The 55,948-nt window shown below is 65.1% G+C and carries 52 protein-coding genes, 2 tRNA genes and 1 other RNA gene (1 of these 55 cut by a window edge); 20 read left to right on the top strand and 35 right to left on the bottom strand.

Annotated features, from left to right (window positions below; translation table 11 throughout):
* The 11 genes from infB to rlmE all read right to left on the bottom strand — a co-directional run.
* Window positions 1–1,891: the 5' portion of a translation initiation factor IF-2 gene (infB, locus tag SZ55_RS25700; protein WP_044413743.1), read on the bottom strand. Its footprint begins 641 nt before the window's first position; 1,891 of the gene's 2,532 nt are visible here — the first part of the coding sequence; its start codon is at window positions 1,889–1,891; its stop codon lies off the left edge, out of view.
* A gap of 26 nt (window positions 1,892–1,917) precedes the next feature.
* Window positions 1,918–3,399 carry a transcription termination factor NusA gene (gene nusA / locus SZ55_RS25695; RefSeq protein ID WP_044413740.1) on the bottom strand — a complete coding sequence of 494 codons (1,482 nt, stop codon included), beginning with the start codon at window positions 3,397–3,399 and terminating at the stop codon, window positions 1,918–1,920.
* A gap of 47 nt (window positions 3,400–3,446) precedes the next feature.
* Window positions 3,447–3,905 carry a ribosome maturation factor RimP gene (gene rimP, locus SZ55_RS25690; RefSeq protein WP_044413736.1) on the bottom strand — a complete coding sequence of 153 codons (459 nt, stop codon included), beginning with the start codon at window positions 3,903–3,905 and terminating at the stop codon, window positions 3,447–3,449.
* Window positions 3,906–4,029: 124 nt separating this feature from the next.
* A tRNA-Met gene (locus SZ55_RS25685) sits at window positions 4,030–4,106 on the bottom strand.
* 98 nt (window positions 4,107–4,204) lie between these two features.
* Window positions 4,205–4,290: transfer RNA gene (locus SZ55_RS25680), tRNA-Leu, on the bottom strand.
* 10 nt (window positions 4,291–4,300) lie between these two features.
* Complete coding sequence (gene secG / locus SZ55_RS27200; protein WP_052807672.1) at window positions 4,301–4,684, bottom strand: preprotein translocase subunit SecG; 384 nt, start codon at window positions 4,682–4,684, stop codon at window positions 4,301–4,303.
* A 4-nt stretch (window positions 4,685–4,688) separates the two neighbouring features.
* Entirely contained in the window at window positions 4,689–5,444 is a 756-nt protein-coding gene (tpiA, locus tag SZ55_RS25670) for a triose-phosphate isomerase (protein WP_044413730.1), read from the bottom strand.
* A 65-nt stretch (window positions 5,445–5,509) separates the two neighbouring features.
* Window positions 5,510–6,853, bottom strand: coding sequence for a phosphoglucosamine mutase (gene glmM, locus SZ55_RS25665; protein ID WP_044413727.1), 1,344 nt, complete (start codon window positions 6,851–6,853; stop codon window positions 5,510–5,512).
* 17 nt (window positions 6,854–6,870) lie between these two features.
* The gene (folP, locus tag SZ55_RS25660) at window positions 6,871–7,722 is read right to left on the bottom strand and encodes a dihydropteroate synthase (protein WP_044413724.1); all 852 of its coding nucleotides are present in this window, start codon (window positions 7,720–7,722) and stop codon (window positions 6,871–6,873) included.
* Window positions 7,723–7,731: 9 nt separating this feature from the next.
* Complete coding sequence (gene ftsH, locus SZ55_RS25655; protein WP_044413721.1) at window positions 7,732–9,645, bottom strand: ATP-dependent zinc metalloprotease FtsH; 1,914 nt, start codon at window positions 9,643–9,645, stop codon at window positions 7,732–7,734.
* Between the two features lie 198 nt (window positions 9,646–9,843).
* Window positions 9,844–10,467, bottom strand: a complete 624-nt coding sequence (rlmE, locus tag SZ55_RS25650; protein WP_044413718.1) for a 23S rRNA (uridine(2552)-2'-O)-methyltransferase RlmE — start codon at window positions 10,465–10,467, stop codon at window positions 9,844–9,846.
* 76 nt (window positions 10,468–10,543) lie between these two features.
* Between rlmE and yhbY the strand changes: the two genes are divergently transcribed.
* The gene (gene yhbY, locus SZ55_RS25645; RefSeq protein ID WP_044413714.1) at window positions 10,544–10,858 is read left to right on the top strand and encodes a ribosome assembly RNA-binding protein YhbY; all 315 of its coding nucleotides are present in this window, start codon (window positions 10,544–10,546) and stop codon (window positions 10,856–10,858) included.
* A 25-nt stretch (window positions 10,859–10,883) separates the two neighbouring features.
* Here yhbY and SZ55_RS25640 read toward each other — a convergent pair whose 3' ends face one another.
* From SZ55_RS25640 to grpE, 8 genes are all read right to left on the bottom strand, one after another.
* Window positions 10,884–11,183: a DUF4149 domain-containing protein gene (locus SZ55_RS25640; RefSeq protein WP_306344600.1), complete on the bottom strand. Its 300-nt coding sequence runs from the start codon at window positions 11,181–11,183 to the stop codon at window positions 10,884–10,886.
* Between the two features lie 121 nt (window positions 11,184–11,304).
* On the bottom strand, window positions 11,305–11,778 hold the full coding sequence (gene greA, locus SZ55_RS25635; RefSeq protein WP_044413709.1) for a transcription elongation factor GreA: 474 nt from the start codon (window positions 11,776–11,778) through the stop codon (window positions 11,305–11,307).
* On the bottom strand, window positions 11,775–14,996 hold the full coding sequence (gene carB, locus SZ55_RS25630) for a carbamoyl-phosphate synthase large subunit (protein ID WP_044413706.1): 3,222 nt from the start codon (window positions 14,994–14,996) through the stop codon (window positions 11,775–11,777). The genes greA and carB overlap by 4 nt, the downstream gene beginning before the upstream one ends.
* A gap of 35 nt (window positions 14,997–15,031) precedes the next feature.
* On the bottom strand, window positions 15,032–16,168 hold the full coding sequence (gene carA, locus SZ55_RS25625) for a glutamine-hydrolyzing carbamoyl-phosphate synthase small subunit (RefSeq protein ID WP_044413703.1): 1,137 nt from the start codon (window positions 16,166–16,168) through the stop codon (window positions 15,032–15,034).
* Between the two features lie 196 nt (window positions 16,169–16,364).
* Complete coding sequence (gene dapB, locus SZ55_RS25620; RefSeq protein ID WP_044413699.1) at window positions 16,365–17,168, bottom strand: 4-hydroxy-tetrahydrodipicolinate reductase; 804 nt, start codon at window positions 17,166–17,168, stop codon at window positions 16,365–16,367.
* Between the two features lie 82 nt (window positions 17,169–17,250).
* Window positions 17,251–18,378, bottom strand: coding sequence for a molecular chaperone DnaJ (dnaJ, locus tag SZ55_RS25615; protein WP_044413696.1), 1,128 nt, complete (start codon window positions 18,376–18,378; stop codon window positions 17,251–17,253).
* 121 nt (window positions 18,379–18,499) lie between these two features.
* Window positions 18,500–20,410 (bottom strand): molecular chaperone DnaK, encoded by a 1,911-nt coding sequence (gene dnaK, locus SZ55_RS25610; protein ID WP_044413693.1) that lies wholly within the window; start codon window positions 20,408–20,410, stop codon window positions 18,500–18,502.
* Window positions 20,411–20,513: 103 nt separating this feature from the next.
* Entirely contained in the window at window positions 20,514–21,080 is a 567-nt protein-coding gene (gene grpE / locus SZ55_RS25605; protein WP_044413691.1) for a nucleotide exchange factor GrpE, read from the bottom strand.
* Between the two features lie 155 nt (window positions 21,081–21,235).
* Here grpE and recN point away from each other — a divergent pair, with 155 nt between their 5' ends.
* Window positions 21,236–22,909, top strand: a complete 1,674-nt coding sequence (recN, locus tag SZ55_RS25600) for a DNA repair protein RecN (RefSeq protein WP_044413689.1) — start codon at window positions 21,236–21,238, stop codon at window positions 22,907–22,909.
* Between the two features lie 54 nt (window positions 22,910–22,963).
* Here the strand turns inward: recN and fur are convergent, their stop codons facing one another.
* The gene (fur, locus tag SZ55_RS25595) at window positions 22,964–23,368 is read right to left on the bottom strand and encodes a ferric iron uptake transcriptional regulator (protein WP_044413688.1); all 405 of its coding nucleotides are present in this window, start codon (window positions 23,366–23,368) and stop codon (window positions 22,964–22,966) included.
* A 96-nt stretch (window positions 23,369–23,464) separates the two neighbouring features.
* Between fur and SZ55_RS25590 the strand changes: the two genes are divergently transcribed.
* Window positions 23,465–23,986 (top strand): outer membrane protein assembly factor BamE, encoded by a 522-nt coding sequence (locus SZ55_RS25590; protein WP_044413685.1) that lies wholly within the window; start codon window positions 23,465–23,467, stop codon window positions 23,984–23,986.
* Between the two features lie 95 nt (window positions 23,987–24,081).
* On the opposite strand, the gene SZ55_RS25585 is transcribed toward SZ55_RS25590, so the two are convergent.
* A complete protein-coding gene (locus SZ55_RS25585) occupies window positions 24,082–24,402 on the bottom strand; it encodes an RnfH family protein (protein ID WP_044413682.1) in 321 nt (106 codons plus the stop codon).
* On the bottom strand, window positions 24,395–24,829 hold the full coding sequence (locus SZ55_RS25580) for a type II toxin-antitoxin system RatA family toxin (RefSeq protein WP_044413679.1): 435 nt from the start codon (window positions 24,827–24,829) through the stop codon (window positions 24,395–24,397). Before SZ55_RS25580 ends, SZ55_RS25585 begins: the two co-directional genes overlap by 8 nt.
* A 148-nt stretch (window positions 24,830–24,977) precedes the next feature.
* Here SZ55_RS25580 and smpB point away from each other — a divergent pair, with 148 nt between their 5' ends.
* A complete protein-coding gene (smpB, locus tag SZ55_RS25575; protein ID WP_044413676.1) occupies window positions 24,978–25,457 on the top strand; it encodes an SsrA-binding protein SmpB in 480 nt (159 codons plus the stop codon).
* A 60-nt stretch (window positions 25,458–25,517) separates the two neighbouring features.
* On the opposite strand, the gene SZ55_RS25570 is transcribed toward smpB, so the two are convergent.
* Window positions 25,518–26,285 carry an FCD domain-containing protein gene (locus SZ55_RS25570; protein WP_044413674.1) on the bottom strand — a complete coding sequence of 256 codons (768 nt, stop codon included), beginning with the start codon at window positions 26,283–26,285 and terminating at the stop codon, window positions 25,518–25,520.
* Window positions 26,286–26,600: 315 nt separating this feature from the next.
* On the opposite strand from SZ55_RS25570, the gene SZ55_RS25565 reads away from it, so the two are divergent.
* The 4 genes from SZ55_RS25565 to SZ55_RS25550 all read left to right on the top strand — a co-directional run bounded on the left by SZ55_RS25565 (window position 26,601) and on the right by SZ55_RS25550 (window position 33,045).
* On the top strand, window positions 26,601–28,286 hold the full coding sequence (locus SZ55_RS25565; protein WP_044413671.1) for a lactate permease LctP family transporter: 1,686 nt from the start codon (window positions 26,601–26,603) through the stop codon (window positions 28,284–28,286).
* Between the two features lie 147 nt (window positions 28,287–28,433).
* Window positions 28,434–29,579: an FMN-dependent L-lactate dehydrogenase LldD gene (gene lldD, locus SZ55_RS25560; protein WP_044413668.1), complete on the top strand. Its 1,146-nt coding sequence runs from the start codon at window positions 28,434–28,436 to the stop codon at window positions 29,577–29,579.
* A gap of 68 nt (window positions 29,580–29,647) precedes the next feature.
* Entirely contained in the window at window positions 29,648–32,458 is a 2,811-nt protein-coding gene (locus SZ55_RS25555) for an FAD-binding and (Fe-S)-binding domain-containing protein (RefSeq protein WP_044413665.1), read from the top strand.
* A 305-nt stretch (window positions 32,459–32,763) separates the two neighbouring features.
* Window positions 32,764–33,045, top strand: a complete 282-nt coding sequence (locus tag SZ55_RS25550) for a hypothetical protein (protein ID WP_044413662.1) — start codon at window positions 32,764–32,766, stop codon at window positions 33,043–33,045.
* 80 nt (window positions 33,046–33,125) lie between these two features.
* On the opposite strand, the gene SZ55_RS25545 is transcribed toward SZ55_RS25550, so the two are convergent.
* Window positions 33,126–36,041 carry a sensor histidine kinase gene (locus SZ55_RS25545; RefSeq protein ID WP_044413660.1) on the bottom strand — a complete coding sequence of 972 codons (2,916 nt, stop codon included), beginning with the start codon at window positions 36,039–36,041 and terminating at the stop codon, window positions 33,126–33,128.
* Window positions 36,042–36,180: 139 nt separating this feature from the next.
* Here SZ55_RS25545 and ssrA point away from each other — a divergent pair.
* Window positions 36,181–36,532, top strand: a transfer-messenger RNA (tmRNA) gene (ssrA, locus tag SZ55_RS27795).
* 974 nt (window positions 36,533–37,506) lie between these two features.
* Here the strand turns inward: ssrA and SZ55_RS28765 are convergent.
* The 3 genes from SZ55_RS28765 to SZ55_RS28230 all read right to left on the bottom strand — a co-directional run bounded on the left by SZ55_RS28765 (window position 37,507) and on the right by SZ55_RS28230 (window position 39,010).
* Entirely contained in the window at window positions 37,507–37,986 is a 480-nt protein-coding gene (locus tag SZ55_RS28765) for a tyrosine-type recombinase/integrase (RefSeq protein WP_236692493.1), read from the bottom strand.
* Between the two features lie 36 nt (window positions 37,987–38,022).
* Window positions 38,023–38,430, bottom strand: a complete 408-nt coding sequence (locus SZ55_RS28760; protein WP_236692491.1) for a phage integrase — start codon at window positions 38,428–38,430, stop codon at window positions 38,023–38,025.
* 199 nt (window positions 38,431–38,629) lie between these two features.
* Window positions 38,630–39,010, bottom strand: coding sequence for a hypothetical protein (locus SZ55_RS28230; protein WP_152644550.1), 381 nt, complete (start codon window positions 39,008–39,010; stop codon window positions 38,630–38,632).
* 338 nt (window positions 39,011–39,348) lie between these two features.
* On the opposite strand from SZ55_RS28230, the gene SZ55_RS25535 reads away from it, so the two are divergent.
* Window positions 39,349–39,624, top strand: a complete 276-nt coding sequence (locus tag SZ55_RS25535) for a hypothetical protein (RefSeq protein ID WP_044413657.1) — start codon at window positions 39,349–39,351, stop codon at window positions 39,622–39,624.
* Between the two features lie 105 nt (window positions 39,625–39,729).
* Here the strand turns inward: SZ55_RS25535 and SZ55_RS25530 are convergent, their stop codons facing one another.
* The gene (locus SZ55_RS25530) at window positions 39,730–40,467 is read right to left on the bottom strand and encodes a SapC family protein (protein ID WP_044413653.1); all 738 of its coding nucleotides are present in this window, start codon (window positions 40,465–40,467) and stop codon (window positions 39,730–39,732) included.
* A 244-nt stretch (window positions 40,468–40,711) separates the two neighbouring features.
* Between SZ55_RS25530 and SZ55_RS27790 the strand changes: the two genes are divergently transcribed.
* Both SZ55_RS27790 and SZ55_RS25525 read left to right on the top strand, forming a co-directional pair.
* The gene (locus SZ55_RS27790) at window positions 40,712–41,032 is read left to right on the top strand and encodes a hypothetical protein (protein ID WP_232060764.1); all 321 of its coding nucleotides are present in this window, start codon (window positions 40,712–40,714) and stop codon (window positions 41,030–41,032) included.
* A gap of 94 nt (window positions 41,033–41,126) precedes the next feature.
* A complete protein-coding gene (locus SZ55_RS25525) occupies window positions 41,127–41,483 on the top strand; it encodes a hypothetical protein (RefSeq protein WP_044413650.1) in 357 nt (118 codons plus the stop codon).
* A gap of 8 nt (window positions 41,484–41,491) precedes the next feature.
* On the opposite strand, the gene SZ55_RS25520 is transcribed toward SZ55_RS25525, so the two are convergent.
* A complete protein-coding gene (locus SZ55_RS25520) occupies window positions 41,492–41,824 on the bottom strand; it encodes a VHL beta domain-containing protein (RefSeq protein WP_052807671.1) in 333 nt (110 codons plus the stop codon).
* A gap of 107 nt (window positions 41,825–41,931) precedes the next feature.
* Window positions 41,932–42,189 carry a hypothetical protein gene (locus SZ55_RS25515; protein WP_044413646.1) on the bottom strand — a complete coding sequence of 86 codons (258 nt, stop codon included), beginning with the start codon at window positions 42,187–42,189 and terminating at the stop codon, window positions 41,932–41,934.
* 208 nt (window positions 42,190–42,397) lie between these two features.
* On the opposite strand from SZ55_RS25515, the gene SZ55_RS25510 reads away from it, so the two are divergent.
* Entirely contained in the window at window positions 42,398–42,658 is a 261-nt protein-coding gene (locus SZ55_RS25510) for a hypothetical protein (protein WP_044413643.1), read from the top strand.
* A gap of 95 nt (window positions 42,659–42,753) precedes the next feature.
* Window positions 42,754–43,497, top strand: a complete 744-nt coding sequence (locus tag SZ55_RS25505; protein ID WP_044413641.1) for a class I SAM-dependent DNA methyltransferase — start codon at window positions 42,754–42,756, stop codon at window positions 43,495–43,497.
* Window positions 43,498–43,506: 9 nt separating this feature from the next.
* On the opposite strand, the gene SZ55_RS25500 is transcribed toward SZ55_RS25505, so the two are convergent.
* Window positions 43,507–44,838 carry an aminotransferase-like domain-containing protein gene (locus tag SZ55_RS25500; protein WP_044413639.1) on the bottom strand — a complete coding sequence of 444 codons (1,332 nt, stop codon included), beginning with the start codon at window positions 44,836–44,838 and terminating at the stop codon, window positions 43,507–43,509.
* Window positions 44,839–44,921: 83 nt separating this feature from the next.
* Between SZ55_RS25500 and SZ55_RS25495 the strand changes: the two genes are divergently transcribed.
* Window positions 44,922–45,818 (top strand): DMT family transporter, encoded by an 897-nt coding sequence (locus SZ55_RS25495; protein ID WP_044413637.1) that lies wholly within the window; start codon window positions 44,922–44,924, stop codon window positions 45,816–45,818.
* Window positions 45,819–46,421: 603 nt separating this feature from the next.
* Window positions 46,422–46,970: a DUF4166 domain-containing protein gene (locus SZ55_RS25490; protein ID WP_044413634.1), complete on the top strand. Its 549-nt coding sequence runs from the start codon at window positions 46,422–46,424 to the stop codon at window positions 46,968–46,970.
* 47 nt (window positions 46,971–47,017) lie between these two features.
* Here the strand turns inward: SZ55_RS25490 and SZ55_RS25485 are convergent, their stop codons facing one another.
* Both SZ55_RS25485 and SZ55_RS25480 read right to left on the bottom strand, forming a co-directional pair.
* Window positions 47,018–48,121, bottom strand: a complete 1,104-nt coding sequence (locus SZ55_RS25485) for a DUF2855 family protein (RefSeq protein ID WP_044413631.1) — start codon at window positions 48,119–48,121, stop codon at window positions 47,018–47,020.
* Between the two features lie 2 nt (window positions 48,122–48,123).
* Entirely contained in the window at window positions 48,124–49,302 is a 1,179-nt protein-coding gene (locus SZ55_RS25480) for a saccharopine dehydrogenase family protein (protein WP_044413628.1), read from the bottom strand.
* Between the two features lie 173 nt (window positions 49,303–49,475).
* Between SZ55_RS25480 and SZ55_RS25475 the strand changes: the two genes are divergently transcribed.
* From SZ55_RS25475 to SZ55_RS25465, 3 genes are read left to right on the top strand one after another with little or no spacing between them, the layout of a single operon-like run.
* Window positions 49,476–49,832 carry a metalloregulator ArsR/SmtB family transcription factor gene (locus SZ55_RS25475; protein WP_044413626.1) on the top strand — a complete coding sequence of 119 codons (357 nt, stop codon included), beginning with the start codon at window positions 49,476–49,478 and terminating at the stop codon, window positions 49,830–49,832.
* Window positions 49,833–49,842: 10 nt separating this feature from the next.
* Entirely contained in the window at window positions 49,843–51,126 is a 1,284-nt protein-coding gene (locus tag SZ55_RS25470) for an arsenic transporter (protein ID WP_044413624.1), read from the top strand.
* 17 nt (window positions 51,127–51,143) lie between these two features.
* Window positions 51,144–51,614: an arsenate reductase ArsC gene (locus tag SZ55_RS25465; protein ID WP_044413622.1), complete on the top strand. Its 471-nt coding sequence runs from the start codon at window positions 51,144–51,146 to the stop codon at window positions 51,612–51,614.
* A gap of 366 nt (window positions 51,615–51,980) precedes the next feature.
* Here SZ55_RS25465 and SZ55_RS25460 read toward each other — a convergent pair whose 3' ends face one another.
* Together SZ55_RS25460 and SZ55_RS25455 are read right to left on the bottom strand one after the other, a co-directional pair.
* A complete protein-coding gene (locus tag SZ55_RS25460) occupies window positions 51,981–52,598 on the bottom strand; it encodes a hypothetical protein (protein WP_044413620.1) in 618 nt (205 codons plus the stop codon).
* Window positions 52,599–52,631: 33 nt separating this feature from the next.
* Window positions 52,632–53,621, bottom strand: a complete 990-nt coding sequence (locus SZ55_RS25455) for a hypothetical protein (RefSeq protein ID WP_152644549.1) — start codon at window positions 53,619–53,621, stop codon at window positions 52,632–52,634.
* Between the two features lie 496 nt (window positions 53,622–54,117).
* Here SZ55_RS25455 and SZ55_RS25450 point away from each other — a divergent pair, with 496 nt between their 5' ends.
* Window positions 54,118–55,362: an acyl-CoA dehydrogenase family protein gene (locus SZ55_RS25450; RefSeq protein ID WP_044413615.1), complete on the top strand. Its 1,245-nt coding sequence runs from the start codon at window positions 54,118–54,120 to the stop codon at window positions 55,360–55,362.
* The last annotated feature ends 586 nt before the right edge of the window (window positions 55,363–55,948 follow it).

Here is a 55,948-nt window from a genome sequence, read left to right as displayed (position 1 = left end):
TGTTCTCCAGCTTCGAGCTGTGCTGACGGGCCAGCTTGACCTCGCGGAACTTGCCTTGACGGAACAGGGCCACTTCACGGGCCTTCTTCTCGTCGGCCACCACGGTCATATCGTCACCCGCATCCGGGGTGCCGTCGAGGCCGAGGATTTCCACGGGGATCGACGGACCGGCTTCCTTGATGGACTTGCCGTTCTCGTCGAGCATGGCGCGAACGCGACCGTAGTTGACACCCACCAGGACCATGTCGCCCTGACGCAGGGTACCGTCCTGGACCAGCAGGGTGGCCACCGGGCCACGGCCCTTGTCCAGGCGGGACTCGACCACGACACCACGACCGGGAGCGGACGGGGTGGCGGTGAGTTCGAGTACCTCGGCCTGCAGCAGGACAGCTTCCAGCAGCTCGTCGACGCCGGTACCGGCCTTGGCCGAAACGGGCACGAACTGGGTGTCGCCGCCCCACTCCTCTGGGATCACATCCAGCGCGGCCAGGCCGTTCTTGATGTTGTCCGGGTTGGCTTCCGGCTTGTCCATCTTGTTGATGGCGACCACGATCGGCACGCCAGCAGCTTTCGCGTGCTGGACCGCTTCCTGGGTCTGCGGCATCACGCCGTCGTCAGCCGCCACCACGAGGATGACGATGTCAGTGGCCTTGGCACCACGGGCACGCATGGCGGTGAACGCGGCGTGACCGGGGGTGTCGAGGAAGGTGACCATGCCGCGCGGGGTTTCCACGTGGTAGGCACCGATGTGCTGGGTGATGCCACCGGCTTCGCCCGACGCCACCTTGGCGCGACGGATGTAGTCGAGCAGCGAGGTCTTGCCGTGGTCGACGTGGCCCATGACGGTCACGACCGGTGCACGGGAGAACGACTCGCCTTCGTACTTCAGCGATTCGGCCAGTTGGTCTTCCAGGGCGTTCTCGTTGACGAGCTTGACCTTGTGGCCCATCTCCTCGACGACCAGCTGCGCGGTCTCGCGATCGAGCACCTGGTTGATGGTGACAGGACTGCCCATCTTGAACATGAACTTGACCACTTCGGCGCCCTTGACGGCCATCTGGGCCGCCAGCTCTGCCACGGTGATGGTCTCACCGATGCTGACTTCTCGCACGATCGGCCCCGTCGGGCTCTGGAACCCGTGCTGGTTGCGCTTCTTGAGCTTGGACTTGCCACGGCCACCGCGACGGTAGCTGTCGCTCTCTTCCTCGGTGCTGCGCGGAGCAATACGCGGCGACGGCACCTTTTCCTTCTCCTTGGCGGAGGGACGGTGCTGGGCTTGCTTGCGGTCGCGACGGTCGTCTTCGTCACGGGCGCGTTCCGGACGGCGAGGCTCTTCGCGACGGCGATCGTCGGCAGCGCCTGCTGCGGCGGGTGCCGCAGCAGCGGCGCCGGCAGCCGGAGCCGCCTGGGCTGCGGGAGCAGCAGCCACTGCGGCCGGAGCCTCGGGGCTGCGAGCAGCGTCCTTGGCACGGGCGTCCGCCTCACGGCGGGCCTCTTCCTCGGCGCGGCGCTTGGCCTCTTCCTCGGCCTTGGCGCGTGCGGCCTCTTCGGCGGCACGCTGCTCTTCCAGCTCGCGCTGCTTCTCGGCTTCGATCTCGTCAGGGCTGCGCTTGACGTAGGTCTTCTTCTTGCGCACTTCGACGCTGATGGTCTTGCTGCCCGCCACCTTCAGGGTGGTCGTGGTCTTGCGCTGCAGCGTGATCTTGCGGGGTTCTTCCAGGCGCTCGCCATGGCTGCTCTTCAGGTGCGCGAGCAGCGCCTGTTTTTCACTGTCGGTCACCACCTGGTCGGCGCTGCTGTGAGGCAGGCCTGCCTCACGCATCTGCTGCAGCAGGCGCTCCACCGGTGTATCGACCACCTTGGCCAGTTCTTTCACCGTGACTTGCGTCATGCACTTCTCTCCTCAGGCCGCACTGCTTACTCGAACCAATGGGCTCGGGCGGCCATGATCAGCTTGCCGGCACGCTCTTCGTCCATGCCGTCGATGTCGAGCAGGTCATCGATCGACTGCTCGGCCAGGTCTTCGCGATTGATTACGCCACGCACCGCCAGTTCGACCGCCAGCTCCTTGTCCATGCCCTCGAGTTCCAGCAGGTCCTCGGCGGGCTGGGCATCGGCCAGCTTCTCTTCGGTCGCGATCGCCTTGGTCAGCAGGCGATCCTTGGCGCGGGCGCGCAGCTCGTTGACGATGTCCTCGTCGAACCCATCGATGCTCAGCATCTCTTCCATGGGCACGTAGGCGATCTCTTCGAGGCTGGTGAAACCTTCCTCCACCAGCACCTGAGCCAGCTCTTCATCCACGCCGAGTTCATCGACGAAGGACTGCATGATGTCGCCGGTCTCGGCCTGCTGCTTGGCCTGGATGTCCGCCTCGGTCATCACGTTCAGGGTCCAGCCGGTCAGCTGGCTGGCCAGGCGAACGTTCTGGCCGCCACGGCCGATGGCCTGGGCGAGGTTGTCCTCGGCAACGGCGATGTCCATGGCATGGGCATCTTCGTCGACGATGATCGCCGCCACTTCGGCCGGAGCCATGGCGTTGATGACGAACTGAGCGGGGTTGTCGTCCCACAGGACGATATCGACACGCTCACCGCCCAGTTCGCCGGAAACAGCCTGGACGCGGGAGCCACGCATGCCGATGCAGGCGCCCTGCGGGTCGATGCGCTTGTCCTTGGAGCGAACGGCGATCTTGGCGCGCGAACCCGGGTCACGGGAGGCGGCCATCACTTCGATCAGCTCTTCGGCGATTTCCGGCACTTCGATGCGGAACAGCTCGATCAGCATCTGCGGCGCGGTGCGCGAGAGGATCAGTTGCGGACCACGGTTCTCGGTGCGGATTTCCTTCAGCAGGGCCCGGACACGGGCGCCGACGCGGAAGGTCTCACGGGGGATGATGTCCTCACGGGCCAGCAGCGCCTCGGCGTTGTTGCCCAGGTCGACGATCACGTTGTCACGGGTGACCTTCTTGACCGTACCGGAAATGATGTCGCCCAGCTTCTCGCGATAGGCCTCGACCACCTGTGCACGCTCGGCTTCGCGCACCTTCTGCACGATGACCTGCTTGGCGGTCTGGGCAGCGATGCGGCCGAACTCGATGGATTCGATCTTCTCTTCGATGACGTCGCCGATCTTGGCGTTCTCGTCACGGGCCTGGGCCTGGTCGAGGGTCAGCTGGATGGCCGGATCCTCGAAGTTCTCGTCGTCCACCACCGCCCAGCGGCGGAAAGTGTCATAGCTACCGGTGTGCCGGTTGATGGACACACGCAGGTCAACCTCGTCCTCGAAGCGCTTCTTGGTAGCGGTGGCCAGTGCCAGCTCCAGCGCTTCGAAAATCACACCTGCCGGCACCCCTTTCTCGTTGGATACCGACTCTACAACCAGCAGTACTTCTTTGCTCATCGTACGCCTCGCCTTTCGCAATCCATTGGACCCGCGGGATCCGCGTCTCAGTCAAAACGGGGAATGATGTTGGCCTTGTCGATCAGGTCGATCGGCAACAGGTACTCGTGATCCTCGACGAGAACCACCACATCCTGTTCCTCCACCCCGCGGAGGAGACCCTGGAAGTTGCGCCGGCCCTCGTAGGGAGAACGCAACTTGATTTTCACGAGCTCTCCGGCATGGGCCGCGAACTGCTCGAGTCTGAACAAAGGACGATCCATGCCGGGCGAGGACACCTCAAGGGTGTATTCGCTGGAGATGGGATCTTCCACATCAAGAACGCCGCTGATCTGACGACTGACCTTTTCGCAGTCGTCGATGAGGATGCCGTTCTCATGATCGATGTAGACGCGCAGGAGCGAATGGCGCCCCTGGGACAGGAACTCGATACCCCAGCACTGATAGCCGAGCGCCTCGACCACCGGGGCCAGCAAGGCCTGCAACTGTTCTAGCTTGCTCGACACCTGTTTGCCCTCGCATGCCGTAGAAATAAAAAATGGGCGTAACGCCCATCATGAAAGCCATCCGGAACCGATGGCAAAGTGATCCAGCTAGCAAAAAGCCCCTTAAAAGGGGCTCTGCTTGAACTGGTTGCGGGGGCTGGATTTGAACCAACGACCTTCGGGTTATGAGCCCGACGAGCTACCAGACTGCTCCACCCCGCGTCAAAGCTGGGCCCGGAGTATACGACCAGACAGACGCCTGGTCAACCTGACACTCCTCCAGCAAGAAAGCCCGCTACTGCGGGCTTCCTTGTCTTGCATGGTACCGAGGAGGGGACTCGAACCCCTACAGCCTATGGCCACTACCACCTCAAGGTAGCGTGTCTACCAATTCCACCACCTCGGCAAAACTTGCCTTACTTCTGCTCTGGAGCTTGCGGAACGTCACCTGCAGATCCTGCGGGCTTCTGCTCTTCGAGCACCGGCACATCATCAGATGCCGGCTTTTGCTGCTGAACCTCAATGGCGGCCGGATCCGGCAGACCAACGTGACTCAGAGCCTCAGCCTTTTGCTTAGCAAAGAATGCTAAACCCAGACTGGTAATGAAAAAAACCGCGGCGAGTATACCAGTAAAGCGACTCAGAAAGGTAGCAGAACCTTGGCTTCCGAAGACAGTACCCGAAGCACCTGCACCAAACGAAGCGCCTGCATCCGCGCCTTTACCATGTTGCAGCAACACCAGAACCACAACGCCGATGGCGACGAGCAGGTGCACCACGATAACGACAGTCTCAAGCATCTCGTCAGCTTCCTGCGGCACGACAAATCGCACCGAACTCATCTGCATTCAGGGAGGCCCCACCCACAAGCCCCCCATCAATATCCGGCATCCCGAACAACTCAGCCGCACTGGCAGCCTTCACACTGCCGCCGTACAGAATCCTCACACCCGCCGCCACCTCGGCACTCTCGGCCGACAATTGCGAACGGATCGCAGCATGAACTTCTTGCGCTTGAGCAGGAGAAGCCGTCAACCCGGTACCGATGGCCCAGACAGGCTCATACGCGATCACCGCAGAAGAGAAGGCACCAACACCCAACTCCTCGATGACACTACCAATCTGCTCACCAACCACACGCAGGGTTTCGCCTGCCTCACGCTGCTCGCGGGTCTCGCCGACACAGAGAATCGGAACCAGACCGCACGCCTGAGCCGCAGCAAACTTGCGACTCACCACATCATTACGCTCACCAAGAATCAAACGACGCTCGGAGTGACCAACGAGGACCCACTTGCAACCTGCATCTTCCAGTTGAACCGCAGCAATCTCCCCGGTAAGGGCAGCCTGCATGGGCTCTATCGCGCAATCCTGGGCACCAATGGAAATGGAGCCACCATCGAGTACTTGAGCAACCTGAGCGATGTAAAGGGAAGGCGGGATGACCACCACATCGACATCAGCCGGCACAACCTGCCGATGAAGACCTTTGATCAGCTCTGCGACGCTGGCGCGGGTACCGTGCATTTTCCAGTTACCAGCTACCAAAGGGCGACGCATGCCGTACCTCGTCGATCAAAGTGGGCGCAGATGTTATCCGAGGTTTTTCCAACTAGCAAGCGAAATCAAGCACATACCTCGGAAACAACCTTCACGAGCTCCTCGGCGTAACTGCGGACCTGCTTTTCGTCGTCCCCTTCCACCATCACACGCACCAGCGGCTCGGTCCCGGACTTGCGCAACAGTACTCGCCCGCGCCCCGCCATGCGTTCGGTGACCCTGGCACAAGCGTCCTTAACGGCCGGGTGCTCGACAGGATCCAGGCCTTCCCCGCTGTAGCGGACATTGAGAAGAACCTGCGGGCACTTGCGCATGCCCTGGCGAGCCTCCGCCAGCGACTGGCCACGGCGCTGCAGGGCCAGCAGCACCTGCAGCGCCGCAATCAAGGCATCGCCGGTGGTGGTGAAGTAGCTGCAAAGGATGTGTCCGGAATTTTCCCCGCCCAGGGTCCAGCCACGCTCATGCATCTCGGCAATCACATAGCGATCGCCGACCTTGGCACGAGTAAAGGGAATCCCCATCTCGGCAAGCGCCAGCTCCAGACCAAGATTGGTCATGAGCGTACCCACGACGCCATCATTGCTGAGCTTGCCCCGCTCCTGGAGATCGCGGGCAATGATGTACAGCAGCTCATCCCCGTCCACGATGGCGCCTGTGTGGTCGACCATCAGCACGCGGTCGCCGTCGCCATCGAAGGCAATACCGATGTCCGCATGTTGGGCCACGACCTCGGCCTGCAAGGCCTGCATGTGGGTGGAGCCGCATTTGTCATTGATGTTCAGGCCGTTGGGCTGCGCCGCAAGCACCGAAACGTTGCCCCCCAACTCACGGAACACACTCGGCGCCACCTTGTAGGTCGCACCATGGGCACAGTCGACGACGATCTTCATGCCGCCCAGGTCCGTGCTCATCGGCACCGTGCTCTTGCAGAACTCGATGTAGCGCCCCGCCGCGTCGTTGATCCGGGAAACCTTGCCGAGGTTGGCCGACTCCACCACCTGCATCGGCTGGTCGAGCAGCTCCTCGATCATCAATTCGACTTCATCGGAGAGCTTCACACCCTGGCCGGAGAAGAACTTGATGCCGTTGTCGCTGTGGGGGTTGTGGGATGCGCTGATCACGATGCCCGCATCCGCCAGAAAGGTGCGCGTCAGGTAGGCAATCGCCGGCGTGGGCATGGGACCCAGCAGCATCACGTCGGCACCGGCGGCAGAGAGACCAGCCTCCAGGGCGGACTCGAACATGTAGCCGGAGATCCGCGTGTCCTTGCCGATGAGGATTCGGCACTTGCCCTGCTTGCGGAACGCCATGCCCGCCGCCCAGCCGAGCTTGAGCATGAAGTCCGGAGTGATAGGGAATTGCCCAACGTGCCCACGAATGCCGTCGGTGCCAAAGTACTTTCTGCTCATCTACTGCTCCGCGATTCCTACTCCGCCGCTTCGACTGCGGCGATCATTCTGATGACATCAACCGTCTCGGCCACATCGTGTACCCGCAGGATGCACGCGCCCTTTGAGACGGCCAGGGCTGCTAGCCCAAGACTGCCGTACAGGCGCTGGTCGACATCACGCCCCAGCACCTGACCGATCATGCTTTTCCGCGACACACCGACTAACAGGGGACGACCAAGCCCCCCCAGCTCAGCCAGATGACGAAACAGCACGAGATTGTGCTGGAGACTCTTGGCAAAGCCGAACCCGGGATCGAGCACGATTCGCTCTTCAGGAATACCGGCTTCGCTGCAGGCTCTCATGCGCTCCTGCAGGAAATCACCGACTTCCCGGACGACATCGTCGTAGGCAGGCGCATCCTGCATGTTGCCGGGCTCTCCACGCATGTGCATCAGGCACACGGGAAGACCACTGTCCGCGGCAGCATCCAGCGCTCCATCCCGGCGCAAGGCTCGCACATCGTTGATGAGGCCCGCGCCCAACCTGGCGCCTTCCCGCATCACGGCAGGGGTGGACGTATCCAGGGAGATGATGACATCCAGCTCGCGCGCAATCGCCTCGACCACTGGCGCGACTCGCTCCAGCTCCTCGGTAGGCGAGACCGGGCGAGCGCCAGGCCGAGTCGACTCCCCGCCGACATCGATGAGCGTCGCTCCGGACGCCACCATGGCGCTGGCGTGACGCAGCGCCGCGTCGCGCTGACTGAAGCGACCGCCATCGGAAAAGGAGTCGGGAGTTACGTTAAGGATGCCCATGACATGCGGGCGCCCCAAATCAAGAACCCGGTTGCCGCAAGGCAACCGGGTCGGGTACTGCATGGAACTCATCAAGAATCCTTAGTGTTCGCCAGCGGGCCCACCGATCGGATTCTCCGGGCGAGGCGACTCCTCACGCGGAGCGGACTTGCCGGAGGTACCCGAGCCACCTTGCCAATCCTTGGGCTCGCGCGGCTGGCGCCCAGCCATGATGTCGTCGATCTGGTCGGCGTCGATGGTTTCGAATTTCATCAACGCCTCGGCCATCATGTCGAGCTTGTCGCGGTGATCCACCAGGATCTGCTTGGCGGTGGCATAGCAGTGATCGATGATGCTGCGCACTTCCTGATCAATGAGCTGCGCGGTCTGCGCCGATACATTCGAGTGCTGACTACCAGCACTGCGCCCCAGGAAGACCTCACCCTCTTCTTCCGCATACATCAGCGGACCGAGCTTCTCGGACAAGCCCCACTTGGTCACCATGTTCCGCGCGATCTGGGTCGCACGCATGATGTCGTTGGACGCGCCCGTGGTCACGCCGTCGAAGCCCAGGGTCATTTCCTCGGCGATCCGGCCGCCGAACAGCGAGCAGACCTGGCTGATCAGCGCGCGCTTGGACAGGCTGTAGCGATCCTCTTCAGGGAGGAACATGGTGACGCCCAGCGCCCGGCCACGCGGAATGATCGAAACCTTGTAGACCGGATCATGCTCCGGAACGATGCGACCCACGATCGCGTGACCGGCCTCGTGGTAGGCGGTATTAAGCTTCTCCTTCTCCGACATGACCATGGTCTTGCGCTCGGCGCCCATCATGATCTTGTCCTTGGCCAGTTCGAACTCACGCATCTCGACGATGCGCTTGTTCACACGGGCAGCGAACAGCGAAGCCTCGTTGACCAGGTTCGCCAGGTCAGCCCCCGAGAAACCGGGCGTGCCACGGGCGATGACAGCAGGATCCACATCGTCGCCAACCGGCACCTTGCGCATGTGCACCTTGAGAATCTGCTCGCGCCCACGGATGTCCGGCAGACCTACAACCACCTGGCGATCGAAGCGGCCCGGGCGGAGCAGCGCCGGGTCGAGCACATCCGGACGGTTGGTGGCGGCGATCACGATGATGCCGTCGTTCATTTCGAAACCGTCCATCTCCACCAGCAACTGGTTGAGGGTCTGCTCGCGCTCGTCATGACCACCACCCAGGCCGGCGCCGCGATGGCGACCGACGGCGTCGATCTCGTCGATGAAGATGATGCAGGGGGCGTGTTTCTTGGCCTGGTCGAACATGTCGCGTACACGTGAGGCGCCCACGCCAACGAACATCTCGACGAAATCAGAACCGGAAATGGTGAAGAACGGAACCTTGGCTTCGCCCGCAATCGCCTTGGCGAGCAGGGTCTTGCCGGTACCGGGCGGGCCGACCATCAGCACGCCACGGGGAATGCGACCGCCCAGGCGCTGGAACTTGCCCGGGTCACGCAGGAACTCGACAAGCTCGCCGACTTCTTCCTTGGCTTCGTCGCAACCCGCGACGTCGGCCAGGGTGGTCTTCACCTGGTCCTCGGACAGCAGGCGGGCCTTGCTCTTGCCAAAGCTCATCGGGCCACCACGGCCACCGCCACCGCCCTGCATCTGACGCATGAAGAACATGAAGACCGCGATGATCACCAGGATGGGGAAGCTGGCAACGAGCAACTGGGTCCAGATGCTCTGCTGCTCAGGCTGGCGCCCCTCGATGACCACGTTGTTGTTGACCAGGTCACCGATCAGGCCGTTGTCCTGAATGGCAGGCCGGATGGTCTTGAAGGTATCGCCGTCATTGCGCTTGCCGGTGATGACATAGCCATCGACGGTGACGCGCTCGACCTTGCCGTCCTTCACCTGCTGGATGAAGTCGGAATAGTTCAGCGTCTGCGGTTCGCTGGGGCTGGAGAAGTTGTTCATCACCGTGACCAGTACGGCGGCGATGATCAGCCACAGGATCAGGTTCTTTGCCATGTCGTTCAATTAGCTACCCTCTGGAGCAGGCTCCGTCACGGAACGTGCCCCGCATGACGGCTGGTTATCAACCGGCCTAACTTACACCACAACCCCTGCCGGCCGGCAGGCGCCGTCTGTAACCCTTTATGATGCCTGGCGCTCGCCGTGACGGCGGTCCCACTCCATGAGACCCGCGAACCACCTGTCTGTCGCAGTCTATTCCCCGCGGAAGCCGCGCGCGAGCAGGTATTGCTCACGGGAGCGATCACGCGACGAAAGCGGTTTGCGCATCAGCACCTTGTCGAACATTTCCTTGACCTGCTTGTGGTAGAGGTCAAATCCCTCACCCTGGAATATCTTGATCAGGAAATCGCCACCCGGCGTCAGGACTCGCACCGCAAGATCGAGCGCCAGCTCGCACAGGTACATGGCACGCGGCTGATCGGCCGCCCTGACACCACTCATATTGGGGGCCATGTCGGAAATCACAAGGTCGACCGGGTGCTCGCCGATCGCCTCGAGGATCCGGGCAAAGACCACATCGTCGGTGAAGTCCCCCTGAATGAAGGTGACGTCCGGAATGCTGTCCATTTCAAGGATGTCCGACGCGATGAGCCGCCCTCGATCGCCGATCACCCGACTGGTGACCTGGGACCAGCCGCCCGGCGCAGCCCCGAGGTCGACCACGGTCATGCCGGGTCGAAGAATGCGGTCCTTCTCCTGAATCTCCAGCAGCTTGTAGCTGGCACGCGAACGATAACCATCCTTCTGCGCCATCTTGACGTATGGGTCATCGAAATGTTCTTTCAGCCAACGATGGCTAGTCTTGGAACGGGCCACGGGATACCTCGTGTTCGGCTGTGCGCCCCGAAGTCACTCGGGTAAACTAGCAGCCTTTTTTCGCAGGGGTCTGATTATGGCGCTCTCTCAGGAGCACAAGAAGCAATACAAATCTATAGGCCACCACCTGAAACCGGTATTGATCGTGGCCGAGAACGGCCTGACCGAAGGGGTCCTGGCCGAACTGGATCGTGCGCTCAACGATCACGAACTGATCAAGGTGCAGTTCCGCATCACCGAACGCGAGGATCGGCGCGCACTGATTGACGAGCTTTGCGAAGCCGGCAAGTGCGAACTGGTTCAGGTCATCGGCAAGATGGCGCTGATCTACCGCCGCAATCCCAAGCCCAACCGCAACCTCTCCAACATCAGCCGCTTCAGCGGCCTTTGATGCCTTGAAGCCGACGGGGCGCCACTTAGCGCGCCCTGCGGCGATCACTGCCCGGCACGGGCTGCACGACCAGCAACGCACCACACAGCGTCAACACCATGTAGCTGAATGCCAACAGGCGAGCGAACTCGGCTTTCCAGAAGCTGACGACCAGAAAGATCATTGCCGCCAGCAGGATGACCAACAGCAACTGCCCTCGCGAATCCCGCAACACACTGCGCGCGCCCTCCAGCCAGGCCAGCAGCCCCAACTGAAGCACGCCACAGAACGCCGCAAACCCCACCAACAGCGGGGAAAGGCTGCGAGACAGCTCTTCCACCAACAATGGCGCGAATCCCACTCGCTCCAAGGCTGGCAGAACCACGAAGTGCAGCAGCCAGAGGCCGCCGACCCAGAATGTCTGGGCCAGCTGCCACCCGGCTACCGCCGCACGGGACGAGCGTCGATCAGATATGGCGAACCTCGACGATCTCGTACTCGACCAGACCGCTGGGCGTCTTCACCACCACCACATCACCCTCGACCTTGCCCACCAGCGCTCGCGCGATGGGGGAGCTGACCGAGAGCTTGCCACGCTTGATGTCGGCCTCGTCGTCACCCACGATCTGGTAGGTCACGGTTTCGTCGGTCTCGACGTTGGCGATGTCCACGGTCACACCGAAGATCACCTTGCCACTGTGGGGGATGGTGGTGATGTCGATGATGTGGGCGTTGGACAGCTTGGCCTCGATGTCGCGGATGCGCGCCTCGGCCAGGCCCTGCTGCTCACGGGCAGCATGGTACTCGGCGTTCTCCTTGAGATCGCCCAGCTCACGCGCCTCGGCAATGGCCTGGCTGATCTTCGGGCGCTCGATCTTGAGCGCCTTGAGTTCGTCTTCCAGGGCCTGAGCGCCCTGGATGGTCATCGGAAACTTGGTCATGCGTTGATTCCTGCATGGAGATCCTGCAAGCGGCGCACGGTCTTCTCGGGACCGAACTTGAGCGCCTCACAGACCGCCTGCCCCGCCGCGATGGTGGTGGTGCAGTAGATCTTGTGCTGCAGGGCGTTACGACGGATCGAGTAGGAGTCGGCAATGGACTGACGCCCCTCGGTGGTATTGATGATCAGGGTGACCTCGTCGTTCTTGATCATGTCGACCACATGGGGACGACCTTCGGTCACCTTGTTCACCCGGCGTACCGGCAGGCCGGCGGCCTCGATGACACGCGCGGTACCGGCAGTCGCCACGACCTCGAAGCCCAGCGCCACCAGGTCACGAGCGACTTGAACGGCCTCGGCCTTGTCGTCTTCGCGCACGCTGATGAAGGCAGTACCGGAGTTCGGGAGGATCTCGCTGGCACCGAGCTGGGCCTTGGCAAAGGCCTCGCCGAAGGTATCACCCACGCCCATGACCTCGCCAGTGGACTTCATTTCCGGGCCGAGGATCGGGTCGACGCCCGGGAACTTGGCGAAGGGGAACACCGCCTCCTTGACGCTGAAGAACGGCGGGATGATCTCCTGGGTGAAGCCGACCTCAGCCAGGCTCTTGCCTGCCATGACGCGTGCGGCCACCTTGGCCAGGGACTCGCCGATGCACTTGGAGACGAACGGCACGGTACGGGACGCGCGCGGGTTCACCTCGATCACGTAGATGTCCTCGCCCTGCACAGCCATCTGCACGTTCATCAGGCCGACGACGCCCAGCTCCAGGGCCATCTTCTTGACCTGCTCGCGGATCTCGTCCTGGATGTGCTTCGGCAGCGAGTACGGCGGCAGCGAGCACGCGGAGTCACCGGAGTGCACGCCGGCCTGCTCGATGTGCTGCATGATCGCGCCGATCACGACGGTTTCGCCATCACACACCGCATCCACGTCCACCTCGATGGCGCAGTTGAGGAAGCGATCCAGCAGCACCGGGCTGTCGTTGGAGACCTTCACGGCCTCACGCATGTAGCGCTTGAGCTCTTCTTCCTGGTAGACGATTTCCATCGCACGGCCGCCCAGCACGTAGGACGGACGCACCACCATCGGGTAGCCGATGCCTTTGGACAGGGCCAGGGCTTCGTCTTCGCTACGGGCCGTGGCGTTGGCCGGTTGGCGCAGGTTGAGACGCTGGACCATCTGCTGGAAGCGCTCGCGGTCTTCGGCACGGTCGATGGCATCCGGGCTGGTGCCGATGATCGGCACGCCGGCCTCTTCGAGGGCGCGGCACAGCTTCAGCGGGGTTTGGCCGCCGTACTGCACGATGACGCCCTTGGGCTGCTCGACGCGGACGATCTCCAGTACGTCTTCCAGGGTCACCGGCTCGAAATACAGGCGATCCGAGGTGTCGTAGTCGGTGGAGACGGTCTCCGGGTTGCAGTTGACCATGATGGTCTCGTAGCCGTCTTCGCGCATCGCCAACGCGGCGTGTACGCAGCAGTAGTCGAACTCGATGCCTTGGCCGATGCGGTTGGGGCCGCCACCCAGGATCATGATCTTGTCGCGACCGGACGGGTTCGCCTCGCACTCTTCCTCGTAGGTCGAGTACATGTAGGCGGTGTCGGTGGCGAACTCGGCAGCACAGGTGTCGACGCGCTTGTACACCGGCAGCACTTTCAGCTTGTGGCGATGGGCCCGCAGGTTCTTCTCGGTGACACCCAGCAGCTTGGCGAGGCGCGCATCGGAGAAGCCCTTGCGCTTGAGGCGGCGCATCAGCTCGTAGTCGATCCCGGACAGACCCAGGGTCTGCACCTGCTGCTCTTCCTTCACCAGGTCTTCGATCTGGATCAGGAACCACTCATCGATGCGGGTGAGGTCGAACACTTCTTCGACCGTCTTGCCGGCGCGGAATGCATCAGCCACGTACCAGATACGCTCGGCGCCCGGCACGGTCAGCTCGCGCTTGAGGATGCTCTCGGCCTCGGGGTCGGCCAGGTCCAGCTTGGGATCGAAGCCGGCAACGCCGACTTCCAGACCACGCAGGGCCTTCTGCACGGACTCCTGGAAGGTGCGACCGATGGCCATCACTTCGCCCACGGACTTCATCTGGGTGGTCAGGCGGGCGTCAGCCTTGGGGAACTTCTCGAAGGCAAAGCGCGGAACCTTGGTCACCACATAGTCGATGGCCGGCTCGAAGGACGCCGGGGTACGACCGCCGGTGATGTCGTTCTGCAGTTCGTCCAGGGTGTAGCCGACAGCCAGCTTGGCGGCGATCTTGGCGATCGGGAAGCCGGTGGCCTTGGAAGCCAGGGCGGAGGAGCGGGATACGCGCGGGTTCATCTCGATCACGACCATGCGGCCGGTGTTCGGGCAGATGCCGAACTGCACGTTGGAACCGCCGGTCTCCACGCCGATCTCGCGCAGCACCGCCAGGGAGGCGTTGCGCAGGATCTGGTATTCCTTGTCGGTCAGGGTCTGCGCGGGCGCCACGGTGATGGAGTCACCGGTGTGCACGCCCATCGGGTCGAAGTTCTCGATGGCGCAGACGATGATGCAGTTGTCCTTCTTGTCGCGGACAACCTCCATCTCGTATTCCTTCCAGCCGATCAGGGACTCGTCGATCAGCAGCTCGTTGGTCGGGGACAGGTCCAGGCCACGAGCACAGATCTCTTCGAACTCTTCACGGTTGTAGGCGATGCCGCCACCGGTGCCGCCCATGGTGAAGGACGGACGGATGATGCAGGGGAAGCCGACCATCTCGAGGACGCCATAGGCCTCCTCCATGCTGTGGGCGATGCCGGAGCGCGGGCAGGCCAGGCCGATGTCCTTCATGGCCTTGTCGAAGCGCGAACGGTCCTCGGCCTTGTCGATGGTGTCGGCGTTGGCACCGATCATCTCGACGCCGAACTTCTCCAGGACGCCATGGCGCTCCAGGTCCAGGGCGCAGTTCAGCGCGGTCTGGCCGCCCATAGTGGGCAGGAGGGCGTCAGGACGTTCCTTCTCGATGATCTTGGCAACGGTCTGCCACTTGATCGGCTCGATGTAGGTGGCGTCGGCCATGGCCGGGTCGGTCATGATGGTGGCCGGGTTGGAGTTCACCAGGATGACGCGGAAACCTTCTTCCTTCAGGGCCTTGCAGGCCTGGGCGCCCGAGTAGTCGAACTCGCAGGCCTGGCCGATGACGATGGGGCCGGCGCCGAGGATCAGGATGCTTTTGATATCTGTACGTTTTGGCATGGTCTTACTCGAATCCTTGGGTCAGTCGGCGAGGATCAGCGGCGCTTGGCCATGGTTTCGATGAAGCGATCGAACAGCGGAGCCACATCGTGCGGACCGGGGCTCGCCTCGGGGTGCCCCTGGAAGCTGAAGGCCACCTTGTCGGTACGCTCGATGCCCTGCAGGGTGCCGTCGAACAGCGACTTGTGGGTGGCACGCAGGTTGGCCGGCATGCTGGACTCGTCCACGGCGAAACCGTGGTTCTGGCTGGTGATCATCACCACGCCGGAATCCAGGTCCTGCACCGGGTGGTTGGCACCGTGGTGGCCGTGGCCCATCTTCATGGTGCGAGCACCGGAGGCCAGGGCCAGCAACTGGTGGCCCAGGCAGATACCGAACACCGGGATGTCGGTCTCAAGGATTTCCTTGATGGCGGCGATGGCGTAGTCGCAAGGCTCCGGGTCACCCGGGCCGTTGGACAGGAAGACGCCATCCGGATTCAGGGCGAGCACGTCCTTGGCCGGGGTCTTGGCCGGCACCACGGTCAGGCGGCAACCACGTGCGACGAGCATGCGCAGGATGTTCAGCTTCACGCCGTAGTCATAGGCCACCACGTGGTAGGGCAGCTCGGCAGCAGCGATCTCGGGGTGGCTGTCGCTTTCCAGGTTCCAGACACTGGAGCGCCATTCATAAGGCTTCTCGCAGGTCACTTCCTTGGCCAGGTCCATGCCCTTCAGGCCCGGGAAGCTGCGTGCCAGTTCCAGTGCCTTTTCCTCGGTGGCATCGGCGCCGACGAGGATGCAGCCGTTCTGGGAGCCCTTCTCACGCAGGATGCGGGTCAGGCGGCGGGTATCAAGCCCCGCGATCGCAACGGTACCGGTCGCCTGCAGGTATTCCGGCAGGGACTGCTTGCTGCGCCAGTTGCTGGCCAGCAGCGGCAGGTCGCGAATGATCAGGCCGGCGGCCCAGACGCGGTCGGACTCGGCATCTTCCGGCGTGATGCCGGTGTTGCCGATGTGGGGATAGGTCAGGGTGACGATCTGCTGCGCATAGGAAGGATCGGTGAGGATTTCCTGGTAGCCGGTCATGGCAGTGTTGAACACCACCTCTCCGATGGTCTGGCCGTCGGCCCCGATGGACTCGCCGCGGAAAATGCTGCCGTCGGCAAGCGCGAGTATGGCTGGCTTAGTCAAGAAGACCTCCCGTATCTAAGGCTGAAGCAAACGCAGATTGTAAAAAAGCGGGATGACGTTGATACCGTCACCCCGCTTTTTTATCTGAGCCATTTCTGCGTAACTTTTAGTGGACACACTAAAGCTGCAGCTTACAGGAATGCGTCATTTCGGTCCACAGGAAAGACATCACCAAACTGCATTCCGCGACCAACAATCAGCGCAGACCCAGCACATCCTGCATGTCGTACAGGCCGGCACCCTGGCCATCCAGCCACAGCGCGGCACGTACGGCGCCACGGGCGAACGTCATGCGACTGGACGCCTTGTGGGTGATCTCGACGCGCTCGCCATCGGCCGCGAACAGGACGGTATGGTCGCCGACCACATCACCTGCACGCACGGTGGCGAAGCCGATGGTTTCGCGCTCGCGAGCGCCCGTCTGCCCTTCACGGCCATAAACCGCCACCTTCGACAGGTCGCGCCCCAGGGCCTCGGCCACCACCTCACCCATGCGCAGCGCGGTGCCGGAGGGGGCATCCACCTTGTGACGGTGATGGGCTTCGATGATCTCGATGTCCACTTCGTCGCCGAGCACCCGCGCAGCGGTGTCCAGCAGCTTGAGGCAGAGATTCACCCCGACGCTGAAGTTTGCGGCAAAGACGATGGGGATCTGCTTGGCCGCCTCGGCCAGCAGCGCCTTCTCCTCGGCGGTGAAACCGGTGGTGCCGATGACCATGGCCTTGCCCGCCTGGCGACAGACCTCCAGGTTCTTGAGGGTCACCGACGGGTGGGTGAAGTCGATCAGCACGTCGAACTCGTCCACCACCTTGGCCAGGTCGCCCGAGAGCGGCACACCGATACGCCCCAGCGCAGCCAGCTCACCCGCATCAGCCCCCACCAGGGTGCTGTCGGGCCGATCGATGGCGGCGGTCAGGCCGGCACCCGGGTTCTGCTGGACCGCTTCGATCAGGGTCTTGCCCATGCGCCCGGCGGCGCCCATCACTGCAATACGTCGCATAACGAACAAAGCTCCAAGCTAGAAGCGCCAGGCCCCGCGCACGACCAGGCCAAGCCTGCCGTGCGCCGCCTGGCGCCCTGCGTCAAAGATCACCAAAGAAGCGCTTCATGCCTTCGAACCAGGTGCTGGCCTTGGGCGAATGGGAGCCGTCACTCTGCAGGCTCTTGCGGAACTCTTCCAGCAGTTCCCGCTGGCGCTTGTCCAGGTTCACCGGCGTCTCGACCACCACGCGGCACATCAGGTCGCCCGCGCCACCGCCCCGCACAGGGGCAACGCCCTTGCCACGCAGACGGAACAGCTTGCCGGTCTGGGTCGCCTCGGGGATCTTCAACTTGACGCGGCCGTCCAGGGTCGGCACCTCCAGCTCACCGCCCAGCGCCGCATCGGCGAAGCTGATCGGCACCTCGCAGTACAGGTGCTTGCCGTCACGCTGGAAGATCGGGTGCTCACGCACGTTGACCACCACGTACAGGTCGCCGGGCGGACCGCCCATCACGCCCGCCTCGCCTTCGCCGGACAGGCGGATGCGGTCGCCGGTGTCCACGCCGGACGGCACCTTCACCGACAGGGTCTTGTGCTCTTCCACACGCCCCTGGCCATGGCAGCTGCCGCACGGGTCGCTGATCATCTTGCCGGTGCCGTGGCAGCGCGGGCAGGTCTGCTGGACGGAGAAGAAGCCCTGCTGCATGCGCACCTGCCCAATGCCACCACAGGTGGTGCAGGTGACGGGGCTGGTGCCTTTCTTCGCACCGGAGCCATCGCAGGTCTTGCAGTTGACCAGGGTCGGCACACGGATGGTCACGGTCGTGCCGCGAACCGCCTCTTCGAGATCCAGCTCAAGGGTGTAGCGCAGGTCGCTGCCGCGCTGGGCACCGCCACGCTGGCCACCGCGCTGGCCACCGAAGAAGTCGCTGAACACGTCGCCGAAGATGTCGGAGAAGCTGGCGCCACCGAATCCCGCCCCACCGCCGCCGCCCATCTGCGGATCGACGCCGGCATGGCCGTACTGATCGTAGGCCGCGCGCTTGCTGGCATCCGAGAGGATTTCGTAGGCCTCGTTGGCCTCCTTGAATTTCTCCTCGGACTCCTTGTCCCCCGGGTTGCGGTCCGGGTGGTACTTCATGGCCAGGCGACGATAGGCCTTCTTCAGCTCGGCCTCGCTGGCGCCACGCTCCACACCGAGGATTTCGTAAAAGTCACGTTTAGCCATTGGTTCTCTGCACTCTGAAAGTTTCGCGCCCTCCAGACACGCCGACGCGGGAGCAAGCCCCCGCGTGGCGAATCACCCCGAGCCGAGCGGCTCGGGGCAGGAGCGCAAGCAAGCGTGGCGCTTACTTGTTGTCCTTGACCTCTTCGAACTCGGCGTCGACGGCATCGTCGGCAGCCTTGTCGTCGCCTGCGGGAGCACCCTCGCCGGCCTTGGCCTGCTCGGCGTACATCTTCTGCGCCAGCGGAGCGGAAGCCTGGGACAGCGCGTTCATCTTGGCTTCGATCTCGGCCTTGTCATCGCCCTTCACGGCAACTTCCAGCTCGCCTACAGCTTTCTCGATGGCCGCTTTCTCTTCAGCAGTGGCCTTGTCGCCCGCTTCGGTGATCATCTTGCGGGTGGCGTGAACCAGCGCATCGCCCTGGTTGCGGGCACCGGCCAGCTCTTCGAACTTGCGGTCTTCCTCGGCGTTGGCTTCGGCGTCACGCACCATCTGCTGGATTTCTTCCTCGGACAGGCCGGAGTTGGCCTTGATCACGATGGACTGCTGCTTGCCGGTGGCCTTGTCCTTGGCGGACACGTGCAGGATGCCGTTGGCGTCGATGTCGAAGGTCACTTCGATCTGCGGCACGCCACGCGGAGCCGGCGGGATCTCGGCCAGGTCGAACTTGCCCAGGGACTTGTTCTGGCCGGCCTGTTTGCGCTCACCCTGCAGCACGTGAATGGTCACGGCGGACTGGTTGTCGTCGGCAGTGGAGAACACCTGGGACTTCTTGGTCGGGATGGTGGTGTTCTTCTCGATCAGCGGAGTCATCACGCCGCCCAGGGTCTCGATACCCAGGGTCAGCGGGCTCACGTCGAGCAGCAGCACGTCCTTCACGTCACCGGCCAGTACGGCGCCCTGGATGGCCGCACCGATGGCGACGGCTTCGTCCGGGTTGACGTCCTTGCGCGCTTCCTTGCCGAAGAAGTCGGCGACTTGCTTCTGCACCAGCGGCATGCGGGTCTGACCACCGACCAGGATGACTTCGTGGATATCGCCCACGTCCAGGCCAGCATCTTTCAGCGCGATGCGGCACGGCTCGATGGTGCGAGCAACCAGGTCTTCCACCAGGGCTTCCAGCTTGGCGCGGGAAATCTTCACGTTCAGGTGCTTCGGACCGGTCTGGTCTGCAGTGATGTACGGCAGGTTGACGTCGGTCTGCTGGCTGGAGGACAGCTCGATCTTGGCCTTCTCGGCAGCCTCTTTCAGGCGCTGCATGGCCAGCGGGTCGCCCTTCAGGTCGATGCCGGACTCTTTCTTGAACTCGTCGACGAGGTAGTCGATCAGGCGGATGTCGAAGTCCTCGCCACCCAGGAAGGTGTCGCCGTTGGTGGCCAGCACTTCGAACTGGTGCTCGCCGTCCACTTCGGCGATCTCGATGACCGACACGTCGAAGGTACCGCCACCCAGGTCATAGACGATCACGGTGTGGTCGCCCTTGGCCTTGTCCATGCCGTAGGCCAGCGCAGCCGCGGTGGGCTCGTTGATGATGCGCTTGACGTCCAGGCCGGCGATACGGCCGGCGTCCTTGGTGGCCTGGCGCTGGCTGTCGTTGAAGTAGGCCGGTACGGTGATGACAGCTTCGGTCACCGGCTCGCCGAGGTAGTCTTCGGCGGTCTTCTTCATCTTCTTCAGCACTTCCGCGGAGATCTGCGGAGGCGCCATCTTCTGGCCCTTCACTTCCACCCAGGCGTCACCGTTGTCGGCCTTGGCGATCTTGTAGGGAACCAGCTTGATGTCCTTCTGCACGACATCCTCGTCGAAGCGGCGGCCAATCAGGCGCTTCACGGCGTAGAGGGTGTTGTGCGGGTTGGTGACGGCCTGGCGCTTGGCGGACTGGCCGACCAGGATCTCGCCGTCGTTGGTGTAGGCGATGATCGAGGGGGTGGTACGCGCGCCTTCGGCGTTCTCGATCACCTTGACGTTGCCATTCTCAAGAATGGAAACGCAGGAGTTGGTGGTACCCAGGTCGATACCGATGATCTTGCCCATATTCTCTCTCCCGAAACTTTGATTTCTTTACGGCCCCGCTCGCTTGGGGGCCGCATCAGCATGTGAACGCTTGGACTACCAGATGGGGGCCCTGAGCCGGATTTCAAGCCTGCTCGTCGATGGACGGCGGCGCTTCGGCCGGGGCCTTGCTGACCACGACCATGGCCGGGCGCAGCAGGCGGCCGTTGAGCAGGTAGCCCTTCTGGAAGACCTTCAGGACGCTACCCGGCTCGACATGGGTGCTCTCTTCCATTGCCATCGCCTGATGATGCTCCGGGTTGAACGGAGCGCCATGGGGGTCGACGGCCTCGACCTGGAAGCGCTTCAGGGTGTCGTGGAACAGCTTCAGGGTCAGCTCGACGCCTTCACGTACAGGGCGAACGGCCTCGTCCTCGGCACTGGTCAGCTCCAGGCCACGCTCCAGGCTGTCGACCACCGGCAGCAGGTCGTTGGCGAACTTCTCCAGGGCGAACTTGTGCGCCTTCTCGACATCCTGCTCCGCACGGCGGCGGATGTTCTGCAGCTCGGCGGCGGTACGCAGGGACTGGTCCTGGGCCGCAGCCAGCTGCTCCTCCAGCGCCTGGACGCGGGCCACGAGGTCCTCGCCCGCCACGTCAGCCGGTGCGCTCACCTCGGGGTTCTGGGTATCCAGGTTCTGTTCGTCTGCCATGCCTTCCTCCTTACTGAAACGGTGGCGGGGAATGACCCGCCGATCTGTCCGCCTATATGGGGTCGCAATTTGTCGCTTCAAGGGCAGGAGGCGATTGTCAGCCGGAAAACAAACACTGTATAAATAGCCAGCCTAAGCCCAGGGGAGTCCCCACCATGCTGGTCCACCTCTCAGTCCACAACTACGCCATCGTCGAGCACCTGGATCTTGAGCTCGAAGGCGGCATGACCGTGATCACCGGCGAGACCGGCGCGGGCAAGTCGATCATGCTCGACGCCCTCGGCCTGACCCTGGGCGACCGCGCCGACAGCGGCGCCGTCCGCCCCGGCGCGGAGAAGGCCGACGTCCTCGCCAGCTTCGACCTGAGCGACATCCCCGAAGCCCGCGCCTGGCTCGCCGAGCGGGACCTGGAAACCGACGGCTCGTGCATCCTGCGCCGGGTCATCACTGCGGAAGGACGCTCCCGTGCCTATATAAATGGCACGCCCTGCCCCCAGGGCGATCTCAAGGCACTGGGCGAACTGCTGATCGACATCCACAGCCAGCATGAACATCAGTCGCTGCTCAAGCCGGACACCCATCGGCGCCTGCTGGACGAATTTGCCGGCGCCAGCGACCTGGCCCGCCAGGTCCAGCTCGCCGCCCAGCGCTGGCGCCAGACCCGCCAGGAGCTCCAGCGCCTGTCACGCAACAGCGAGGAGCAGCGCGCCCGCCACCAATTGCTCAGCTACCAGCTGGAAGAGCTGGAGCAACTGGCCCTCGGCGACAACGAACTGGAGCAACTGGAAGCCGAGCACAAGACCCTGTCCAACGCCGAAGGCCTGCTGGCCGGCTGCCGCCAGGTACTGGACATGTGCAGCGAGAGCGATGCTGGCAACGTCCTCAGCGCCCTCACCTCCAGCCTCAACCGCCTGACGGCCTTCAACGCCCAGCAGGGCCCCATTGCCGAAGCCGTCAACCTGCTGGCCAGCGCCCAGATCCAGGTGGAAGAAGCGGTCGGCGAGATCAACCGCTTCATCGACCATTTCGATGCCGATCCTCACCGCCAGCAGGAGGTCGAAGAACGCCTCGATACGCTCTACACACTGGCCCGCAAGCACCGCATCCATCCCAGCGAACTGCCTCACCTGCAGCACACGCTGCTGGAGGAGATCGAAGCGCTCAATGCCGATGACGAGGCCGTGGAGCGCCTCGGGGACGAACTGGCGGCCTATGCCCGTCACTACCAAGCAAAAGCCGCCGAGCTGAGCCAGTTGCGCGGCAAAGCGGCCGGCAAGCTGGCCAAGGCCGTGGAGACGGAGATGCAACGCCTGGGCATGCCTGGCGGGCGTTTCAGCATCGAGCTGCGCAGTATCGAAAGCGACGAACCCCAGCCGAACGGGCAGGAACAGGTGGAGTTCCTGGTCAGCGCCAACCCGGGGCAGCCCCTCAAGGGCCTGGCCAAGGTCGCCTCGGGCGGCGAGCTGTCCCGGATCAGCCTGGCCATCCAGGTCATCACCGCACAGACCTCGCGGGTACCGACCCTGGTGTTCGACGAAGTGGATGTGGGCATCGGCGGCCCCACCGCAGAAGTGGTCGGCCAGTTGCTGCGGCGCCTGGGCGAACGCGGCCAGGTCCTCACCGTCACCCACCTGCCCCAGGTGGCCGCCCAGGGCCATCACCACCTCTTCGTGCACAAGAAGCGCGGCAGCAAGGAAACCCGCACCGCCGTCGCCAACCTCGACGACGCGGCGCGCGTAGAGGAGATCGCCCGCATGCTGGGCGGCGTCGACCTCACCGAAGAGTCCATCGCCCACGCCCGCAAGATGGTCACCAGCGCCCGCCACTGATTCGCGCAGGCATGAAAAAGGCGACCCGAGGTCGCCTTTTTCATGGAGCGGAAATCACTTCTTCTTGCGCACGTACAGCACCAGATTGTGATCGACGAGCTCGAAGCCATGCTCTTTCACGATCTCTTTCTGCCGCTTTTCGATTTCGGCGTCGATGAATTCGATGACCTCACCGGAGTCCACGCAGACCATGTGGTCGTGGTGGCCACTGTCAGCCAGTTCGAACACGGCATGGCCGCCATCGAAGTTGTGGCGGACGACGAGGCCGGCAGCCTCGAACTGGGTAAGCACGCGGTAGACCGTCGCAAGGCCTACGTCCTCGCCGGCTTCCATCAGTGCCTTGTACACATCCTCGGCACTCATGTGACGCTGATCGGCGGAGTCGAGCATCTGAAGGATCTTCACCCGAGGCAGGGTGACCTTCAGACCGGCTTTGCGAAGTTCGTTATTTTCAACCATGGTCAGCTTTCTCGTGGATGCTGCTTCGCAGCTTCCCTCAATGCGGGTATGATCGGATTTTCGTTGCCCAGCCAAGATAGTGGAAGTCACCCACCGATGCAAAACACCAAGCTCCTGCTGACCAGCCTCTCATTTGCAGGCCTGCTCGCACTCGCCGGTTGTTCGTTTCCCGGTGTCTACAAGATCGACATCCAGCAAGGCAACGTCGTAACGCAGGACATGATAGACCAGTTGAAGCCCGGAATGACCCGGCGCCAAGTGCGGTTTATCATGGGCAACCCCTTGATTCTCGATACCTTCCACGCCAATCGCTGGGATTACCTCTACAGCATCCAGCCCGGCGGCGGCCAGCGTCAGCAGGAGCGCGTCACCCTGCTGTTCGACGGCAACGACCAGTTGATCGGCCTGGGCGGTGACTTCATGCCTGGCGTCAGCCGCGACGAGGCGATCCTCGGCAGCGACGGCAACAACCAGGTCACCCCGAACAAACCCTCCCAGCAGAAGCCGGAAGAGAAAGCCAAGCCCGGTTCGCTGCTGGAGCAGATCCAGAAGGAAGTGGACCAGGTGGAAACCGTACCGGTCCCGATCCCGGAACCCCTGGACACCACGCCGCAATAACTGCAGCGAACATGAAAAAGCCCGGACTGGTTCCGGGCTTTTTTGTACCTGACTGATCCAGAAGGGCCGACAGCCGCAGCGTCCTCAGACGCCGATCAATCGCCCCGACCCTCTCCCCTGGCCTGGGCCGCACGCGCGGCACGCGCCTTGCGCACCTCCTTCGGATCGGCCACCAGGGGGCGATAGACCTCGATTCGATCCCCCGCCTCGACCTGCCGAGCCTCGGCGCCCTGCACCGCCTTGCCGAAGATACCCAGCGGCGCAGCCGCCAGGTCCAGGTCGGGAAACGCATCCGCCAGCCCCGCCATCAGTACGGCCTGGCGCAACGTCGTGCCGGCCGGCACCTCCAGCCGCACCAGACGCTGACGATCAGGCAGCGCGCACACCACCTCGACGGTGATCAGCGACTCAGCCATACAGCTGCTTGGCCCGCTGGCAGAAAGCATCCACCAAGGTATTCGCCGCCTGGTTGAACAACGGCCCCAGGGTCGCCTTGACGATCGGCCCGGCGTAGTCGAAAGACAGGTCCAGGCTGATCTTGCAGGCCTTCTCACCCAGCGCCTTGAAGTGCCAAACCCCATGCAGCTCGGTGAACGGCCCTTCCTCCAGGTTCATCTCGATGCTCGCCCCCTCCACCAGCGCATTGCGGGTGACGAAGCGCTGGCTGATCCCGCCCTTGGCCACGCCCAGGCTGGCCACCATGTGCGACTCGCTCGACTCCAGCACCTCGCTGCTCGCGCACCAGGGCAGGAATTCGGGGTAGCGCACCACATCGTTGACCAGGTCGTAGAGCGCCTTGGCGGGATAGGGGAGCAGCGCGGAACGCTGGATATGCGTGGACATCGGAGCCTCTGAACGTCAGTCAGTCGGCTGCAGCAGGGGCAACACGGCTGGTCAAAAAAAGAGCGCGCATTGTCGGGGATTCGCCCAACGCGCTCAAGCCTACGCCGCCGTAGCGGGCTGGCGAGCGACTCCCTATAATGCCGCGCCTATGGCTAAGCAAAAGAAACAATCCCAAGGCTCCATCGCACAGAACAAGAAGGCCCTGCACGACTACTTCGTCGAGCAGCGCTTCGAGGCAGGTCTCGCCCTGGCAGGTTGGGAGGTCAAGAGCCTCCGTGCCGGCAAGGCCCAACTGGTGGACAGCTACGTACTGCTGAAGGACGGCGAGGCCTGGCTGCTCGGTAGCCACATCACCCCGCTGAAGACCGCCAGCACCCACGTCATCGCCGATCCCGTGCGCACCCGCAAGCTGCTGCTGCACAAGCGTGAACTGGGCAAGCTGTTCGGCGCCGTCCAGCAGAAGGGCTACACCTGCGTCGCCCTCTCGCTGTACTGGAAGGCCCACCTGATCAAGTGCGAGATCGCCCTGGTGAAGGGCAAGAAGGAATTCGACAAGCGCGCCACGGAGAAGGAACGCGACTCCGACCGCGAGATCGAGCGCGCCATGCGCACCAAAGGCAAGGAGTGATCCTCGCCAGACAGAAACGCCGGGCATTGCCCGGCGTTTTCGTTTGCGCGCACTGACGACTCAGATGCCCTGGCGCCGCTGCGCCCGCTCCAGGCGCACCGCCTCCAGCCGACCCTCGGCCAACACTTCCTGCACGTAGTCGATGTGGCGATGGGACACCTCCCGCGCCTCCTCCGCACGCCGCTCGATGATCGCCTCGTACAGCGCCCGGTGCTGAGCCATCAGCATGTCGCGGGTCTCGCTGCGCTGCAGGTACATCCCGCCGATGTTGGTCACCACGTTGTGCTTGAGCAGATCGAACAACCCACGGATGGTGTGCAGCAGCACCGCATTGTGGCTGGCCTCGGCAATCGCCAGATGGAAGCGCGCATCGGCGGCGCCCTCCTCCTCCCGGGTCGCCTGGCTGCCCGGCGAATAGCAGGCCTGCAGCGCCTCGAAAGCCTCGCCCAGGCGCTCATGGTCAACAGCCGTCGCCCGCAACGCCGCGTAGTAGGCGCAGGAACCTTCCAGCGTATGGCGGAACTCCAGCAGATCGCGCTGTGCGTCGGGGTTGCCCTCCAGCAGCTTCAGCAGCGGATCGCTGAAGGTCGACCCCAGCTCCGCCGACACGTAGTTGCCACCGCCCTGCCGGCTCACCAGCAACCCCTTGGCCACCAGTTTCTGGATCGCCTCCCGCAGGGACGGACGCGACACCCCGAACTGCTCGGCCAGCACACGCTCCGCCGGCAGTCGCTCGCCTGCTTTCAGGGTCCCCTCGAGGATCATCGCCTCAAGGTGATCGACGATGTCATCCGACAGACGGCGCTGACGCACCTGACCGAATCCCATACCCCTCCCGAACCACCGTTCCGTTCCCGTTCCAGCCGCCTGCCTTGGCAGCCCAGCTCATTCAGCGCGGCAGCCTAACCAGCGCCATCGCCATCCACAAGGCGCAGATGAGCCCCATGCGCTCGACCAAAGTTGTAGGACACGAAATTGACAGGTCAATGGGAGGGCTTTTACCCTGAGCCGTCGATTTTGTAAATTGGTAATACCAATTCGACGAAAACGCCGAACGGAGAGCAATTGCCTGCTGCTGCGCCACGAGCGCAACGACTCCGGAAGGCCAACAGGCACTCCAAAAACAATCAGGGAGCCACCCGAATGCAAGCTTGGCAACAGATCTACACCCCGCTCGGCAGCCTCGGCCTGTCCGCGCTGGTCGCCTTGATCCCCATCGTGTTCTTCTTCCTCGCCCTCGCCGTGTTCCGCATGAAGGGCTACATCGCAGGCACCATCACCCTGGCCCTGTCCCTCGCGGTCGCGATCTTCGCCTTCAAGATGCCGGTCGACATGGCCTTCGCCGCCGCCGGCTACGGCTTCGCCTACGGCCTCTGGCCGATCGCCTGGATCATCGTCGCCGCGGTGTTCCTCTACAAACTCACCGTCAAGAGCGGCCAGTTCGAAGTGATCCGCAGCTCCGTGCTGTCCATCACCGACGACCAGCGCCTGCAGGTGCTGCTGATCGGTTTCTCCTTCGGCGCCTTCCTCGAAGGGGCCGCCGGCTTCGGCGCCCCCGTGGCCATCACCGCCGCGCTGCTGGTGGGCCTGGGCTTCAACCCGCTCTACGCCGCCGGCCTGTGCCTGATCGCCAACACCGCCCCGGTGGCCTTCGGCGCCCTCGGCATCCCGATCATCGTCGCGGGCCAGGTCACCGGCATCGACGCCTTCAAGATCGGCGCCATGACCGGCCGCCAACTGCCCTTCCTGTCGATCATCGTGCCGTTCTGGCTGGTGGCCATGATGGATGGCTGGCGCGGCATCAGGGAAACCTGGCCGGCCGCCCTCGTCGCCGGTGCCAGCTTCGCCATCACCCAGTACTTCACCTCCAACTTCATCGGCCCGGAACTGCCCGACATCACCTCTGCCCTGGTGAGCCTGGTGTCCCTGACCCTGTTCCTCAAGGTGTGGCAGCCCAAGCGCGCCGAAGACCGCGAAGTGGTCGGCGTCTCCGGCGGTGCAGCCGTCATGGGCGGCTTCGGCGGCCCGCGCAGCACCACCCCGTCGCCCTACAGCTTCGGCGAGATCCTCAAGGCCTGGTCGCCCTTCCTGATCCTCACCGTGCTGGTGACCATCTGGACCCTGAAGCCGTTCAAGGCCCTGTTCGCCCCGGGTGGCGCGCTGGAGCACTTCGTCTTCATGTGCGCCATCCCGCACCTGGACCAGCTGGTGATGAAAGGCGCCCCCATCGTCACCACCGCCACCGCGATTCCGGCCGTCTACAAGTTCGACCCGATCTCCGCCACCGGCACCGCGATCTTCCTCTCCGCCGTGGTCTCCATGCTGGTCCTGAAGATCAACTTAAAAAATGGTCTGACCAGTCTGGGTGAAACCTTCGTCGAGCTGAAACTGCCGATCCTCTCCATCGGCATGGTGCTGGCCTTCGCCTTCGTCACCAACTTCTCCGGCATGTCCACTACCCTGGCGCTGGTGCTGGCCGGCACTGGCGCGGCCTTCCCGTTCTTCTCGCCGTTCCTCGGCTGGCTGGGCGTGTTCCTCACCGGTTCCGACACCTCCTCCAACGCCCTGTTCGGCTCGCTGCAGGCCACCACCGCCCACCAGATCGGCGTCAACGACACCCTCCTGGTCGCCGCCAACACCAGCGGTGGCGTCACCGGCAAGATGATCTCCCCGCAGTCCATCGCCGTGGCCTGCGCCGCCACCGGCATGGTCGGCAAGGAATCGGACCTGTTCCGCTTCACCCTGAAGCACAGCCTGCTGTTCGCCGCCATGGTCGGTCTGATCACCCTGGCGCAGGCCTATGTCTTCACCGGCATGCTGGTTCACTGACCAGGGCCGGCTGCGCGTCGGCGATGCAGCAAGGGAATGGCCTCGGGGAGGCTCGCCTACATAGGTAGGCTCGGCTCCCCCGGCCATTTCCGCCCTGTATCGCTCCAGCGCGCCCGATCCACGTTTTCTGCCAAAACGGAAGAGCCCATGATCATCTCCGCCTCCACCGACTACCGCGCCGCCGCCCAACGCAAGCTGCCGCCCTTCCTGTTCCACTACATCGACGGCGGCGCCTACGCCGAGCACACCCTGCGCCGCAACGTGCAGGACCTGGCCGACATCGCCCTGCGCCAGCGCGTGCTGCGGAACATGTCCGAGCTGAGCCTCGAAACCCAGCTGTTCGGCGAAACCCTCGCCATGCCCGTCGCCCTCGCCCCCGTCGGCCTCACCGGCATGTACGCCCGGCGCGGCGAAGTGCAGGCCGCCAAGGCCGCAGCGGCCAAGGGCATCCCCTTCACCCTTTCCACCGTCTCGGTGTGCCCGATCGAAGAAGTCGCCCCGGCCATCGACCGGCCCATGTGGTTCCAGCTCTACGTGCTCAAGGACCGCGGCTTCATGCGCAACGCCCTGGAGCGCGCCAAGGCCGCCGGCGTCACCACCCTCGTCTTCACCGTCGACATGCCCGTGCCCGGCGCCCGCTACCGCGACGCCCACTCCGGCATGAGCGGCCCCAACGCCCCGCTGCGCCGCGTGCTGCAAGCCATGACCCACCCCGCCTGGGCCTGGGACGTCGGCCTGCTGGGCAAGCCCCACGACCTCGGCAACATCTCCACCTACCGCGGCAACCCCACCGGCCTGGCCGACTACATCGGCTGGCTCGGCGCCAACTTCGACCCCTCCATCTCCTGGAAGGACCTCGAATGGATCCGCGACTTCTGGCAAGGCCCCATGGTCATCAAAGGCATCCTCGACCCCGAGGACGCCCGTGACGCCGTCACCTTCGGCGCCGACGGCATCATCGTCTCCAACCACGGCGGCCGGCAGCTCGACGGCGTGCTCTCCAGCGCCCGCGCCCTGCCCGCCATCGCCGACGCCGTGAAGGGCGAGCTGAAGATCCTCGCCGACTCCGGCATCCGCACCGGCCTCGACGTCGTGCGCATGCTCGCCCTCGGCGCCGACACCGTCATGCTCGGCCGCGCCTTCGTCTACGCCCTGGCCGCCGCCGGCGGCGCCGGCGTGAGCAACCTGCTGGACCTGATCGAAAAGGAAATGCGCGTGGCCATGGTGCTCACCGGCGCCAAGTCCATCGCCGAGATCAACGCCGACTCACTGGTGCGCGACCTGCCCCGCTGAACGGCGCCCATCCAAGACGAGGCCGCCCAAGCGGCCCGCACCCCACCGTTGATGACAGGACCTGACCGATGAGCCTGCCCGCCGCCTTCCTGCACACCGTCGAGCGCCTGATCCCCCGCGACCGGCGCTTCGACGATGCGCTCTCCACCCTCGCCTTCGGCACCGACGCCAGCTTCTACCGCCTCATCCCCAAGCTGGTGGTGCGGGTCGAGAGCGAAGCCGAAGTCATCACCCTGCTCAAGGCCGCCCACGCCGAACAGGTGCCCGTCACCTTCCGCGCCGCCGGCACCAGCCTCTCCGGCCAGGCCATCAGCGACTCGGTACTGATCGTCCTCGGTGACAACTGGAACGGCCGCGACATCCGCCAGGGCGGCGCGCAGATCCGCCTGCAGCCCGGCGTCATCGGTGCCCAGGCCAACGCCTGGCTCGCCCCCTACGGCCGCAAGATCGGCCCCGACCCGGCCTCCATCAACGCCTGCAAGATCGGCGGCATCGTCGCCAACAACGCCAGCGGCATGTGCTGCGGCACCGCCCAGAACAGCTACCACACCCTCGCCGGCCTGCGCCTGGTGCTGGCCGACGGCACCCTGCTGGACAGCGAAGACCCGGCCAGCGTCGCCGCCTTCCAGGCCAGCCACGGCGAGCTACTGGAGCGCCTGGCCGAACTCGGCCGGCAGACCCGCGCCAACACCGAACTGGCCGCGAAGATCCGCCACAAGTACCGCCTGAAGAACACCACCGGCCTGTCCCTCAACGCCCTGGTGGACTACGACCAGCCGCTGGACATCCTCACCCACCTGCTGGTGGGTTCCGAAGGCACCCTCGGCTTCATCAGCGCCGTCACCTACGACACCGTGCCCGAGCACCCGCACAAGGCCTCCGCGCTGATCGTCTTCCCCGACGTGGAAACCTGCTGCCGCGCCGTCCCCGTGCTCAAGCAGCAACCGGTCTCCGCCGTCGAACTGCTGGACCGCCGCAGCCTGCGCTCCGTGCAGGACAAGCCCGGCATGCCCACCTGGGTCAAGGGTCTCTCCGCCAGCGCCTGCGCCCTGCTGATCGAATCCCGCGCCGCCAGCGCCAGCCTGCTGCACGAACAGCTCGCCCGCATCACCGCCTCCATCGCCGACTTCCCGGTGGAGCAGAAGGTCGACTTCAGCGAAGACCCGGTCGTCTACAACCAGCTATGGAAGATCCGCAAGGACACCTTCCCCGCCGTCGGCGCCGTGCGCCAGACCGGCACCACGGTGATCATCGAAGACGTCACCTTCCCCGTCGAACAGCTCGCCGCCGGCGTCAACCGCCTCATCGAACTGTTCGACAAGCACCGCTACGACGAAGCGATCCTCTTCGGCCATACCCTGGAAGGGAACCTGCACTTCGTCTTCACCCAGGGCTTCGACAGCCCCGAACAGGTCGCCCGCTACGACGCCTTCATGCAGGACGTCGCCCAACTGGTCGCCGTCGAATTCGGCGGCGCCCTCAAGGCCGAGCACGGTACCGGCCGCAACATGGCGCCCTTCGTCGAACTGGAATGGGGCCACGACGCCTACCAGCTGATGTGGCAGCTCAAGCGCCTGCTCGACCCCACCGGCATCCTCAACCCCGGCGTCATCCTCAGCGACGACCGCGAACTGCACCTGAAGAACCTCAAGCCGCTGCCCGCCGCCGACGAGATCGTCGACAAGTGCATCGAATGCGGCTTCTGCGAGCCGGTCTGCCCCTCCAAGGGCCTGACCCTCAGCCCACGCCAGCGCATCGTCATCTGGCGCGACATCCAGGCCCGCAAGCGCGCCGGCATCGACACCCGCGAGCTGGAAGAGGCCTTCGCCTACCAGGGCGTCGACACCTGCGCCGCCACCGGCCTCTGCGCCCAGCGCTGCCCCGTCGGCATCAACACCGGCGACCTGGTGCGCAAGCTGCGCGGCGAACACGCCCACCGCCCCGGCACCGCCACCTGGCTCGCGCGCAACTTCGCTACCACCCTCAAGGGCGCGCGCCTGCTGCTGGCCACCGCCAACCTCACCCGAGCCGTGCTCGGCGCCCCGCGCCTGGCGCGCCTCAGCGGTGCCCTGCACCGCGCCAGTGGCGAACGCCTGCCCCAGTGGACCCCGGCCATGCCGCAACCGGTGCGCTTCGACCCACCGGCCGCCGGCCCCGTGGGCGAGCGCCCGCGCGTGGTCTACCTCACCGCCTGCGTCTCCCGCGCCATGGGCCCGGCCGCCGGTGCCGACGAGCAGATGCCGTTGATGGACAAGACCCGCCAGCTGCTGGAGAAGGCCGGCTACCAGGTGGTCTTCCCCGACAACGCCGACAACCTCTGCTGCGGCCAGCCCTTCGCCTCCAAGGGCTACGCCCGCCAGGCCGACGACAAGCGCGACGAACTGCTGGCCGAACTGCTGCGCGCCAGCCGCGGCGGCCTCGACCCGGTCTACTGCGACACCAGCCCCTGCACCCTGCGCCTGGTGCAGGACCTGGACGACCCCCGGCTGAAGATCCACGACCCGGTGAAATTCATCCGCACCCACCTGCTCGACCGCCTGGAGTTCACCCCCCAGGAGCAGCCGGTGGCCGTCCACGTCACCTGCAGCACCCAGCACCTGGGCGAATCCCAGGCGCTGATCGACCTGGTCAGCCGCTGCACTCGCCAGGTGGTCGTCCCCGAGGGCATCCACTGCTGCGGCTTCGCCGGCGACAAGGGCTTCACCACCCCGGAACTCAACGGCCACGCCCTGCGCAGCCTGAAGGACGCCGTGCAGATCTGCGAGGAAGGCGTCTCCACCAGCCGCACCTGCGAGATCGGCCTCAGCCACCACAGCGGCATCGACTACCACGGCCTGGTCTACCTGGTGGACCGGGTTACCCGCCCCCGCGCGGACTGAACCTCAAGAGCCGTGCCCGGCACGGATTGCGCCCCGCCTCGAGCGGGGCTTTTTTATGGTTCTTCACCGCCCTGCAACTGCGATTCCCGACAGCAACGTGTGTGCGCACGCCGCAGTGTTGCCAAGCGTGGGATGGTGGGGCGGCGACAGGTCCCCCAGCAGAAAACCTGAACCGCCCTCCCCGCCACCCTGTCCACCTTCATGAGCCCGCTTCGCGCCGGCTCGCCCATCTCGGACATCCGTGCTCCACCCGGCCTTCCCGCAAGGCCCCTCCGAGTGCCACAGAACGAAGAGAGGACCACCCCATGAAACGCACTGCCCTGCTGCTCGGCGCCACCCTGCTGGCGTCCCCCCTGGCCTTCGCCGACGACCTCTGCACCCTCAACCTGCAGAAGATCAGCGACCAGCTCGCCACCGCCACCACCCTCGGCGATCCGCTCAAGCAGGAAGTTCAGGACCTGCGCGCCAAGGCCGAACAGGCCAAGACCCACGGCGACACCGAAGGCTGCATCAGCGCCTCGAACATGGCCCTGCAACGCCTGCAGCGCCCCAACACCGACGGCGGCAGCGCCGGCGCGTCGCAGTAGCGGCAGGTAGAAAGATTGCGAAAAGGCGGCCCGGCAGTACGCCGGGCCGCAGAGACGGTAAGGCCCCGCCCGCGCGGGGCTTACTCGTTGGTGCGGGCGGCGCGTTCCAGCAGGGACACGGCGAGCTGCCGCAGCTGCTGCAGGTCCACCGGCTTGGTCATGCAGGCATCGGCGCCCCGGCGGCGCGCCTCGGCCAGCAGGGCGTCGTCAGCCGCAGCGCTGACCACCATCACCGGCATGCCCTGCAGGTGGGCGGAGCGGCGCACCTGGTCGAGCACCTGCAGGCCGTCGCCGTCGGGCAGGTCCAGATCCAGCACCAGCAGCGCCGGGGTCATCTGGTCGAGGGTGGCGAGGGCGCGGCCGATGGAGCCGACCCCGCGCACGTCGGCCACTTCACGCAGCCCTTCCTTGAGCACCTTGAGGCAGGCCGGGTGGTCCTCGACGCAGAGCACTTCCGGCAGGGTGATCGCACCGATGTGCTCGTTGAGCGAGCCCTGGGGCTGGGGCGCGGCGGCGCTGGGCAGGTCGATCCAGAAGCGGCTGCCGACGCCGGGGGTGCTGCTGAAGCCGATGTGCCCGCCCATCAGCTCCGCCAGCTCGCGGCACAGCACCAGGCCGATGCCGGTCCCGGGGATGGTGGAGTTCTCCCGGCCCAGGCGCTGGAACGGCTGGAACAGCATGGCCTGCTGCTCTTCGCTGAGGCCCGAGCCGGTGTCGGCCACCCACAGGCGCACGCCGGTGGCGCGCACTTCGTAGCCGAGGCTGACCATGCCCTGGGGACTGTTGTACTTGACCGCGTTGGACAGCAGGTTGAGCAGCACCTGGCGCAGGCGGCGGGCATCGGCCATGACGAACAGCGCCGATTCGGGCGCGGCCATCATCTGCAGTTGCAGCTGGCGCGACTGCAGCTCGGGCTGGATCAGCTCGGCGCAACTGGTCAGCAGCGGGCCGATGTCCACCGGTTTGAGCTGCAGCTGCTGGCGACGGCTCTCGATGCTGGACAGGTCGAGGATGTCGTCCACCAGCGAGGTGAGGTGCCGGCTGGCGTTGACGATCTCCTGGGCGTACTCGCCCTCCTCCCGGCGCTCCTCGCGGCCTTCGGCATCCAGGGTGATGAGCTGGGCGAAGCCGTGGATGGCGTTGAGCGGGGTGCGCAGCTCGTGGCTCATGCTGGAGAGGAAGCGGCTCTTGGCCTGGCTGGCGGCCTGGGCCTCGCGGGTGGCGCGGCGCAGCTCCTCTTCCACCTCCTTGAGGCGGGTGATGTCCACGTGGGTGCCGGCCACCAGCTTGGCGTGGCCGTCGGCATCCCGCTCCAGCACCTTGCCGCGGCTGAGCAGCCAGGCGTATTGCCCATTGGCGTCGGCGAAGCGGTACTCGGCGTCGAAGTTCTCCTGCTCACCGGCGGAGAACTGGGTGCGCAGCTGGCGCAGCCGCTCGATGTCGTCGGGGTGCACGCGCTTGTTGAAGTCGGCCAGGCTGAGGTGGTCGCTGGGCAGCCCGAAGCGCCGGGCGAAGCGCCCGCTGATGCGGATGGTGTGGGCCTGCGGGTCGGTCTCCCAGATGCTCTCGGTGGTGCTCTCCAGCACCAGCTCCAGGTTGCGCTGGGCCTGGAAACGCTCCTGCTCGCTGGCCTGCAACTGGGCACCGGTGTGCTGCACTGCCTCGGCCATGTCGGCCAGCTCCTGGATGCCGCTCTGCGGCGCGGCGGGGTGGTAATCGCCACGGCCCAGGCTGCTCATCATCTCGACGATGCCGGACATGGGCACCGACAGCTCGTTGGACAGGCGCCGCGAGCGCGACCACATCCAGGCGAAGAACAGCGCGTAGAAGAAGGCCAGGCCGGCGATCAGCAGGTAGCCGATCTGCTGGTAGCGCGCGGCCAGGCGGTTGGTCTCGCTGTAGATGTTGGCCTCGTCCACCACCATCATCAGGCGCCAGCCGGTCTGCGGGATCTCGGCCCAGGCGACCATCTGCTTGCGCCCGCCCAGCACCACTTCCTGCACGTTGCCCTTGTCACCGCTCATGGCCGCCAGCAGCGGGCGCATCTCGGGGAAGCGGTCGAGCTTGAAGTCCGCCGGCTTGAGCATCTCGCGGCGCACCGCCTCCTCGTAGGAGTAGCTGGTGAGTTCGCGCAGGCTGAAGTCGCGCTCGCCGGCCTCGGGCAGCGCCATGATGCTGTTGTCGCGGCTCACCAGCATGGCGTAGCCCTGCCACGGCACCTTGAGGCCGCCGATCTCCTTGAGCATCTTGTCGACGGTGATGTCGAGGCCCACCACGCCATCGAGGAAGTCGCCGGTGTACACCGGAGCAATGGCGGACATCATCCAGCCCTGCCCGGCCGGGTCCAGGTAGACGTCGGTCCAGACCACGCGGCGCAGCGGGTTGTGGGTGGCGTCGGCGAGGTAATAGAAGTTGTAGTCGGGTATCACCATGTCATGGGGATACTGCTCGGGGGTCATGAAGAAGGGGTAGATACGGTTGTAGCTGTCCCAGGTGTTGAAGTATACCGCCGCCATCAGCGGGTCGGATTCGCGGATGGACTTCATCAGCGGGTCCAGCTGCGACAGGCGCATCACCTTCTCGCGGTCCTGCTGCGCCGGCGGGGTGCTGTTGGCATAGAAGGAGGCGGCACGACCGTCGTCGCTGCGGGTGTAGAACACCCCGTCCGGGGTCTGCGCGTGGCGCTGGCGCTCCAGGGCGTCGGGGCGGAAGTCCTCGTGGTGCAGCGCGCGGTAGGCGGCGTCGCGGTACATCCGCGTCAGCACCTCGATGCTGTGCAGGCGCCCGTCGATGATCTTGCCCTCGCGCACCACCGCGCTGCTCAGGTCCTCCAGCGCGCTGCGCTGCAGGTAGTCCACCTGCGCATCACGGATGGCGCCGTTGGTCAGCAGGTAGACGGCGATCAGCACCGACTCCACGAGGATCAGCGGAATCAGCGCGCTCTGCACGAACGCCCGCCAGATCCACTGGCGAAGGGGATGACGTGAACGCAGCATGGGACGCTCTCTGTAAGGGACACCCTGACGATAGCTGGCAATCATATGTCATGCGGCCAGCCCGCCCCCAATTATCGCGGGACTGTCGACGTTGCCCGGGTTTTGGCGTACGATGCGCCCCTGCTCTAGAGCGAGCATCGGGGCCGATTAGGATTCGACGCCGGTAACAAAACTCTAGGGGCATGCCGAGCTGGCAGCAGACCTCGTAAATCAGTTGCTGCACTTTAATAGTTGCCAACGACGACAACTACGCTCTGGCTGCTTAATGCGCCAGCAGTCGCTAGGGGATGCCTGTAAACCCGAAACGACTGTCAGATAGAACAGGATCGCCGCCAAGTTCGCTGTAGACGTAACGGCTAAAACTTATACAGCTCGCTCAAAGCACCCTGCCTGTCGGGCGGCAATGAGCTAACTCAGTAGACCAGGCTAAGCATGTAGTCCCGAAAGCGGAGAACTGGCGGACGGGGGTTCAAATCCCCCCGGCTCCACCAAATAAACCCCTGATTTTCCTAGAGAAATTCAGGGGTTTTTCTTTGGGTGTCGAAAAAGTGTCGAAAAACACAAGCCGAACACAAAAAGGAGGGTGGCAAAGCCACCCTCCAAAACAAAGCATCAGAAGTCGAATTTGAGCTGCCCCGGATGACTCCGGTAGTGGGCACAAACATCCTCCCACTTACCGAAACGGCGCCGCTTGTACTGGTGGACATACACCGTGCGGAAGCGATTTCCAGACCGCCGACGAGAAGTAGTCATGATCACTTCTCCTTCTTACGGCGGATGCGCAAGCGCCAGGCTTTCAAACCATAGGCATGCGCGTCCAAGAGGCGCTTACCGCACCGCCGATAGCGGCAGTACACGTACTCAAACTCATCAGTAGGTTCTTGCATGTTGGGCGTTTCCTATAAAAGGAAGCCCCTCAAGACCGAGGTGAGTTTTTACCTACCAACCCCTTGACCACTGAGGCCATCCAGGCCTACAAGAGATTGTGCGCGTTTATTCAGATGCGTATAGTAAGACCCCACCTCCAGTCCTGAAGGGCTTGAGCGTAGGCGTTTTGACAGACTTAGTTTTCCAGACCTGACTGTCTCTGCGCCGGATGATGCCCTTGCTACCGTAAGGTAGCGAGGGCGTTCTTTTTACTGGATATAAATCCAGCAATTTAAATGCTATCGAGACTCGTAAGAGCCGGTCAAGCATTTCCTCACATCGCACGAGCCTTTTACCTACAGGCTCGGTCCGAATACCTTCGGGAAGCGCCATTAAATTGCCATGTCGCATCGACGTGGACACAAGATATGCCCCCATTTACTGCATTGCAAGGTGAGGAGCACTGAACAAGCTGTGGATAAGTTGTGCGCGAAAATTTCGAGGCCATAAGGCTCAAGCCCTTGAGGCACTAGGCTTCTAGATGAGCTTTTTTTTTCGCCACCCACTTGAGCGTTTTTTGACCAACAAAAATACGGCACTACATGTTGTGTTGAGCGGAATCGCTTGTAAGTGGTCCGAATCGAAGGACGTCTCGCAGATGCTCAGGCGCCAGATGCGCATACCGCATCGTCATGGCGACGGTGGAGTGCCCAAGGATTTTCTGAAGGGTGAAGAGGTTGCCGCCGTTCTGGATGAAGTGGCTGGCGAAGGTGTGGCGCAGGACGTGGGCGGCCTGCCCTTTGGGGAGCTTGATGGTGGTTCGCTTCAAGGCCCAGCGGAAGGATGTGATGCACGACGTGAACTGCCCGTGTGTGCGCCAGTGCTTCCTGATCCGATCCGCCAGCTCCCTGGATATCGGGACAGAACGGACCTTGCCTGACTTGGTGCCGGCATAGGTGACAACATTCCCCTTAAGGCGGTTTGGGCGGAGCTTTTCGGCCTCCGACCATCTGGCCCCCGTGGCGAGGCAAAGCAGTGTCACCAGTTCTGTGTGGGGGTTCTCGCAGCCGGTGCAAATGGCGTCCAGCAGTTCGCCTATCTGGTCCTGAGTGAGCTAGGACAATTCACGCTCTTGCAGCTTGAGCGGCTTCACGCTTGCGAGTGGGTTGTCATAGTCGAGCTGGCCCAGGTCACGCAGTTCGTTGAACACGGCGCGGATGTAGCCGAGTTCGTTGTTCATCGTCTTCGGTGACACACCCGCATCGAGACGTTTACGCCGCATGGCGGAGTAGTCTGAAGCGTCGAGATGCCTTGCAATCGGGTTACGCAGACGAACAGCCACCTGCTCCAGCTTGGAGAGACGACGCTTTCCGTCCCGGAGTGAGTGCCCGTGCAGGTTGTACCAGAGGCTGATCAACTCAGAGAGCCGGCGACGATCCTTCGGTTTGGGTGTCCACGAAGGGGCCTCGATAACCCTGGCACGGCAAGTTGCTTCGAAGCGCTGTGAATCGCCCCAGACCATGCAAGTCATACAGCTAGGCGAGGCGGGAAGTTGATCTATGAGCGTGTAGCGACTGGCTCGACTAGAAGCACCCAGGCGCCGCGGGCGCAGAGTTCACTGCTATTGGTTGCGGAATAGCATTGCCCTTGACCACCGATTGCATCGGATTTGACCACCACGCTCGGCGTGGCCATGACCGAAAGAGAACGACTCGAACATGCTAATGATCAGTTGGAAGTGCATATCGAACAGCTCCGCAAATTGCACCTACAACCCCACAAAACCAGTAAATATTTGAAGCATTATTAAAGTCACTCAGCAGTAGTTTTGAAGCGATTGCCGCAGTGATTCCGGCTGCTCCCCCGAGGATCGCGCCCATCCCCCACCACATATAAGTAAGGCTGCTTAATCTGACTGTTATGGCTTGAAAAATAACAAAAATCACACCAGTTAGAGCGGCCACAGGCCCTCCCATCATGAATGCCGCCATAAGAGTAAAAGGGAATACCAGAGCTTCAAGACTGCCTCGAAATAAGATCAACAGACCGATGATTGGGCCAACTATTGTGAATATTAGTATGGATAGGGCACCGGATTTCATGGTTGCATTCCTTGGCACGGCAGTGAACCGATCGGGCCTCAAACTATAGCGGCATAGGCAGGAGAAGGCACCAGCGTCAAAAGAGGATCGCGGTAGCCGAGTTCAAAGCATATGAGAACTAGGCTACGACTCATCAAATACAGTTCGGAACCGTCGTGGTTTCATCAGGCAATTCTCTGGCACCTTTCACCACGGGTTATCCGAGTCACATAACTCGTGCAGCAACTTTTTACATCAGAACATCCTTTACTGCGCTTGCACTGATCCCGCTTTTTCTTTGGGCCCTCGACTAGCTTTTGCCATACTGCCGCTCCCAATTCCCAGGATGGAGATGCCCCATGACACTGACGTTGGATGCCGCCAAGGCCATACGGGACGGCGGGATCGATGCGCTGGCGGCGCTGAACGACCTGCTCCAGGAGGCACTCCCGCACCTGACGGAGGCGCAGCAGGACGACCTGACCCGGATCACCGGCAAAGCCATGGGCATGATCGTCATGGACCTCATCAACCCGGCGGTGAAGGCCTATCCCGAGCTGGAGCCGGAGCAGAAGACCTGGAAGGCCGTAGCCCGGGAAACAGCCTCAAGGCGCGCAGCCCAGGCGCAAGCCTGACCACAGCCTCCCCTGCCCGCCCACAAAAAAAGACGTCCGAGGACGTCTTTTTTCAAGCCCGCATCCACCAGCACGGACGGGGCGCGGAGCCCCGCCCGCCGGCACTCAGTGCAGGGCCGCCTCGCCACGGGAAGTGACCATGCGGGTGAACAGGCGGTTGGCGTTGCCCAGGGACATCAGGTGGGCATAGATCCAGCCGAGGAAGCCGGTCTTGTGCAGCTCCAGCACCTGGGCATCGTCCAGGGCGAGGAACTTCTCCTCGTCCACCGCCAGGAAGTCCGACAGCACGAAGGTCTCCCCGCTGGAGTGGGTCAGTTGCAGGGTGCGCTTGGCCAGCAGGCCCAGTTCCTCGAGCTTGAGGACGAACAGCCGGGTGCGCTCCATCTCGGCGGAGAAGTTCTGCAGGAAGTCGATCATCTCGTCGAGGAACGCGCTGTTGCCGCCCTCCTCCACGAACAGCTCACGGCCCTCACCCTCGTTCCAGCCTTCATAGGCCGCGTCGAAGCACACGGTGAAATTGTGGGCATCGTCCTGAGCCAGCACGAACGGGTAGCGCCGCACGAAGGCCGGGATGTAGGTGTCCGCCTGCCAGCGCTGCTGCGCGTCGAGGTAGCTGTTGGTGCCTTCCTTCAGGCCGAGCAGGGCGATGGGCACCAGGCGCTCGCCTTCGCCGATGAACAGGATCGGGTAGTGCGGCGCCGCCTGGAAGAATTCCAGGCCGGCCAGAGGGACCAGGTGGGTGGAACCGGCAAAGCCGCAATGCTCCATGGCACGCAGCTTGAGCGCCTTGTGCTCGTCGCGGTTGAGGGCCTGGATGTCCTTGTAGAGCAGCAGGGTGGTCATGGGTATCTCCGTTGCATCACTCAATGCGGTGCCAACCGGGCCAGCGGCTGCCCGCAGCCAGGTCCGGCACCACGTCCTTGAAGGGTGGCGACCACAGGGCCGGCACTGAAAGGCAGGCCCCGGTTGAAGCGGATAGCGACGCGTTGCAGGCCAACACCGGCAAGACCGAGCGCCACGGCCCGGCCGTGATCGAACAACGCGAACGGTTCGCCGACGCCCACCCTAGCGCCGAAGCATTGCAAGATTGCACGCCGAAACCCGAAGCGAAATACCCGCTCGAAAACTCTGCCTCAGCAAACGGCCTTTCCCGTGTCTCCGCCAACAAGCTGCGGGAAACAAGGCCGCCTATACCCGCCAGGTAGGCTTCACACCGATTCAGCAGGAACAGATGGTGTTGAGCTATGTGCAACAGCATGGGCAGATCAAGCGGGCGGAAGTAATGGAGCTTTGTCGACTTTCCGAGGATCAGGCGTGGCAGTTACTGAAGCGCCTGATGGTGGGGGAAAAGCTGGTCAAGCATGGCGAGCGGCGGTGGAGTTTCTATACCTTGCCCGGCGCAGATTGATACACGGCGATATACGTCTTTCTATGCGCGTCTATGCGGTTCTATACGCTTGCGTATACGCATAGCGACGCGCTCACCCGCCCAACAGGTATCCATGGCCCACCACCTCTTCGAGTTCGCCAACCGCACCCTTCGCCTGCATGACGTGGACGTCGTGTTGGTCCGTCACCTGCTCGAACAGGGGGCGGCGGCGATTGGGCAGCACGCATTGGCCGAGAGCCTTCGCCAGTGGGAGTGGCTCGGGCCGGGTGTGTGGGTAGGTATCGATGAGTCGGTACTTGTGCTGCACCCGGCGGTGTTCCCGGCTGCTGCCCAGGTCCTGGCGGGATTCGGGCCGGTCATTCCGCTGGCATACGTGCGGGAGGCCATGCCCGAGTTGGGCCCGACGTCCGATCTTGCAACCCCTCCGATCCTCAGTGCGCTGCGGACGCTCGAAGGGCTATTCCAGTAGCCCGCCCCCTACCTCAACTCCACCACCCTCGCCTCGGTATCCGGGTAGTAGATCGTCAGGGCGTTGTCGTCGGCGTCGGTGACCAGCCAGGGGTGGGTGAGGTAGGTGTCGAAGCGCTGGCGTTGGCCGGCGCGCAGTTCCTTGTAGAGGACGCGTTGGCCTTCGTAGTTGAGCCAGTACAGCTTGCGGGTGGCGCGGCTGTGGTTGATGAAGGTAATGACAGTCGTCTGCTCGCCACTGATGGAGTAGGCGAGGTTCTTGGTTTCGGCTTCGTGCAGGGTGGCGGCCAGCAGGGGGTGGCTGGCCAGCATCAGCAGTGCGAGGCACCAGGCGCGTTTCATGGGGGCTGTCCTTGGGCGCGGGATGCGCCGGGTCGGGAGGGCAGGATATGCGCTCCCGCTTTCGCCCGGCGTGCAGGCCGCCACAAATGCGTGGGGCGCCCGGCGCTTCAGTCGCTCGGGTTCAGGGGCAGCAGGGTGCGGATGGTGTCCCAGAAGATTTCGTCCGGGAAGTCGCCGCCGTTGACGGCGTCCATGACGAGGAAGTGGCCGCTCTCATACACCCCGGCCATTGGCACGACGAGCCCGAGCACGTGGTAGGTGCCCCAGGTGGACGTGGACTCGGCGGCCCAGCGCAGTTCCATGACCACGGTCTGGCCGAGATAGTCCAGCGCGGCAGCGGCGTTGGACACGGGAAGTGCCTGCATCCGAGATCCCTCCTTGGGTACGCGCCCAGGCTGGCCTTCACCCGCAAGGGGCGGGTTTACCTCCACAGCCCATGGCTTTTATTGCACTATGTTCAACTTTTCGGGGTACGCAGCTCCCGGCACAAGCCAGGAACCTGCGTACATTACAACGGATAATACATTTTGTACGGTATTTTTGTACAGTACAAATGACACGCTATAGATCGATATGGAATCAATAGACGATCGGATCAGAGCTCTCGTCGACATCACCGGCCTGGATGAGCTGGTGAGAACGACGGACATCAGCGGCACCCGCTGGAGAACGGTTCGCTACGACAAGCGCACCCGCATCAGTACCCAGGAAATGACGGCCCTCGTGCAGCTCTACCCGCAGTACGCGCTGTGGCTCGCCAGTGGCGAGATCATCCCCGAGAAGGGCCAGACCAGCCCGGCCCACGACGCCCAGGCCGCCGCCCCCGCCGAGTAATCCCCCCTCCTCCTCCGCCGTTGCGCCATCCGACAGGCTGCGCACGGCGCTGGGTTACCATGCGCGCCTTTTCGTTCTGCTGGCGGCTGGCCCCTATGTCTTCCAACGCGCTCTACACCGACCTCTCCGCCTACTACGACCTGATGTGCGCGGACATCGACTACCAGGCCCAGAGCCATTGCGTGCGGCGCCTGCACCAGCTGTTCGGCACCTCCGGGCGGCGGCACCTGGACCTGGCCTGCGGGACGGGGCCCCATGTGCGGCACTTCCTCGATTTCGGCTACGCCAGCGCCGGCCTGGACATCAACCAGCCGATGCTGGACCTGGCCCGGCTGCGCTGCCCCGAGGCACGGTTCAGCCGGCAGGACATGGCCAGCTTCACGGTGGACGCGCCCCAGGACCTGATCACCTGCTTCCTCTATTCCCTGCACTACAACCCCGGCCTGGCGCCGTTGCAGGCCTGCCTGGAGCAGGTGCACGGGGCGCTGGCGGCGGGCGGGGTGTTCTGCTTCAACACGGTGGACAAGCGGCAGATCGACAACCAGTCCTTCGTGCGCCATTCGGTGGAGCACGAGGGCAGCGCCTTCACCTTCGGTTCCGGCTGGTTCTACCGGGGCGAGGGGGAGCAGCAGGCGCTGCGCCTGTGCATCGAGAAGACCACCGACGGCGTCACCCAGCGCTGGGAGGATGAGCACCCGATGGTCGCCACCGGCTTCGACGAGTTGCAGCAGCTGCTGGCGCCGCGCTTCGAGGTGCAGGTGTTCGAGCACGACTACGAGCGCATCACCCCCTGGGACGGTCGCTCCGGCAATGCGCTGTTCGTCTGCGTGAAGCGCTGAGCGCGCGCCTCACCCCGCTGCGCTGACCACCCAGGCGACCCGGCGCAGGGCGCGCTCCAGGGTCGCCAGGTCCACCGAGCCGAGGGCCACGCGCAGGGCGTGGGGCACATGGGGCGCGGTGCAGAAGGGTTCGGCGGTGGAGACGGCGATGCCCTCCTCCAGCAGGGCCTGGGTGATGCGGTCGGCCCGCGCCGCTTCCGGCAGCGGCAGCCAGCGGAAGTAGGAGGCCGGGTGGCCGAGGTGCTCGATGCCGGCCAGCGCCTGGGCCGCGAGGGCCTGGCGGGCGCGGGCGTCGTCACGCTTCTGCGCCTCCAGGCGGGCCACGGTGCCGTCTTCCAGCCAGGCGCAGGCCAGGGCGGTGATCAGCCCCGGGGTATTCCAGGTGGTGGCGCGCAGGCTGCGCTCCAGGCTCGGCACCCAGCCTTCGGGAGCGGCGACGAAGCCGATGCGCAGCCCGGTGGCGAGGCTCTTGGACAGGCCCGAGACGTACAGGGTGCGCGCCGGGGCGAGCGCGGCCAGGGGCGGCGGCGGGTCCTCGGCCAGGTAGGCGTAGGCGGCATCTTCGATCAGCAGCAGGTCATGGGCCTCGGCCAGGGCCACCAGGCGCTGCCGGGTGGCCAGCGGCAACACCCAGCCCAGGGGGTTGTGCAGGGTCGGCATGCTGTAGAGCGCACGCACCGGCCGGCGCCGGCACAGCTGCGCCAGGGCGTCCAGGTCCGGCCCGTCGGGCTTGGCGGGTACGGCCACCACCTCCAGGTGCAGGGCTTCGGCCAGCACCTTGAAGCCGGGGTAGGTCAGCGCATCCGCCGCCACCACGTCGCCGGGCCGCAGCCGGGCCATGAGGCTGATCGCCAGGCCGTGCTGGGCGCCGCTCACCAGCAGCACCTGGGCGGCCTCCACGCTCAGCCCGCGCTGCTGCAGGTGCCGCGCCACCACGGCGCGCTCATGGGGGCGACCGGCGTGGGGCTGGTAGCGCAGCAGCGCTTCCAGGTCGCCGGAAAGCGCCAGTTGCCGCAGGGCGGTGCGCAGCAGTTCGGCCTGGCCGGGGAGCGTGGGGTAGTTGAAGTTGAGGTCGGCCACCCCGGCCGAGACGCCGGGCTGGTCCACCCCGTGCCCCGGCGGCAGGGCCAGCTCGCGGACGAAGGTGCCGCGCCCGGTCTCGCCGCTCACCAGGCCCATCTGTTCCAGCTCGGCGTAGATGCGCGTGGCAGTGGCCAGGGCGACGCCTTCACGCCGGGCCAGCTCGCGGTGGGTGGGCAGGCGGGTGCCGGGCGGCAGTTCGCCGCTGCGGATCTGCCGGGCCAGGGCATCGACGACGGCCTTGTAGCGGGAGCGGGGCATGGGCGCTGTATCCATGACAATTATTTGAGCGTATCAACCACTGGATCGTACGGTGACGGCGCCCAAACAGCGAGGAGCCCGTCGTGGAACGCACCGTCACCCCCTCTTCCCCCACCCGTCCCCTGGCCGGCAGCGGCTGGCTGAACGGCCTGATCGGCGTGCTGATCTTCAGCGGTTCGCTGCCCGCCACCCGCGTGGCCGTGCTGGAGTTCGATCCGCTGTTCCTCACCGTGGCGCGGGCCAGCCTGGCCGGGCTGCTGGCGCTGGCGTTGCTGCTGGCGGCCGGGGCGCCGCGCCCTTCCCGTAGCCAGCTGCTGCCGCTGGCGGTGGTGGCGCTGGGCGTGGTGGTGGGCTTCCCGCTGCTCACAGCGCTGGCGCTGCAAACGGTGACCTCGGCGCACTCCATCGTCTTTCTCGGCCTGCTGCCGCTGGCCACGGCGGCCTTCGGCGTGCTGCGCGGCGGCGAGCGGCCGCGCCCGGCGTTCTGGGGCTTCTCGGTGCTGGGCAGCCTGCTGGTGGTGGGCTTCGCCGTGGCCCAGGGACTGACGGCCTCGCCCCGTGGCGACCTGCTGATGCTGCTGGCCATCGTGGTGTGCGGGCTGGGTTATGCCGAGGGGGCGCGGCTGTCGCGCAGCCTGGGCGGCTGGCAGGTGATCTGCTGGGCGCTGGTGCTGGCGCTGCCGGTGATGCTGGCGCTGGCCCTGTACCGCCTGCCGGCGAGCGTTGCCGGCATCACGCTGCCGGCCTGGCTGAGCCTGGGCTATGTGTCGCTGTTCAGCATGCTGATCGGCTTCGTGTTCTGGTACCGGGGCCTGGCCCAGGGCGGCATCGCGGCGGTGGGGCAGTTGCAGCTGCTGCAGCCCTTCTTCGGCCTGGCCCTGGCGGCCGGCCTGCTGGGGGAGGCGGTGAGCCCGGCGATGCTGGGGGTGACGGTGGCGGTGATTCTCTGTGTGGCCGGGGCGCGGCGCTTCGCCCGGTGAAAAACGGGCTGCGTGGCCGCTGCCGCGGCTTCGCTCACGTTTCTCGACAGCCGATTGGTAAGGCTCTATCTGCGTTAAGAGTTGCCAGGAGGTTTTTGGCCAAGCCGATTGCCGAGTTTTGCTGAGGGTTTCTGTTTCGCCTTGCCAGGCGAGTTTCTTTTTTCAGTCGCCAAAAAAGAAACCAAAAAGGCTTGCCCCTGCATACGGGTCTGGCTTCGCCAGACTTCCCTCACTCCATCATCGTTCCAGGGGCCCGCGCTGACGGGCCATCCCTGGCCCGGCAGCGCTCTCGCGACATCCATGTCGCTCAACCCCCTCCACGATGACTCCGCTCGGCCTCCTGAAAGGGGCGTTTGGTCGCTGCTCCAACGTCTTCGCCAGAATCTTCATCGGTGCGCGCATCACCTTCGGGGCGCAGTGGCCTCCGTAGGGTGGTGAAACGCAGTGGGCATCACAGGAAGCCTTAAATACCCCAGGAAGCACCGTACTTGAGCCTTCGCATTGAGTTCACAACAGCAACGCAGACAGAGCCATTGGTAAAGGGCTCCCCAGGGTATGGCGGGCCTGCCAGACTGCGCACCTCTCCCCTCTCCAGGCCCTGCCATGTCCACCACCGCGACCCGCCGCTGGTTCGGCGACCGTTTCAGTGAGCTGCATCCCCAACTCCAGCACCTGCACAGCCACGGCGGGCGCCTGCTGGGCGAGGTGACCATCAGCTACGGCCAGGGGCTGGCGGGGGTGCTGGGGCGGCGCCTGGCGAAGAAGATGCGCTTCCCCGGCCCCGGCGCGCACCGCCTGGAGGTGACCATCGCCCACCAGGACGCGGCGCTGTTGTGGTCCCGCAGCTTCGACGGGCAGGCGCCGCTCACGTCCCACTTCGCGCCGGTGGGCTGCCTGGCCGAGGGCGGCCACTGGGTGGAGTCCACCGGGCCGCTGCGCCTGCTGCTGACGGTGGACGTGATCGACGGGGGCTGGTTCTGGCGCTGCCTGGGCATTCGCCTGTGGGGCCTGCCGCTGCCCCGCGCGCTGCTGCCGCGCACCGATGCCTACAAGCGCATCGAGGCCGGCCGCTACCGCTTCCATGTGGCCTTCTCGCTGCCGCTGCTGGGGCCGCTGGTGACCTACGAGGGGCTGCTGGAGGCGGCGGGCTGAATCGCGGTTGAAACGACGGGCCGGCGACCAGGGCCGGCCCGCCGGGCTCAGGGTGCCGGCAGCGCCAGCACGTGGCCGATGCGCGGGTCGGCGCGGCCGTCGAGCACGTCGCGGTAGACCTGCTCCACCGCCTCGGCGCCGGAGCCTTCCTGCACCTGCAGCCAGTGCCCGGCAAAGGTGAGGAACTGCGTCCAGCAATCCGCCAGGCGCGCCTGGAAGCCGGGGCCGCCCCACTCCTTGAGGCGCTTCTCGGCCTGGCTGGGGGCGAAGAACAGCGTCGGCCGGGGGCCGGGCAGGTCACGGGGCAGGCCGCCGCGCTGGTCCCAATGGGCGGCGCCCACCAGGCAGCTGTAGCGCAGCTGCTCGCCCAGCAGGCGGTGCAGGTGGCCGAGCAGTTCGCCGTTGCCGGCGAAGTCCACGGTCAGGGTGGGGACCTCGGCGCCCAGCTCGGCCACCTCGTCATAGCCGATCACCCGGTCGTAGCAGCCCAGGCCCTCGACGAAGGCGCGGTTACCGGCGGAGGTCAGCCCCACCACTTCGTAGCCGCCCCGGGCCTCGCGCTGGCGGTGCAGCAGTTCGGCCAGGCCGATGGCGGTCTTGCTGGAGGCGCTGGTGAGCACCACGCGACGGGCGCCGAACAGCTGGTTGTCGGCAAGGAAGTCGTCCAGCAGGAAGGAGGTGGTGAACAGCGGGCGCAGCAGCATCTGCAGCGCTTCGCTGCCGGTGGCGTAGAGCGGGTCGCGGGCGCAGCGCAGGTACTGGTTGTAGATCACCGGCAGCGGCCGGCGGTGCTCGGCGCCGTCGAGGAAACCGCCCTCGCGCACCTGGGCCGGCTCCACCACCAGGTGGCTGGACATGGGGAAGTAGCCGTAGACGCGCTCGCCCACGGCGATGCCGTCGCAGGCGCTGGCCTCCACCTCGGCGAAGCCCCACACCGGGACCTTGCCCCAGCCCTCGGGGGCGGGGAAGAAGCGCCAGTAGTGCAGGCTCTCGCCCATGGCGGCGTAGGTGACGTTGTTGGCGGTGAAGGCGAAGTGGTCGAGGCGCAGGCGCACCTGCCCCGGCGCCAGGGCTTCGGCCAGCGGGCTGGCCTGGCACTGGCAGCGGGTGAGGTCGTGGCGGTCGACGAGGAAGTCGAGTTGCTCGGCCATGGTCAGTCCTCGAGGCGGAAGGTGAGGCCGGCGTGGGCGGTGAGCCGCCGGATCAGCGCCTCGCCCATGGCCGGGGCGGTGGTCCAGATGCCGCCGGGGGTCTGGGTGGCGTCGCGCAGCAGGCACAGGGCGCTCTCGGTGATCATCCGCGAGGTGGAGCCGTAGCCGGGGTCGCGCTGGCCGGTGACGCCGGCGCGCAGGGTGCGCCCGTCCGCCGTTTCGCCGACGAACAGCAGGTCGTAGTGGCCGCTCTCGCGCTCCTCGCGGGTCGGGCCTTCGCCGGGTTTGGGGGCGCTGTCGCTGGCCAGGGAGCGGTCCGCCGCCACGGCTTCGGCGATGGCCTTGCCCTTGTCGCCGGGGCCGGTGAGGAGCATCTCGTCGTAGACGAAGTCGGCGCCGTAGGCATGCCCGAGGAGGAAGTTGGAGCGGTGCACGTTGCGGGTGTTGATGGCCGCCATGATGAAGGGCGCGGCCCAGCTGCCGAGGGCTTCGTCGTAGGCGGGGCGGTCCCCGGCCGGTTGTGCCGGGCCGTTGAAGCCGGGGGCCAGGGCGAAGGGGTTGACCAGCAGCTGCAGCACCGAGGGGTCGGCCTTGGCGGCGGCCAGGGTGGCCTTGAGGCTGGCGGCGGTGCCGCCGGAGAAGGTGCCCTTGAGCTGGCGCACGCGGCCCTTGATGCGCTGCAGCGGAACGCCGAAGCGCGCCTTGGCGGCCTGCTGGAGGAAGAACACGCCGAGGTCGAAGGGGATGGAGTCGAACCCGCAGGAGAACACGATGCGCGCCCCGCTCTGCTGCGCGGCGGCGCTGTGGGCGTCGATCATGCGGCGCATCCAGGCCGGCTCGCCGCAGAGGTCGACGTAGTCCACCCCGGCCTCGGCGCAGGCCGCCACCAGGGGCTCGCCGTAGAGCTGGTAGGGGCCGACGGTGGTGAGCACGGCGCGGGTGCGCGCCACCAGGGCGCGCAGGCTGGCGGCGTCGTTGGTGTCGGCCACCACCAGGGGGGTGTCGGCCGGGGCGCCGATCTCGTCCCGCACCGCCGCCAGCTTGGCCAGGTCACGCCCGGCCATGGCCCAGCGCAGGGCGCTGTCGTTGCCGTAGGCCTGCACGAGGTATTCGGCCACCAGCCGGCCGGTGTAGCCGGAGGCGCCGAAGACAATCAGGTCGAACTCAGCCGTCTTTTTCATCGCGGTGTCCTTGCACGGGGGAAACCCCAGACGCTAGGCGCGGCCCCGGGTGCCGTCAATTTCAAGGAACGCGGGGAATCACGGGGCATAAGCGCGGGCGAGCACGACGGGTATTGCAGGATACATATGGATTTCCATATATTCGCCCTCCCATATATCCGGACCCTGCCGCCATGATCGCCCCACCCGACCTGTTCAAGTGCCTGGCCGACCCGACGCGGGCCCGCGCGACGCTGCTCATCGCCCAGGAGGGCGAGCTGTGCGTATGCGAGCTGGTGTGCGCGCTGGGGGACAGCCAGCCGAAGATCAGCCGCCACCTGGCGCAACTGCGCGCCGCCGGGCTGCTGCTGGATCGCCGCCAGGGCCAGTGGGTGTACTACCGGCTGAACCCCGCCCTGCCCGCCTGGGTGGGCGAGCTGCTGGAGGTGGCGCTGCGCGGTGCGGCCGAGTGGCTGGCGGCGGACGCGGCGCGGCTGCACGGCATGGAAGGGCGTCCGGGGCAGGCCGCCGCCTGCTGCCCGGCGTGCTGAGGAGGTGGCCATGCTGATTGCCCTGGCGGTCTTTCTCTTCACCCTGCTGCTGGTCATCTGGCAGCCGCGCGGGCTGGGCGTGGGCTGGAGCGCGAGCCTGGGGGCGCTGATCGCCCTGGCGGTGGGTGCGGTGTCGCTGCAGGACATCCCCACCGTGTGGGCCATCGTCTGGAACGCCACGGCCACCTTCATCGCGGTGATCGTCATCAGCCTGCTGCTGGACGAGGCCGGCTTCTTCGAGTGGGCGGCGCTGCACGTGGCGCGCTGGGCCAAGGGCAGCGGGGCGCGGCTGTTCGCCTACTGCATCCTGCTGGGGGCGGCGGTGTCGGCGCTGTTCGCCAACGACGGTGCGGCACTGATCCTCACCCCCATCGTCATGTCGATGCTGCTGGCGCTGCGCTTCTCCCCGGCCACCACCCTGGCCTTCGTGATGGCGGCGGGCTTCATCGCCGACACCGCGAGCCTGCCGCTGGTGGTGTCGAACCTGGTGAACATCGTCTCTGCCGACTACTTCGGCCTGGGCTTCGCCGAGTACGCCTCGGTGATGGTGCCGGTGAACCTGGCCAGCGTGGCGGCGACCCTGGCGGTGCTGTACCTGTTCTTCCGCCGCGACATCCCCGCGCGCTACCCGGTGGAGGCGCTGAAGGCCCCCGAGGCGGCCATCCGCGACCGCGCCACCTTCGTCACCGGCGGCTGGATGCTGCTGGTGCTGCTGGTCGGGCTGTTCGCCCTGGAGCCGCTCGGCGTGCCCATTAGCGCGGTGGCGGCGGCCTGTGCGGTGCTGCTGTTCATCGTCGCCGCGCGGGGCCATGTGATCGCCACGCGCAAGGTGCTGCGCGAGGCGCCCTGGCAGGTGGTGGTGTTCTCCCTGGGCATGTACCTGGTGGTCTACGGGCTGAAGAACGCCGGCCTCACCGACGGCCTCACCGCCCTGCTCGACCGCTTCGCCGAACACGGCGTGTGGGGCGCGGCGCTGGGTACCGGACTGCTTTCGGCGGGCTTGTCGTCGGTGATGAACAACATGCCCAGCGTGCTGGTGGGGGCGCTGTCGATCCAGGCCAGCGCCAGCGAGGGCGTGGTGCGCGAGGCGATGATCTACGCCAACGTCATCGGCTGCGACCTGGGGCCGAAGATCACCCCCATCGGCAGCCTCGCCACCCTGCTCTGGCTCCACGTGCTGGCGCGCAAGGGCGTGCGCATCACCTGGGGCTACTACTTCCGCGTGGGCATCCTGCTGACCCTGCCGGTGCTGCTCATCACCCTCTCCGCCCTGGCCCTGCGCCTGGGGCTCTGACCTTGCGAGAACCCACCATGCGCGTCCTGTTCATGTGCACCGCCAACAGCTGCCGCAGCATCCTCTCCGAGGCGCTGTTCAACCACCTCGCCCCGGACGGCTTCGAGGCGGTGAGCGCCGGCAGCCACCCCAAAGGCCAGGTGCTGCCGCGCAGCCTGACCACCCTCGCCCGCGCCGGCATCGCCACCGACGGCTTGAGCAGCAAGGGTAACGACGCCTTCGAACACAACCCGCCGGACATCGTGGTGACCGTGTGCGACAACGCCGCCGGCGAAGCCTGCCCGGTCTACTTCGGCCCGGCGCTGAAGACCCACTGGGGCCTGGCCGACCCGTCCGACGTGCAGGGAAGCGACGCCGAGGTAGACGCCGCCTTCGACGCCACCCTGCAACGCATCGAAGCCCGCTGCCGCGCCTTCTTCGCCCTGCCCTTCGCCCAACTCGACCGCCCCGCCCTGCAAGCCGAACTCGACCGCATCGGCCGGCTTTGAAGCCGGCCGGGTAGATGGAAAAAACGTCATCCCCAAATCGCATCCCCCGGGCCCGCGTAGGGTGGATTGCGCTTCATCGATCCACCATTTCCCTGGGCTGAAGCCCAGGCTACGGGGGCGTCACCACGGGGTTTGGGGAGCACGGGCTCAGCCGCGATTGGTGGATGGGAAGAGCGCCATCCACCCTAAGCACGCAACGCTCCCGCGCGGGGACCGATGCGGTTCGCCGAGCTCACCGCATCCTACGGACCTGCCTAGGGCTACGTGGGCATTGCCACGTGGTTCGTAGGATGTGCTGAGGCACGAAGCGCATCACGCCAAGGTACGCACCGGTACCGCGATGGCTCCCGGTCCGGATTACAGGCTTCAACTCACCAGCAGCCGGGTTGGCATCAGCGCGCAAACACCGCCGGCTCGCCAGAGCCGCAAGTAGCGAGCCAGATCGATGTCCAGGTCGAAAAGGGGTTGGGCGATGTACCAGGCCAGGTAGTAATCGGCGGCCAACCCATAAAGCGCTTCATGCAGCCCATAGGCCGCCTCGGTATGCAGCGTCTTTCGTGCACGGATTTCGTCCCCGAGCCGGTCGAACACCCAAAGCTCGGGAATGTCCTGCATTCGTGCGGCATGAACCTCGTCGCGGGTGGCGGCAACAACCTTCGCGGTACGGCAGATCGCCGCCAGCTCCTCGTCTCCAAAGGCCTCGCATACCCGCGCCAGCTCGCGCAGCCAAGCCTCTCCGAGTGACAGACGTTCGGCCAGACGGCTCTCCTTTCGGGGCAGCAGGTAGAGCGCATTCTCCAGCGTCCCTGACGAGATGACGTCCCAGGCTCTTCGGCTCATTTCGTCCGCGTCGGGGAAGTAGCGAAATACCTGGCGAATGGCCTCGGGGTCACGGCATGCCTTGAGCAAGCCGAGAAAGTGGCTCTTGTCGAACGACGCCCGCCCTTCGCAGAAGGCGCACCAGTCCTCCAGCAAGGAAGTCATGGGCGGCACCCTGCGAGCCTGCGCACGGGCCGCTCACTCCTGATCGAGGTAGGCAATCCGCGTAGCGCCTCCGCTTTGTAGAATGAGGCCCGCACGAACGTCCGGAAGCAGGACTGCGCGGGAGCGTTCAGTGTTGGCCTTGTAGCGCCAGGCGACGCCGTTGCGGAGGTCTACCAGCTCGATACGACCCCGTGTCGACTCGGTTCCTGCCAGTACCATCCAGGGCTCACCAGGGGTATGGGAGGCCCAGTTGAGGGTCTGCAGGGAAATGGGGAACCGACGCAGAGGCTTCAGCTCCTGAGGGTCCCATTCCACCACTTCACCCAATACGTCCCGCCCGACACCTTCCGGGATACGGTTCGCTGCCACCAAGCGCCGGTCGTCATCGAACCACGCCAGGTCGAGCACATCGCTGCGAGGCGCACTGTTGTAGGGGTCAGCCTGCTTGATGACTTCCAGCCTGGGCACTTCGTCTTCGCCCACGACCAGACGCAAGGTGAATACCTTGCCGTCGCCACCACCCACCGCGATCAAGCCGTTTGTGGCGTTGACAGCCAGTGCCGTGATCAGGCTGGTTTTCAACGACAAGCGGGTACCCACTCCTTTCCGCTGAGCGAAGTCATAGAGAAGCAGGTCAGACGTGTCGCTGATCAGGAAGAGGTGCTTCTGCGGCAGCGCAGCCAACGGGCCTGGCGCCCATAGGCCCGACACGGTTGCACGCAGCTCTCCGGTGGCGGCATCCCAGATACGAACGCCGGAGCTCGGGTCAATGGCATTGTTATCGAAGCGCGAGGCACTCAGCACGATGCCATCGTCATGGCCAAAGGCCAGGAACTCCGGTCGCGCCGGATGCCCCTGCACGGCAATGCGGCGCCCGGATTCGCGAGTGCTCCAGATTTCCACACGCCCGCTCTCACGCCCTACAGCCAACACCCCGAGTTGCGCATCGAACTGAGCGGTCGAGGCGGAGTCATCTCCGCGCTTGTTCACATCGATGAATGTCTGGATGAAGGACGGGTCCACGGGTTCGCTACAGGCCAGCAGCCCAGCACCCAGGAGGCCTCCCAGAACCAGCCGCAATGACAGGCGCGCGACACGTCGACACCAGGTCTTACATTGCATATCCCTTGCTCCAAAAGCTTCCCTGAAGGTCGCGACACTATCACGCTCGCCGGCCGTCACAACGGAACCTTTGCACCTTTCCGCGCCATCGCTGATCCGCCATTCACAACACGTCTCCGGGCTTGGGTCTCGCGGGGACCGATGCGGTTCGCCGAACTCACCGCATCCTACGGATCCGCCTGTGCCTGGGGTATGACGACGGTGTTCCGTCCACCTGCCTGCTGTGGAACAGCCGATCAACAGCCTGCCCTGCGGGGCAACAGGCCGGTGACCACGGCGGAGCTGTGGAAAACACCCTGAACGCCACAGGGCATGGGGCTCTGGAGCCTGCGGCACGGCCCCTGCAAAAGGGAGGTGGACGACCGCTACGGTCCCTTGTCACCCCAGGAGCCCTTCCATGACTGCCCAGCAAAAGACCCTGCCCGCCGCCCTGTCCACCGGTACAGACTACGAGGCGCTGGCCCAGCGCTTCCGCCCGATCTTCGCGCGCATCGCCGAGGGCGCGGTGGCCCGCGAGCGCGAGCGCACCCTGCCCTACGAACCCATCCGCTGGCTGAAGGAGGCCGGCTTCGGCGCGGTGCGCATCCCGGTGGCCTTCGGCGGCGCGGGGGCTTCGCTGCCGCAGCTGTTCCAGTTGCTGATCGAGCTGGCCGAGGCGGACTCCAACGTGCCCCAGGCGCTGCGTGGCCACTTCGCCTTCGTCGAGGACCGCCTCAACGCCCAGGCCCATGCGTCCCAGGCCTTGTGGTTCGAGCGCTTCGTCGCCGGTGACCTGGTGGGCTGCGCCTGGACCGAGGTGGGTGCGGTGAAGATCGGCGACGTGGTCACCCGGGTCAGCCGCAAGGGCGACCAGTGGGTGGTCAACGGCACCAAGTACTACAGCACCGGCAGCCTGTTCTCCGACTGGATCGACCTGTTCGCCCGCCGCGACGACAACGGCCGCGACGTGATCGCCGCCATCAGCACCCACCAGGCCGGTGTGCAGCAGCAGGATGACTGGGACGGTTTCGGCCAGCGCACCACCGGCAGCGGCACTTCGGTGCTCAAGGATGCGGTGGTGGAGGAAGCCAACCTGATCGACTTCGCCGAGCGCTTCCGCTACCAGACGGCGTTCTACCAGCTGGTGCTGCTGGCGGTGCTGGCCGGTTCCGGGCGTGGCGCCCTGCGGGACTTCGCCGGCGAGGTGAGTCGCCGTACCCGGGTGTTCAGCCACGGCAACGCCTCGGCGGTGAGCGAGGACCCGCAGGTGCAGCAGGTGATCGGCAAGGCCTCCGGCCAGGTCTACGCCGCCGAGGCGGCCACCCTGCGCGCGGCGGAGGCCGCCCAGCGGGCCTACCTGGCGCACTTCGCCGGGGACGATGAGGCCGAGCGCCTGGCCAACGTGCATGCCGAACTGGAGTCGGCCCAGGCCCAGGTGGCCGCTGTGGAGCTGGTGCTGCGCGCCACCAGCGACCTGTTCAACGCCCTCGGCGCCTCGGCCACCAGCGTCAGCCGTCAGCTCGACCGCCACTGGCGCAACGCCCGCACGGCGGCCTCCCACAACCCGGTGATCTACAAGGAGCGCATCGTCGGCGACTGGCACATCAACGGCACCGAACCGCCCTATGTGTGGCAGATCGGCGGTGGTAGCCGCCAGGGGTGAGCGTGCCGGGGCAGTGATTCCGTGCAGGGAGCGATGCGGTTCGCTGAGCTCACCGCATCCTACGGACCCGCCCGGGATACGCGGGCATCGCCACGTGGTCCGTAGGATGTGCTGAGGCACGAAGCGCATCGCGCCGAGACACGAAAACGCCCCGGGGCGGTGCGGTGGGGCGGTATCAGAGCCGGCCCAGCCGTAGGGTGGATCGCGCTTCATCGATCCACCGCCTCCCGGGCTGAAGCCCGGACTACGAAGGCATTGCCACACGGTTTATGGGTACGGTTCGAGGGCTTACCACGGGGCAAGGGGCCAGCCGCCTTTGGTGGATGGAAAAAGCGCCATCCACCCTTGTATCTCGACTACAGCCCCACCCCAGGGGCATAGTCCCCGACTGATCATCGGGGGAGGGATAGGAAGCCGTGTCCACCCTTAGGCCGCGAGCCTGCAACGTAGATAGTGCTCCGCCCCTCCACACTCACTCGAACAGCCCGAACGGTATCCAGAGCCTTGAGCTCGCATTCACAAGGTTGGGCCGGGTGCAGTGATGATCGCGTCTGAACGGATCGAGAGGAGAATCCATGCCCAGCGT

Source organism: Pseudomonas sp. FeS53a, assembly GCF_000931385.1.
Lineage (GTDB): Bacteria > Pseudomonadota > Gammaproteobacteria > Pseudomonadales > Pseudomonadaceae > Metapseudomonas > Metapseudomonas otitidis.
The sequence above is the reverse complement of the archived record's forward strand: the minus strand, read 5'-3'. Positions and strand labels throughout refer to the sequence as shown.

Excerpts from the sequence above, each read along its gene's own strand:
- SZ55_RS25515 (WP_044413646.1), bottom strand. The coding sequence starts at position 42,189 with ATGCAGGCACTTCCCGTGTCCAACGCCGCTGCCGCGCTGGACTATCTC.
- SZ55_RS25570 (WP_044413674.1), bottom strand. The coding sequence starts at position 26,285 with ATGGGATTCGGTCAGGTGCGTCAGCGCCGTCTGTCGGATGACATCGTC.
- tpiA (WP_044413730.1), bottom strand. The coding sequence starts at position 5,444 with ATGCGTCGCCCTTTGGTAGCTGGTAACTGGAAAATGCACGGTACCCGC.
- grpE (WP_044413691.1), bottom strand. The coding sequence starts at position 21,080 with ATGGCAGACGAACAGAACCTGGATACCCAGAACCCCGAGGTGAGCGCA.
- SZ55_RS25525 (WP_044413650.1), top strand. The coding sequence starts at position 41,127 with ATGGCCCACCACCTCTTCGAGTTCGCCAACCGCACCCTTCGCCTGCAT.
- ftsH (WP_044413721.1), bottom strand. The coding sequence starts at position 9,645 with ATGGCAAAGAACCTGATCCTGTGGCTGATCATCGCCGCCGTACTGGTC.
- SZ55_RS25530 (WP_044413653.1), bottom strand. The coding sequence starts at position 40,467 with ATGACCACCCTGCTGCTCTACAAGGACATCCAGGCCCTCAACCGCGAC.
- recN (WP_044413689.1), top strand. The coding sequence starts at position 21,236 with ATGCTGGTCCACCTCTCAGTCCACAACTACGCCATCGTCGAGCACCTG.
- smpB (WP_044413676.1), top strand. The coding sequence starts at position 24,978 with ATGGCTAAGCAAAAGAAACAATCCCAAGGCTCCATCGCACAGAACAAG.
- SZ55_RS25470 (WP_044413624.1), top strand. The coding sequence starts at position 49,843 with ATGCTGATTGCCCTGGCGGTCTTTCTCTTCACCCTGCTGCTGGTCATC.
- SZ55_RS25555 (WP_044413665.1), top strand. The coding sequence starts at position 29,648 with ATGAGCCTGCCCGCCGCCTTCCTGCACACCGTCGAGCGCCTGATCCCC.
- SZ55_RS25535 (WP_044413657.1), top strand. The coding sequence starts at position 39,349 with ATGACACTGACGTTGGATGCCGCCAAGGCCATACGGGACGGCGGGATC.
- SZ55_RS25465 (WP_044413622.1), top strand. The coding sequence starts at position 51,144 with ATGCGCGTCCTGTTCATGTGCACCGCCAACAGCTGCCGCAGCATCCTC.
- SZ55_RS25510 (WP_044413643.1), top strand. The coding sequence starts at position 42,398 with ATGGAATCAATAGACGATCGGATCAGAGCTCTCGTCGACATCACCGGC.
- dnaJ (WP_044413696.1), bottom strand. The coding sequence starts at position 18,378 with ATGGCTAAACGTGACTTTTACGAAATCCTCGGTGTGGAGCGTGGCGCC.
- SZ55_RS25580 (WP_044413679.1), bottom strand. The coding sequence starts at position 24,829 with ATGTCCACGCATATCCAGCGTTCCGCGCTGCTCCCCTATCCCGCCAAG.
- SZ55_RS25565 (WP_044413671.1), top strand. The coding sequence starts at position 26,601 with ATGCAAGCTTGGCAACAGATCTACACCCCGCTCGGCAGCCTCGGCCTG.
- SZ55_RS28760 (WP_236692491.1), bottom strand. The coding sequence starts at position 38,430 with ATGGTCTGGGGCGATTCACAGCGCTTCGAAGCAACTTGCCGTGCCAGG.
- SZ55_RS25550 (WP_044413662.1), top strand. The coding sequence starts at position 32,764 with ATGAAACGCACTGCCCTGCTGCTCGGCGCCACCCTGCTGGCGTCCCCC.
- carB (WP_044413706.1), bottom strand. The coding sequence starts at position 14,996 with ATGCCAAAACGTACAGATATCAAAAGCATCCTGATCCTCGGCGCCGGC.
- SZ55_RS25460 (WP_044413620.1), bottom strand. The coding sequence starts at position 52,598 with ATGACTTCCTTGCTGGAGGACTGGTGCGCCTTCTGCGAAGGGCGGGCG.
- SZ55_RS28230 (WP_152644550.1), bottom strand. The coding sequence starts at position 39,010 with ATGAAATCCGGTGCCCTATCCATACTAATATTCACAATAGTTGGCCCA.
- SZ55_RS25475 (WP_044413626.1), top strand. The coding sequence starts at position 49,476 with ATGATCGCCCCACCCGACCTGTTCAAGTGCCTGGCCGACCCGACGCGG.
- yhbY (WP_044413714.1), top strand. The coding sequence starts at position 10,544 with ATGGCGCTCTCTCAGGAGCACAAGAAGCAATACAAATCTATAGGCCAC.
- SZ55_RS25545 (WP_044413660.1), bottom strand. The coding sequence starts at position 36,041 with ATGCTGCGTTCACGTCATCCCCTTCGCCAGTGGATCTGGCGGGCGTTC.
- fur (WP_044413688.1), bottom strand. The coding sequence starts at position 23,368 with ATGGTTGAAAATAACGAACTTCGCAAAGCCGGTCTGAAGGTCACCCTG.
- SZ55_RS25480 (WP_044413628.1), bottom strand. The coding sequence starts at position 49,302 with ATGAAAAAGACGGCTGAGTTCGACCTGATTGTCTTCGGCGCCTCCGGC.
- SZ55_RS25590 (WP_044413685.1), top strand. The coding sequence starts at position 23,465 with ATGCAAAACACCAAGCTCCTGCTGACCAGCCTCTCATTTGCAGGCCTG.
- SZ55_RS25490 (WP_044413634.1), top strand. The coding sequence starts at position 46,422 with ATGTCCACCACCGCGACCCGCCGCTGGTTCGGCGACCGTTTCAGTGAG.
- SZ55_RS25500 (WP_044413639.1), bottom strand. The coding sequence starts at position 44,838 with ATGCCCCGCTCCCGCTACAAGGCCGTCGTCGATGCCCTGGCCCGGCAG.
- SZ55_RS25585 (WP_044413682.1), bottom strand. The coding sequence starts at position 24,402 with ATGGCTGAGTCGCTGATCACCGTCGAGGTGGTGTGCGCGCTGCCTGAT.
- secG (WP_052807672.1), bottom strand. The coding sequence starts at position 4,684 with ATGCTTGAGACTGTCGTTATCGTGGTGCACCTGCTCGTCGCCATCGGC.
- dapB (WP_044413699.1), bottom strand. The coding sequence starts at position 17,168 with ATGCGACGTATTGCAGTGATGGGCGCCGCCGGGCGCATGGGCAAGACC.
- glmM (WP_044413727.1), bottom strand. The coding sequence starts at position 6,853 with ATGAGCAGAAAGTACTTTGGCACCGACGGCATTCGTGGGCACGTTGGG.
- nusA (WP_044413740.1), bottom strand. The coding sequence starts at position 3,399 with ATGAGCAAAGAAGTACTGCTGGTTGTAGAGTCGGTATCCAACGAGAAA.
- SZ55_RS25505 (WP_044413641.1), top strand. The coding sequence starts at position 42,754 with ATGTCTTCCAACGCGCTCTACACCGACCTCTCCGCCTACTACGACCTG.
- lldD (WP_044413668.1), top strand. The coding sequence starts at position 28,434 with ATGATCATCTCCGCCTCCACCGACTACCGCGCCGCCGCCCAACGCAAG.
- SZ55_RS25485 (WP_044413631.1), bottom strand. The coding sequence starts at position 48,121 with ATGGCCGAGCAACTCGACTTCCTCGTCGACCGCCACGACCTCACCCGC.
- SZ55_RS25450 (WP_044413615.1), top strand. The coding sequence starts at position 54,118 with ATGACTGCCCAGCAAAAGACCCTGCCCGCCGCCCTGTCCACCGGTACA.
- dnaK (WP_044413693.1), bottom strand. The coding sequence starts at position 20,410 with ATGGGCAAGATCATCGGTATCGACCTGGGTACCACCAACTCCTGCGTT.
- folP (WP_044413724.1), bottom strand. The coding sequence starts at position 7,722 with ATGAGTTCCATGCAGTACCCGACCCGGTTGCCTTGCGGCAACCGGGTT.
- SZ55_RS25520 (WP_052807671.1), bottom strand. The coding sequence starts at position 41,824 with ATGAAACGCGCCTGGTGCCTCGCACTGCTGATGCTGGCCAGCCACCCC.
- greA (WP_044413709.1), bottom strand. The coding sequence starts at position 11,778 with ATGACCAAGTTTCCGATGACCATCCAGGGCGCTCAGGCCCTGGAAGAC.